The 57,671-nt window shown below is 40.3% G+C and carries 47 protein-coding genes and 1 tRNA gene; 18 read left to right on the forward strand and 30 right to left on the reverse strand.

Annotation, left to right across the window (positions count from 1 at the left end; all coding sequences use genetic code 11):
* Positions 1 to 255: 255 nt before the first annotated feature.
* The 5 genes from ACC612_RS12725 to ACC612_RS12745 all read right to left on the reverse strand — a co-directional run bounded on the left by ACC612_RS12725 (position 256) and on the right by ACC612_RS12745 (position 4,633).
* Complete coding sequence (locus tag ACC612_RS12725; RefSeq protein ID WP_371854945.1) at positions 256 to 471, reverse strand: hypothetical protein; 216 nt, start codon at positions 469 to 471, stop codon at positions 256 to 258.
* A 79-nt stretch (positions 472 to 550) separates the two neighbouring features.
* A tRNA-Ser gene (locus ACC612_RS12730) sits at positions 551 to 636 on the reverse strand.
* A 100-nt stretch (positions 637 to 736) separates the two neighbouring features.
* Entirely contained in the window at positions 737 to 1,477 is a 741-nt protein-coding gene (locus ACC612_RS12735) for a peptidylprolyl isomerase (protein ID WP_371854946.1), read from the reverse strand.
* 197 nt (positions 1,478 to 1,674) lie between these two features.
* Positions 1,675 to 3,768 (reverse strand): methyl-accepting chemotaxis protein, encoded by a 2,094-nt coding sequence (locus ACC612_RS12740; RefSeq protein ID WP_371854947.1) that lies wholly within the window; start codon positions 3,766 to 3,768, stop codon positions 1,675 to 1,677.
* Positions 3,769 to 3,913: 145 nt separating this feature from the next.
* Positions 3,914 to 4,633 (reverse strand): hypothetical protein, encoded by a 720-nt coding sequence (locus tag ACC612_RS12745; protein ID WP_371854948.1) that lies wholly within the window; start codon positions 4,631 to 4,633, stop codon positions 3,914 to 3,916.
* Between the two features lie 142 nt (positions 4,634 to 4,775).
* Here ACC612_RS12745 and ACC612_RS12750 point away from each other — a divergent pair, with 142 nt between their 5' ends.
* Both ACC612_RS12750 and ACC612_RS12755 read left to right on the forward strand, forming a co-directional pair.
* Positions 4,776 to 5,966, forward strand: coding sequence for a geranylgeranyl reductase family protein (locus ACC612_RS12750; RefSeq protein WP_371854949.1), 1,191 nt, complete (start codon positions 4,776 to 4,778; stop codon positions 5,964 to 5,966).
* A 1-nt stretch (position 5,967) separates the two neighbouring features.
* A complete protein-coding gene (locus tag ACC612_RS12755; RefSeq protein WP_371854950.1) occupies positions 5,968 to 6,972 on the forward strand; it encodes a TatD family nuclease-associated radical SAM protein in 1,005 nt (334 codons plus the stop codon).
* A 29-nt stretch (positions 6,973 to 7,001) separates the two neighbouring features.
* On the opposite strand, the gene engB is transcribed toward ACC612_RS12755, so the two are convergent.
* The 7 genes from engB to ACC612_RS12790 form a co-directional block, all read right to left on the reverse strand.
* On the reverse strand, positions 7,002 to 7,631 hold the full coding sequence (engB, locus tag ACC612_RS12760; RefSeq protein WP_371854952.1) for a GTP-binding protein EngB: 630 nt from the start codon (positions 7,629 to 7,631) through the stop codon (positions 7,002 to 7,004).
* A gap of 15 nt (positions 7,632 to 7,646) precedes the next feature.
* Positions 7,647 to 8,660 (reverse strand): DHHA1 domain-containing protein, encoded by a 1,014-nt coding sequence (locus ACC612_RS12765; protein ID WP_371854953.1) that lies wholly within the window; start codon positions 8,658 to 8,660, stop codon positions 7,647 to 7,649.
* 68 nt (positions 8,661 to 8,728) lie between these two features.
* Positions 8,729 to 10,006, reverse strand: a complete 1,278-nt coding sequence (locus tag ACC612_RS12770) for a hypothetical protein (RefSeq protein WP_371854954.1) — start codon at positions 10,004 to 10,006, stop codon at positions 8,729 to 8,731.
* A 7-nt stretch (positions 10,007 to 10,013) separates the two neighbouring features.
* Entirely contained in the window at positions 10,014 to 11,579 is a 1,566-nt protein-coding gene (locus tag ACC612_RS12775) for a BatD family protein (RefSeq protein WP_371854955.1), read from the reverse strand.
* A gap of 179 nt (positions 11,580 to 11,758) precedes the next feature.
* Positions 11,759 to 14,137: a PAS domain-containing sensor histidine kinase gene (locus tag ACC612_RS12780; RefSeq protein ID WP_371854956.1), complete on the reverse strand. Its 2,379-nt coding sequence runs from the start codon at positions 14,135 to 14,137 to the stop codon at positions 11,759 to 11,761.
* A 52-nt stretch (positions 14,138 to 14,189) separates the two neighbouring features.
* Complete coding sequence (locus tag ACC612_RS12785; protein WP_371854957.1) at positions 14,190 to 14,690, reverse strand: hypothetical protein; 501 nt, start codon at positions 14,688 to 14,690, stop codon at positions 14,190 to 14,192.
* A gap of 14 nt (positions 14,691 to 14,704) precedes the next feature.
* Complete coding sequence (locus ACC612_RS12790) at positions 14,705 to 15,448, reverse strand: RAD55 family ATPase (protein WP_371854958.1); 744 nt, start codon at positions 15,446 to 15,448, stop codon at positions 14,705 to 14,707.
* Positions 15,449 to 15,583: 135 nt separating this feature from the next.
* Here ACC612_RS12790 and ACC612_RS12795 point away from each other — a divergent pair, with 135 nt between their 5' ends.
* Positions 15,584 to 16,324, forward strand: coding sequence for a Nif3-like dinuclear metal center hexameric protein (locus tag ACC612_RS12795; RefSeq protein ID WP_371854960.1), 741 nt, complete (start codon positions 15,584 to 15,586; stop codon positions 16,322 to 16,324).
* Between the two features lie 11 nt (positions 16,325 to 16,335).
* Positions 16,336 to 16,482 (forward strand): hypothetical protein, encoded by a 147-nt coding sequence (locus tag ACC612_RS12800; protein ID WP_371854961.1) that lies wholly within the window; start codon positions 16,336 to 16,338, stop codon positions 16,480 to 16,482.
* Positions 16,483 to 16,494: 12 nt separating this feature from the next.
* On the opposite strand, the gene ACC612_RS12805 is transcribed toward ACC612_RS12800, so the two are convergent.
* Genes ACC612_RS12805 through ACC612_RS12815 form a run of 3 tightly spaced genes read right to left on the reverse strand, consistent with a single transcriptional unit; the run spans position 16,495 to position 20,526 of the window.
* Entirely contained in the window at positions 16,495 to 17,667 is a 1,173-nt protein-coding gene (locus ACC612_RS12805; protein WP_371854962.1) for a glycosyltransferase family 4 protein, read from the reverse strand.
* 22 nt (positions 17,668 to 17,689) lie between these two features.
* Complete coding sequence (locus ACC612_RS12810) at positions 17,690 to 18,670, reverse strand: DUF4931 domain-containing protein (RefSeq protein ID WP_371854963.1); 981 nt, start codon at positions 18,668 to 18,670, stop codon at positions 17,690 to 17,692.
* 38 nt (positions 18,671 to 18,708) lie between these two features.
* Positions 18,709 to 20,526 carry a glycosyltransferase gene (locus tag ACC612_RS12815; protein WP_371854964.1) on the reverse strand — a complete coding sequence of 606 codons (1,818 nt, stop codon included), beginning with the start codon at positions 20,524 to 20,526 and terminating at the stop codon, positions 18,709 to 18,711.
* Positions 20,527 to 20,690: 164 nt separating this feature from the next.
* On the opposite strand from ACC612_RS12815, the gene ACC612_RS12820 reads away from it, so the two are divergent.
* The 6 genes from ACC612_RS12820 to ACC612_RS12845 all read left to right on the forward strand — a co-directional run bounded on the left by ACC612_RS12820 (position 20,691) and on the right by ACC612_RS12845 (position 31,071).
* Complete coding sequence (locus ACC612_RS12820) at positions 20,691 to 21,800, forward strand: alpha-amylase (RefSeq protein ID WP_371854966.1); 1,110 nt, start codon at positions 20,691 to 20,693, stop codon at positions 21,798 to 21,800.
* Positions 21,797 to 23,008 carry a glycoside hydrolase family 57 protein gene (locus ACC612_RS12825; RefSeq protein ID WP_371854967.1) on the forward strand — a complete coding sequence of 404 codons (1,212 nt, stop codon included), beginning with the start codon at positions 21,797 to 21,799 and terminating at the stop codon, positions 23,006 to 23,008. Before ACC612_RS12820 ends, ACC612_RS12825 begins: the two co-directional genes overlap by 4 nt.
* Before the next feature lie 21 nt (positions 23,009 to 23,029).
* Entirely contained in the window at positions 23,030 to 23,839 is an 810-nt protein-coding gene (locus ACC612_RS12830) for a V4R domain-containing protein (protein ID WP_371854968.1), read from the forward strand.
* Positions 23,836 to 25,803, forward strand: coding sequence for a glycoside hydrolase family 15 protein (locus ACC612_RS12835; RefSeq protein ID WP_371854969.1), 1,968 nt, complete (start codon positions 23,836 to 23,838; stop codon positions 25,801 to 25,803). The genes ACC612_RS12830 and ACC612_RS12835 overlap by 4 nt, the downstream gene beginning before the upstream one ends.
* Positions 25,790 to 27,790 carry an amylo-alpha-1,6-glucosidase gene (locus ACC612_RS12840; protein WP_371854970.1) on the forward strand — a complete coding sequence of 667 codons (2,001 nt, stop codon included), beginning with the start codon at positions 25,790 to 25,792 and terminating at the stop codon, positions 27,788 to 27,790. The genes ACC612_RS12835 and ACC612_RS12840 overlap by 14 nt, the downstream gene beginning before the upstream one ends.
* Positions 27,791 to 28,104: 314 nt before the next feature.
* Entirely contained in the window at positions 28,105 to 31,071 is a 2,967-nt protein-coding gene (locus ACC612_RS12845; RefSeq protein WP_371854971.1) for a tetratricopeptide repeat protein, read from the forward strand.
* A gap of 344 nt (positions 31,072 to 31,415) precedes the next feature.
* Here ACC612_RS12845 and ACC612_RS12850 read toward each other — a convergent pair whose 3' ends face one another.
* The 12 genes from ACC612_RS12850 to ACC612_RS12905 form a co-directional block, all read right to left on the reverse strand.
* On the reverse strand, positions 31,416 to 33,257 hold the full coding sequence (locus ACC612_RS12850) for a PAS domain S-box protein (RefSeq protein ID WP_371854972.1): 1,842 nt from the start codon (positions 33,255 to 33,257) through the stop codon (positions 31,416 to 31,418).
* A gap of 323 nt (positions 33,258 to 33,580) precedes the next feature.
* A complete protein-coding gene (locus ACC612_RS12855; protein ID WP_371854973.1) occupies positions 33,581 to 35,092 on the reverse strand; it encodes an ATP-binding protein in 1,512 nt (503 codons plus the stop codon).
* A gap of 296 nt (positions 35,093 to 35,388) precedes the next feature.
* A complete protein-coding gene (locus tag ACC612_RS12860) occupies positions 35,389 to 35,694 on the reverse strand; it encodes an MscL family protein (protein WP_371854974.1) in 306 nt (101 codons plus the stop codon).
* A gap of 148 nt (positions 35,695 to 35,842) precedes the next feature.
* Complete coding sequence (gene comE / locus ACC612_RS12865; protein ID WP_371854975.1) at positions 35,843 to 36,409, reverse strand: sulfopyruvate decarboxylase subunit beta; 567 nt, start codon at positions 36,407 to 36,409, stop codon at positions 35,843 to 35,845.
* Positions 36,409 to 36,912: a sulfopyruvate decarboxylase subunit alpha gene (gene comD / locus ACC612_RS12870; protein WP_371854976.1), complete on the reverse strand. Its 504-nt coding sequence runs from the start codon at positions 36,910 to 36,912 to the stop codon at positions 36,409 to 36,411. The genes comE and comD overlap by 1 nt, the downstream gene beginning before the upstream one ends.
* 24 nt (positions 36,913 to 36,936) lie before the next feature.
* Complete coding sequence (locus ACC612_RS12875; RefSeq protein WP_371854977.1) at positions 36,937 to 37,599, reverse strand: (Fe-S)-binding protein; 663 nt, start codon at positions 37,597 to 37,599, stop codon at positions 36,937 to 36,939.
* Positions 37,592 to 38,290: a GTP-binding protein gene (locus tag ACC612_RS12880; RefSeq protein ID WP_371854978.1), complete on the reverse strand. Its 699-nt coding sequence runs from the start codon at positions 38,288 to 38,290 to the stop codon at positions 37,592 to 37,594. Before ACC612_RS12880 ends, ACC612_RS12875 begins: the two co-directional genes overlap by 8 nt.
* Complete coding sequence (locus ACC612_RS12885) at positions 38,287 to 39,051, reverse strand: ATP-binding cassette domain-containing protein (RefSeq protein ID WP_371854979.1); 765 nt, start codon at positions 39,049 to 39,051, stop codon at positions 38,287 to 38,289. Before ACC612_RS12885 ends, ACC612_RS12880 begins: the two co-directional genes overlap by 4 nt.
* Positions 39,052 to 39,055: 4 nt before the next feature.
* A complete protein-coding gene (locus ACC612_RS12890) occupies positions 39,056 to 40,318 on the reverse strand; it encodes a cysteate synthase (protein WP_371854980.1) in 1,263 nt (420 codons plus the stop codon).
* Positions 40,319 to 40,553: 235 nt separating this feature from the next.
* Positions 40,554 to 41,264, reverse strand: a complete 711-nt coding sequence (locus ACC612_RS12895) for a tetratricopeptide repeat protein (RefSeq protein ID WP_371854981.1) — start codon at positions 41,262 to 41,264, stop codon at positions 40,554 to 40,556.
* Between the two features lie 62 nt (positions 41,265 to 41,326).
* The gene (locus ACC612_RS12900; RefSeq protein WP_371854982.1) at positions 41,327 to 41,980 is read right to left on the reverse strand and encodes an HAD family hydrolase; all 654 of its coding nucleotides are present in this window, start codon (positions 41,978 to 41,980) and stop codon (positions 41,327 to 41,329) included.
* 130 nt (positions 41,981 to 42,110) lie between these two features.
* Positions 42,111 to 46,004 (reverse strand): disaggregatase related repeat-containing protein, encoded by a 3,894-nt coding sequence (locus tag ACC612_RS12905; RefSeq protein ID WP_371854983.1) that lies wholly within the window; start codon positions 46,002 to 46,004, stop codon positions 42,111 to 42,113.
* 718 nt (positions 46,005 to 46,722) lie between these two features.
* Here ACC612_RS12905 and ACC612_RS12910 point away from each other — a divergent pair.
* Positions 46,723 to 48,657, forward strand: a complete 1,935-nt coding sequence (locus ACC612_RS12910; protein WP_371854984.1) for a hypothetical protein — start codon at positions 46,723 to 46,725, stop codon at positions 48,655 to 48,657.
* Between the two features lie 56 nt (positions 48,658 to 48,713).
* Here the strand turns inward: ACC612_RS12910 and ACC612_RS12915 are convergent, their stop codons facing one another.
* From ACC612_RS12915 to ACC612_RS12925, 3 genes are read right to left on the reverse strand one after another with little or no spacing between them, the layout of a single operon-like run.
* Positions 48,714 to 49,925, reverse strand: coding sequence for a glycosyltransferase family 4 protein (locus ACC612_RS12915; RefSeq protein WP_371854985.1), 1,212 nt, complete (start codon positions 49,923 to 49,925; stop codon positions 48,714 to 48,716).
* Positions 49,903 to 50,739 (reverse strand): polysaccharide deacetylase family protein, encoded by an 837-nt coding sequence (locus ACC612_RS12920; protein ID WP_371854986.1) that lies wholly within the window; start codon positions 50,737 to 50,739, stop codon positions 49,903 to 49,905. Before ACC612_RS12920 ends, ACC612_RS12915 begins: the two co-directional genes overlap by 23 nt.
* Before the next feature lies 1 nt (position 50,740).
* The gene (locus ACC612_RS12925; protein WP_371854987.1) at positions 50,741 to 51,541 is read right to left on the reverse strand and encodes a lysostaphin resistance A-like protein; all 801 of its coding nucleotides are present in this window, start codon (positions 51,539 to 51,541) and stop codon (positions 50,741 to 50,743) included.
* A 378-nt stretch (positions 51,542 to 51,919) separates the two neighbouring features.
* On the opposite strand from ACC612_RS12925, the gene ACC612_RS12930 reads away from it, so the two are divergent.
* The 7 genes from ACC612_RS12930 to ACC612_RS12960 all read left to right on the forward strand — a co-directional run bounded on the left by ACC612_RS12930 (position 51,920) and on the right by ACC612_RS12960 (position 57,666).
* Positions 51,920 to 52,588: a hypothetical protein gene (locus ACC612_RS12930; protein ID WP_371854988.1), complete on the forward strand. Its 669-nt coding sequence runs from the start codon at positions 51,920 to 51,922 to the stop codon at positions 52,586 to 52,588.
* Positions 52,589 to 52,590: 2 nt separating this feature from the next.
* Positions 52,591 to 54,240: a DUF11 domain-containing protein gene (locus ACC612_RS12935; RefSeq protein ID WP_371854989.1), complete on the forward strand. Its 1,650-nt coding sequence runs from the start codon at positions 52,591 to 52,593 to the stop codon at positions 54,238 to 54,240.
* The gene (locus tag ACC612_RS12940; protein WP_371854990.1) at positions 54,227 to 54,670 is read left to right on the forward strand and encodes a hypothetical protein; all 444 of its coding nucleotides are present in this window, start codon (positions 54,227 to 54,229) and stop codon (positions 54,668 to 54,670) included. Before ACC612_RS12935 ends, ACC612_RS12940 begins: the two co-directional genes overlap by 14 nt.
* A 310-nt stretch (positions 54,671 to 54,980) precedes the next feature.
* Positions 54,981 to 55,619 (forward strand): hypothetical protein, encoded by a 639-nt coding sequence (locus ACC612_RS12945; protein ID WP_371854991.1) that lies wholly within the window; start codon positions 54,981 to 54,983, stop codon positions 55,617 to 55,619.
* A 2-nt stretch (positions 55,620 to 55,621) separates the two neighbouring features.
* Positions 55,622 to 56,359 carry a hypothetical protein gene (locus tag ACC612_RS12950; RefSeq protein WP_371854992.1) on the forward strand — a complete coding sequence of 246 codons (738 nt, stop codon included), beginning with the start codon at positions 55,622 to 55,624 and terminating at the stop codon, positions 56,357 to 56,359.
* Between the two features lies 1 nt (position 56,360).
* Positions 56,361 to 56,801, forward strand: coding sequence for a hypothetical protein (locus tag ACC612_RS12955; protein WP_371854993.1), 441 nt, complete (start codon positions 56,361 to 56,363; stop codon positions 56,799 to 56,801).
* Between the two features lie 13 nt (positions 56,802 to 56,814).
* Positions 56,815 to 57,666: an archaeosortase/exosortase family protein gene (locus ACC612_RS12960; RefSeq protein ID WP_371854995.1), complete on the forward strand. Its 852-nt coding sequence runs from the start codon at positions 56,815 to 56,817 to the stop codon at positions 57,664 to 57,666.
* Positions 57,667 to 57,671 lie beyond the last annotated feature (5 nt).

Genomic DNA, 57,671 nt, shown 5'->3' on the forward strand with positions numbered 1-57,671 from the left:
AAGGAGATCTGTTCAAAAATACTGCTCTCTGGCTGTACTTTTAGTGGGGATGACCATAAACCTCGGCATTAATGAAAAGAAGGCTTTACAAGCCTTTGCTGAGTGAGGATACTACAAGGACCCTATAGGGTTTGTGAGGAAATAAGGATATCAGTATAAGTTCAATGAATAAAATCACATGTTGCGAAGAATATTAGTTGAGACTGCCACTCCCCTGCAGTCAGTAATACCGATGATATGAATTTTATTACCTTTCTAGCTTTTATGATGAAAGAACCTCTTCTGGTTGTGGAAGATCGAAGCAAGCAAAGCTCTTATAATACAGCGAGCCTCTGGTAATAGTACTCCGCAGAAGATGATAACAACTAATACAAAAATTAGCTCCTTGTTTTTGTCTGGATAAGACGTTTCAAGGATATTCTTTTCAATAGAAGAAATTCTTTTAGGATAGTCATACAGCTGAATGTCCATGTACTTACACTCCTTTACAGTTTTCAAATCCCTTAGTTTGTTGGATGAAAGTAATGTAAGCGTTGGACTGCTGTTTGAACGCTGAGGGGGAGATTCGAACTCCCGCAGCGCGTTAGCACTACCGGTTTTCAAGACCGGCGCCGTAGTCCACTTGGCTACCTCAGCACGTTTCAATGCGTGTGGTATCCTTAATACCACTTTTGAATATAAGACTTTTGATTAGATGACACAGTGATGCTTGAAAATATAAGGGAAACGAAGAGTATTACTCTTCGCTTTCGTCTTCCTCAGAAGCTTCAGCCTCTTCGGCTTCAACTTCAGTATCCTTGGTAACGTATGGGTATTTCTCCACAAATTCCAGGTTTGATATGCCCAGGTTCTCTATGAGTTCATGAGCTATACGACCCTTGGAGATGAGCCATCTCTGGTTAAAGCTGAACTCAATGGGTATGATTACACGGATGAGGTCAGAAGTGAGCTCGATGTCCATATTTGAAGCACCAGTGTATAGTGCCATAAGTCCTTTTGCTTTTTCCATTGGCTCTTCAAGCTTATTCTCAATGGTATACTCATAGGTGACAGTCCTGCCGGACAGAGCATGGTTGAAATCCACACGCAGCCTACGGCCGATGATCTTTTGCACAACACCCTTCCTGCCATCAACTTCTATCTCCATGCCAGGGTATGGACGGGTGTCCTTAAGCTGGGCTGCAACTTTGGTGACAGATATTGACTCAACAAGCGCAGGGTTGTGTGCTCCAAAGGCTTTCTCTGGTGGGATATCTAATTTTCCGGTGTATCCTACTTCCTTGCCTATAAAGTCCTCATCCAGTCCTCTGATGGTATGGCCTGAACCAACTATGACCACATCTCCACCATACATGCCGCGTGGGTTAAAGATGCCATTCTCTTTTGCAAGTTCTTCGCTTGTAGTATCAAAGACCTGTCCATCCTCGAACCTTCCGGTATATGCTATCTTTATGAAATCTCCTTTCTCTATTGCCACATATATCAACTCTATTTTTTGATTAATGTAATTATGAATAAAAGTGTCTCTGCTATACTCCTATGTCTTTAAGAACTTTTTGCCAGCAAAGCGGAGTAAAGGAACACATTAAGAAAAAGGAGGTAGAAATCACCGAAAAAAGAAGTGAAATAAAAAATGCTCTATAAATAAAGAAAGTAACTAGGGCTTTTCAAGCCCTAATTCTCGACCTTCAATGAAAAACGAGCCACATAAGTCTGCATCTCGTCAGAGAGTTTTGCAAGTTCCTGGGCTGATTTAGCAAGTTCATGCATCGAAGATGTCTGCTCTTCCACAGCTGCAGAAGCCTGCTGTGTACCTGCAGCAGCTTGTTCGGAAATAGCTGAGATCTCTTCAACCGAAGAGGTTATTTCCTCAATGCTGGCAGACTGCTCCTGCGCAGCAGCAGCAATTTCCTGTGCCATGATTGCCACTTGTTCGCTTCCTTTTACGATCGCTTTGACAGACTGCACAGTATCGGAAAGAGCAACAGATCCGGTATTGACCTGTTCAGTACCCTTATCCATAGCTCCTACTGCATTATCAGTACCAACCTGGATTTCCTTGATCAACGCAGATATTTCCGTTGCAGCATCACGGGATTCCTCTGCCAGTTTTCTTACCTCATCGGCAACAACTGCAAATCCTCTTCCGTGTTCGCCAGCCCGTGCTGCCTCAATGGCTGCATTAAGTGCAAGCATGTTAGTCTGATCAGCAATGTTGGTGATCAGATTGACGATTTCACCGATCTTCTTTGACTTCATCTCAAGTTCACGGATCACATCAGCAGACTCACCTACAGCTGACTGAATATGTCCCATCTGCGCGATCAGGTTCTCAGATTGTACTCCTACATTTTTGATCGTCTCACTGGCAACATTAGCAGTCTCTGCAGCTTTCTGAGCATTTGTGGCTATTTCCTGCACACTCTTGGTCATATCATTCATAGCCCTTGAGACTTCCTCTGTCTTCTGGGATTGGCTGCTGGAACCTTTTGCTATCTCTGCAACATTGGTCGAAACTTCACCTGCAGAAGCGGTCATCTGTTCAGATGAGGCAGATATCTCCTGTGCAGAGGCAGCAATATTCGCTGCATTTACTCCTATCATTCTAACCATCTTGTTCATGTTGTCCATGATAAGGTTCAGTCCGGCCGGGATCTCTTTGAAGTCCACGGCCACATCAGTATCAGCTCTTAAGTCCAGTTTCCCATCCACTGCACCTGTAGAGATATCCTTGAAATCATTTACTATCCTGTTAATAGGATTGGTTATGGACCTGGCTATAAGATAAGCTACAATCGCCATAAAACCCACTGCAATAGCTGAGATCAGGATCAACTTGTTGCGCAGAGCTGTCACGTCTGCCATGATTTCTGCTTCCGGAACAACCATTACAAATGCAAAATCTGAAGAATCTATAGGTGCATAGAACATGTTGGTTTCCTTTCCTGTAGTGGGATCAATAGTATCTATACTCCCTGATTTCCCAGCACTAATATCAGCTGCCATCTGGTTGAATCCTTCTGAATTGATATCCGTTAACGATTTTGTTCCTATCCAGTCCTTGTTAGTTGGGTGGGAAAGGAACACGCCGGATTTGCTTGTCATGAAAGCATAACCAGTGTCATAGACAGCGATCTTACTGATTTCTTCATCAATAGAGTTAAGAGCTACGTCCACACCAGTGATGCCTACAAATTGCCCATCTCTGATAATAGGAGAAACATAGCTTACCATCAAGGTGCCTTCATACAAAGAAGGCTCAGTAACTATAGCTTCGTGGAGCTTTTTAGGTAACTGGTAATAATCACTTGTTTCATAGTCTAGCAGGGGGTCTATCACAAGTGAACCGCTTAAAGTGTTCCAGTATGGAATGAATCTCCCGGTTGAATCGTGACCTCCGGTATTGGTATACTCATTATCTTTTCCATCGAAAGCATTTGGTTCGAATGCTACGTAAGTCCCGATAACACCGGGATTAGAAACTAAAAGATCTTTGAGCATTGCATTAACTTCATCCCTGTTGCCAGATTCATAATTTTCCATGGCGATGGCAAGAGTTGAACCCAATGAGACATATGCATTCATTTCTCCATTGAAATCATTTGCATAAGTCAATGTATCACCCATTACTTCTTCATGGGCCAGATCTCCTGATTCTTTTGTAACATCAGTGATGATAAGGTAACTGGAGATTGCCATCACTATGGTCACACTAAGCATAACATAGATCATTATCTTTGTTTTCAGGTTGATATTATTCGATTTCAACTACTCACCTTCAAAAAGTACATATGCTACATAGCACAGGTTATTATATTAATACATATATATAATTTTTGGACTATTAAGTCTATTGTGAAAAATGTAATTTGACCAATGTAGAATGTTTAGAGAGAATTTTTACAGCAGCTCATTAAGAATCAAGCGCTGCTAAAAAAGAAGTCCTGAGTTCCCTTTCTAAGGGTACAATACCCTTAGAAATATCAATAATTTCTGTAAGGTACGGCAAATGTACTCTTTCTTTGATCCAGGTTACATCACGTACATGATGAAGGTTAAGGGCATTCTCCACATATTCATAACCTCCTCTGACTTTTCCCACAGCAAAGAAATCCTTGTCTGCAAGAGGCATGATTACCAGATCACCAATATGGATGTCATTGGCAAAACAAAAAATAGCTTCCGACCACTTATTAAGTCGCGTATCTTCGATGTAGCACAGGTGAGATCTTATGAGTTCTTTTATACGTTCATGTTTTTCAAATTTGTCGAACTCTCTCATAGTCTCCCGCAAAAGCCTTGCTTCTTCTTTCAGGGCGTTCAGTCGGGAAATCAAAAGCTCCATCTGCTGACGCTGTAGTTCTTCCGGAAATCCTTCAGGCAAGTGGATCTTTTCGAACTCCTCTGCAAGTTCTGTCCTGAACTTGCTGTCCATTTTTCTGTATTCTTCGCGCAGGTATTCAAAATTAGAGCTTTTTGTGTCAATGTATTTCAGGTTGAATATTTCATCACTGAATTCATCCATCAGATGGATCTCAATGTTGAATGTAATGACTCCTTGTTCCAAACAAGCATCTGCTCTCTTCCCACAATATCCGGTATTCACCAGCCAACAATTCACTACATTTTCCATATGTGACACCTTTTTCTCTTGTTATAGAGGACATATTAAGATGTCGAATGAAAAGGAAATATGAGTATCAATTGTAATATCCGGTGCTCAATTGTTAAATATCATGAACCACTCTTCTATTTCCAAAACACTATTGAGATATATGATCCCTGAAAAATCCTATGATATCATTGTAATCGGAGCTGGCCCTGCCGGTTCCACTGCCGCTACCTACGCAGCCCAGAGGGGTAAGTCTGTTCTATTGATAGATAAGAAAAAAGATCTTGGTGTTCCCCTGCAATGTGGAGGTTTCCTTCCACATATCGAGACACTTCAGGAGTTGATTCCTGATGCAGAACTTCCTTTCACTCTTGAAGAATATCCATCCAGTTGCGTACATGCTACTACTTCGCATCAGCGTTTCATAGCTCCTAACGGTCTATCTAAAGGTTTTGAAGTGCAGGGGGATGCTCTTGACAGGCGCAGGTTTGATAAACATCTTGCTGCTGTTGCTGCAAAAGCAGGCGCACACCTTCTCATCGCAACCACTGTACTGGAAGTTGCCGGAACCAGAGTAACAATGGACGGAGCATTCGGCAGATATGAAATCCAGGGAAAAGTAATCATTGGAGCTGACGGCCCGAATTCGATCGTCGCCGCTTCAAAGGGCATTCTAAGGGATCCTGATCCCATGGGAATAAGCACCGCATTTGAATATGAATTATCAGGCGTAGATGTGGATAAAGAATCTGTGGAAATGTACTTTGGAAAAGATTATGTTCCTGGTGGCTATGCCTGGATTATCTCACAGGGCGGTGACAGGGCTAATATTGGAGTGGGAATCCGCGAAGCTCTCTTTGCAGAACACATGTGTGCAAGAGATTATCTTAACAGGTTCATGTATGAACATCCTATTGCCAGTGAAAAATTAAAAGAAGGCACTGTAGTATCAGTTATCTCTGGGCTTGTACCTGTAGGAGGCGCACCTAAAATCACTGCCACAAAAGACACTCTTATTGCAGGAGATGCTGCAGGTCATCTCATTGCCACCAACGGCGGTGGCATATCCACAGCAATGGTTGGAGGCAAAATTGCCGGGGAATCTGCTGCTGATTTTCTGGAAGGGAAATGCAAACTTGAAGAATATGACAGCAGATGGCGAGCCCAAATGGGAATGGAAATAAGGACTGCGGTCTACGTACGAAAATTAATGGACAGACTTATGCTTTCGGACAGCATGATGAACATGGCTATTAAGACAATTTCTCCTGCACAAATGAAATCCATCCAGTGCGGCCAGTTGCCTGATCCTGTGAAAAAGACCCTTCAGAAACTAAACATGGGCATGGGCTAACATGTATATTTTTGTATATGGCACATTAATGCGCGAGTGTGTGAGCCATGATCTTATGGAAAATGCACTATTTATATGTAAAGCCCGTACATCCCAAAAATATCTGATGTTAGATCTTGGTCCCTTCCCTGGTGTGCTGCAGAATAAAAACGCATCATTTATTAATGGTGAAATATATAATATAGATGAGCAATTATTATCCAAGCTTGATGACTATGAAGGCAACTGGTACTTCAGGTCAGAAGTGGAACTGGACAACGGCATGACTGCCCAGATGTATTTCCTAAAAGATATACCATCCACGGTGAAGGAAACAAGCTTTGTAATCCCTTCTGGTATCTGGGAGGATAAAAGGGGTGAAAACATAAAAACAGTTATAGGAAATATTCTTCAAACTAACAGAACCCTTCCTCAAGGGCATAAGGATACTCTGGCCTATGAAGTTCATAATAATTTATACCTAAACATCACTAACAAATGCAGTGCAAGCTGTACTTTCTGCATAAGGGACTTATGTGACGGCGTATTTGGCTATGACCTATGGCTATCCAGGGACCCAACCCTTGAAGAGATGCTTAGTCACCTCCGTTCTGTGGATCTGCACAAATATAAGGAAGTTGTCTTTACAGGTTTTGGCGAACCAACTGCCAGTTTTTCAATTCTGCTTGCTATCACAAAATGGCTTCATGGGCAGGGAATAAAGGTAAGGCTTGATACCAATGGTCATGCGGCATTAATAAATCCCGGTATCGACGTTGTGGGAGAACTCAAGAAAGCCGGATTAGATGCGGTTTCTATCAGCCTGAATGCTCAGAACGAGGATCTGTACAACCAGCTTTGCATACCTAAATATCCGGGGTCATATCAGGCTATGCTCGCATTTACACGCCAATGCATTGATGCAGGCATTAGTACCCGCATGACAGTTGTCAAAGTTCCCGAAATTGACATTGAAGTCTGTGAGCAAATAGCAAAAAATATGGGAGCCACCTTTTTTGTAAGATGATCTGAAGGTAAATATCAATATTCAGAACCTCAGTGTATATACTTAAAAAGATCATCCCTTTTTGCAACATGCATACGCTGCCGTATGCATAGAGACAATTTCTTAAGATCATCCTGCTTCGCGCTTATCGGAATTACAACGTCCTGCCACATATTCCATGGTGATGGCAGTCCAAGTTTCTCCACAATGCCATCAAGCACATGGTCGACCATATCTTCTTCGATCTTATCTATTTTATTGATAGCCAAAATGGTCGATATGCCAACTTCATTTAGGAACTTGAACAGCTCTATATCCACGGGTATTTCATTCCTTTCTTCCCATCTGGCCACTATATCCAGAAAGGCAGAACCATCGACAACTAAAACTGCAATGTCTATTCTGTCAGCATTATTTTCTATATAATGCACTATCTTGTCCTTGACGATATCCTGTTTACGTTCCTTGACACCACTCATGAAACCAAAACCAGGCATATCTGTGACCAGCAGATCATCAAGCCTTACATGTGTAGGTTTCAGAGTAACTCCGGGCCTTTTGCCTACTTTTACCTTTCCACCTGTTAATTTGCGGATGATAGAGGATTTACCTACATTGGACCTGCCGACAAAAACTATCTCAAATCCAGCGCCATCAGTAAGGTCCGGTTTGTTTTTCATATTATCTCCGGTTGCTTAGTGGCACTTATTGGTAATATTTTCTTCCTTTAACTTGTGTTCTTCTTCCCCAATCCTGGTATCCAGATCATTCAGGAATTCTTTAAAGTTAGTTACTGGTATCCTTGCACCAGCGGCCTCCGGCAGTCCTCCTCCAGTTCCGCCATGTCTGGGAGCTACTTCCCGTAAAATGTGATTAAGATCAACTGGGCTGCGTGAACGGAAACTAATATCGTAGGAGTGTTTTGTTTGCCGGTATTCTGCAGAGCCTCCAACCTTTCTCTGGCCGTAAGCAGCAGCGTATATGGCAGATTTGGACTTGTAGCCTTGTGGATCAATTACATAGGCTAGGTTCTGAAGGCTTTTTACCTGTTTTCTTATACGCAATCTCAACTGTTCTTCAAGTTGAGAACACTTGCTCGCAAATTCAAGTACTTCCGGTATATCCGAAGGAAGCTTATCCTTAGCAAGGTGTTCTACCAGATACCTCTTGAAATCAAATTCACGGCCTGCGTATATTATTGCCTGTATTAGTGCACCGGCTTCAAAGAACAGAGTCCTTTTATCCCAGTCCTCGCACCAGAGTTTCACCGAATCGCTATCATCTGCATAATCGCCTATAGCGCCGTAGATGGCCACTCTGCGCACATCCCGGTTTAACCGATGGGCAAGCACCTTGTAGGTGAGTTCAGAAGAACAAGCACAGGGGTCATTATGCAGCCAACTTTCATTCCAGCTTTTATCAGGTACAGGGTGATGGTCTATATATGTAAGGCTGCTTTCCTTAGCCACTTCCTTAAGCCTCTGGAGCAGCTCTGTGCTGGTTCGCTCGTCAATAGCGATATCGCAAATGATCACTCGCTTGTATCCTTTTGCCAGATCAAGTTTTTTCACCAGGCTTACAGGACTTGTGAAGTATACCTGCGAGTTAGGATAAGCGGTTTTGGCAATGGCGCCGGAACATATACCATCCGAATCTCCATGAGTGAAGATTATAGTTTCAATGCTACGATCCTGTTGAAAAGGTCTCATATCATACCCAGTTCAGATCTTTTAGTAAAAGTTGGTTTGAATGTATTTAAAGTGTTTCATGTTCTAATTTAGAGTCTCCAACCAATTGCTTTTTCTATTAGATCCATCATTTTTTGCTTTAAACTGCTGACAGAGCTTATCTTTTCAGAATCTTTATTCTCCTGAACAAATGTTTCTTCTGTATCATTTTCTATCTCTTGAGGTATTTCCTCTTGCGATGAGTTCTCTTCCAGCAAAGTCTCTTCAACTACATTTTCCTCTATTTTTAAGATCTGACTTGCAGATTCAAATGAGTCCTCATATCCTCTGGAATCCACGAACCTTACTTTTGCACCAGGTATTACAATATTTTCACTGGAATTGACAGATAATGAATACCCAAGTATCCATATGTCAGAAGGTTGCATTACCTGGCTCTTGCTCAGATTACCGCTCATTAGGATGGAACCTTCAGGAAGCTGATCAGTAAGCTGCACATAAGCAGCTCTATCTCCTGAATTGTTTACCTGAAGAGTAACATTCAACAGGCCTTCTGTGCCAGTGTTCTGGTATAAAAATGATTTATTGACATCAATGTATGGGCCGTGTATCACAATTTCACTAGAATTAGTTTTTATGCTGTGGGTTATTCCATTGTATTCCATGGATAATTTCATACCAGGTATCAGGAATGTTCCCGGTTTCAGGGCACGTATAGAATAGCCGACAGATCTTTTATCCCTTGGTTGAAGATTAATGTTCCAGTCAGTACAATCTATATCAGGATCAGTTACAAACCCAGAAGGTATCGTTTCATTGATGCGGATGCTCTGAAGAGGAATGTCCTTCAGATTGATGACCTCAGTTAATATGTAGACTCGTTCATCAATATAAGCTTCTTTAGCAGGGAGCCGTTTTACTTTGATAACAGTATTGATCCACGGTATTAGCTTAATTATAGATGAACTGTTTGCAATGGCTATCTCTATAGTAGCATAAGGTGTAGGTATGTCATTGCCTGTTACTACCTCTTTAGCAGTTAATTTCACCAAACCGTCAAGTATCGTCTCATTTGAAATCACGCTATTGTTAAGAGCAAGTATGGCATTCCATGAACGTGATGTGTTAGTTTTAATGCTGAGCATTACGTAATCATCGGGCAAGTCCACAGGTTTTGATGGTGAAAAATCAAGGGCTTTGATCGTATATCCATCTATTTCAGCCTGCTCTCCCCAATAGATCGTAAATTCCGATGGAGTGAGCCATTCTGTATCATTCGCATCTGTAGTAGATGCACCTACAGCATGCTGCTGCAGTACAAGGCATATTATCAGTACTGCAGCAAATAATATAGATTTACGATCCATATATGCCTTAATCCTTTTTCACAAATTTCATCACGGCTATAAATGCAAGTACTAGCACCCACGCTTCAAAACCGGGCTGCTGGCCGATCTCTTCTTCACTTGTGGAACTTGCTGCAGCTGTACCGGAACTGGCAGATCCCTGAGTACCGGATTGAGTTTGAGAGGTTTCCTGGCTCTGTGAAGTCTTTAGTTTGATTTCCGGCATGTTTGAGGTCTTTTCACCTTTATAACCTTCCAGATCCATAAATTTAGCAGATGTGGCTGGCAGCTTCATGTCAGCTTCATTTTCAAGCTTGATCACGTATGAAAATTTTTGTGTGGATTTATCATTGACCACATCATCGAAAGTCATGATCCCGCTTACAAAACTGGTACCTTCTGGTACTGTTTCCGTTATTTCTACATTAGCATCTCTGTTGCCTTCATTTTTGACAGACACGGTCACAAGTACATTGTCTCCCGGATTGAAGGAAGAAACATTTACCTTTTTCTCAAGTACTATATACGGACCATTGATCTGAATGACAGGTGAATCTGATTCAAAGGTATATTTTTTGCCATCTACTGTGAAACTGGCAGTGGCCTTTGGCAATGTGAACTTTCCGGGTTTTATAGGCTTAAGAGCATATTCCAGAACTGTATCTGTTTCCTGGGAGTTCACAGATATTGTCTTTTCTGTCTGTACATTGCCTTGAAGTTCCATATCATCAGTCTGGGGGTCACTTATAAGGACAGAATTTAGAGCATATGCACCGGTATTTCTCAAAATCAGAGATACATACGCTGTATCATCCATGTATATTTCTTCTTTACAGGTTTTTGTAAGCACGATTTCCGATTTTGGCTCAATGGTAATGGTCTTTGTACCATTGAATGTGTGTTTTTCACCATTTATGTCATAAGCAGTAGCCTGTGCAACTATTTTGAAGTCCTCTTCATCCCACAACATGGGGATCTCCAGACTAAAAGTAAGTGGTTTGCCGGATTCTCCTTTTTCAAGAGAAGATATTGTTTGGGTAAGTTTCCCATCGGCAAGTTTAAGGCCAGCAGTATCTATGTTTAAAGCTATATTGCTGGCTTCTGCATCTCCTGCATTCTTAATAGTTACATTACCTTCTATGTAACGAGGAGTTGAAAGCCGGGTTGGATCATAACTATCCTTCTCTATATCTACTGTCACTTCAAGATCTGGCAATCCACGCCTGTATATTTGCAGTTTGGCAGTAGGATCTACAAGATTTCCTGTCCAGCTATCGACTTTTAAGCTGAGGGCACTGGCAAATACCTTTATGTCATCTCCACCGGCTGTGTCCCTGTAGATCAGCTCATCTGAGAGTTTCAAGGCTCCTGCTGTCATATATTTGTTATCTTTGTAGATTGTGATATATACATAACCATCTTTATTGAAGTCATCTGCCGTAATGACATAGTTATCAACGGTGTAAGAATCTCCCCAATGAAGAGTAACAGTTTTTACAGATTCCCATTCAATGTCATCTGAGCTGTAAGCTGACACATGTGGTGTCAGAAAGAGTAATACCAAGGATAAGAAAAACATGGACTTTATTGACATATTAGTGCCTCTTAAGTGGATACTGGATACTTAGAACATCAGTTACTTCTAACAAGCTGATATATTTATATTATTATATAACTATATTGCTAGTGATTATACATCAACTTATTCTCCTTATAAAACTCAAGGATATAAGGTATTGAAAATAAACCCGATGCTTTCCATTAGCATTCCAACTAGAGTTTCAATGAGATTGAAAAAGTGAAAATGCTACCTTTTCCAATTTCACTTTCCACCCATATACTTCCACCATGCAGCTCCACAAAATGCTTTGCAATAAAAAGCCCGATCCCATTCCCTTTATACTTACGGGTAGAAGAAGAATCCAGCTGTGCAAAAGGCTTGAACAATCTTTGTTTGTCCTCTGCACTTATACCTATTCCATTATCAATAACCTCTATATGCAACATATCAGGCATTTGCTTGACCCTTATCTTTACAAATCCTTGTTCTTTGCCGAACTTTATGGCATTGTTCACCAGATTAAGAAGTATCTGCTGCAATTTATTCCTGTCAGCTTTTATTAATCCCACCTGAGGGTCAACTTCTATTTGCATCTCAATGCTTTTCTTTGAGGCGAAAACATACATTTCAGTCTTAACATCCTGTATAAGATCTGGAAGAGAGATCTCCTCAAACTCAAGATTAGTTTTTCCGGCTTCGATATTTGAAACGTCAAGTATGTTGTTGATCACATCAAGCAGATCTTTACTGCTTCCTATTATGTTATTGAGGTATTTCCGTTCATTCTCTTTTAGCTTCTCTTCAACACTTTCTTGCAAAAGATCTGAAAATCCCATTATAGAGTTTAGAGGTGTTCTTAGCTCATGTGTTACATTGGAGAGGAATTCACTCTTTGTCCTGCTAGCTTCTTCTGCCACGTTCTTGGCATGGATCAGTGCTTCCCTTGCTTTTTTGCTTTCAGTTATATCCTCTACGATGCAAATACCGCCAGCAATAGCCTCATCCTCGGTAATAACAGGAACAAAACTAGCTCTTATAGGTGTATCTCTTGTACCCATAAATGAAAAAGAACTACCTGAGAAATTATCCGGCTTACCTGAGATTACCACTGTGACACATTTCTTGATCTCTTCATTTGCATCAGTGCCCAGCAGATCAAAACCGATGATATTGCCTATAATACTTGCCTCTTCCACACCCACTATGTCCACAAAGCTCTTATTGCACTGTGTGATGACTCCATGGCTGTCAAAATGGATTATTCCCAGAGGAGACTTTTCAAATATCATCTTATATTTGTCTTTAGCTTCTCGCATTTCCTTCTCATTGAGCACTCGCTGAGTGATATCTCTAATATTTACACTAAAGAAAGAGGCTCCGTCTTTCTTCCATGAAGAATGTGAGATCTCTATGGGAAATTCCGTTCCATCTCTTTTCAAACCGTAAAGCTCTATGGTATTTCCCATTACCCACGAACGGCCAGTTGAAACAACTATATCCCACCCCTGATGTATATGCCTGTATCTTTGAGGCATGATCATGGAAATATGCTTTCCGAGTGCTTCATCTACCGTATAGAAGAATAGGTTCTCAGCGCCTCTGTTCCAGAAAATGATATTGCCTTGTTCATCGGAAAATATTATGGCGTCTGAAGCTGAACGTGCCTGAGAGATGAACATATCGCTTGCCATCTCCAGAGTGTTGAGGTTAGCTTTTCTGTCAGCAATATCCCTTATGGTGCCGGTTATCCCTTTAACATGGCCATCACTGTCAAGTAAAGTTTGCGCATACAATTCTACCCAATATGTCTTTCCATTTGGATTTTTAAGACGGACTTGTACTCGGGTCTGTCCGGAGTTTGAGAGCGTTATAGATAAAGAACGAATTATCTTGTTTTGATCATCATAAAAGAACAAATTTGTTACTTCTTTGAAGATGAGTTCCTCAGGAGTGAAGCCATATGTGGTGATAGAAGGGCTAATATAAATGATTATTCCTGCAGTATCCGTTGCCAGGATCGTATCCACTGAGTTTTCCACCAGTGAACGGTATTTATCTTCAGTACTACCTATAGCATATTGATTTGATGCAAAATTAACTTGTTTTATTTGTTGTTCTATTTGTACTATTATTCTGGAGATATTTCCTTTTCGATCATAGAGACAGCCGGTCTTGAGAACAACCGGATGTTCTTGTCTATGCTTGTCCAATATGGTGATTTCAATATCAGAATGATCTTTGCTATTTTCAGCCCATTTGGCATACATCTCTTTTACTTCATACCACCTGTCAGAAACTATCAGCCGTTCATACCATATATGGCCGACAAGTTCTTTTTTTGTGAAGTCTAAAGTCTGACAAAGAAATTCATTTGCAAAAGAGATCATTTGATTACTATCAAGGACAAGTAACATCGAAGGAACAGCGTCTATATATGCCTGCAATATCTCAAAACAGGAATCATTAAAGTTCATAGAAGGGACAAAAGAAAGGTCTATCTCACTTTCCAATGAGGTACTGCTTACTGCTTCCGGACTTTTTTTCTTAAAGATCATAGGTATTCCTTTTATATTTAAAATCTCGCCGGTCATTGTATTTTCAGTATCTCATACGAGCTTTTCGAACAGGTGTGATAGTCTGATTTTATTCTTTTGGAACAAGTAGCCTGAAACCGTTGATCATTTGTGGCCTTTCCACCGTTCTTGACATTTCTGTAAGTGAAGGCAGTTTAGTTACACTGGGGTGCTGGAGCATAATATGTTGATACTCTTTATTTTCCTGGAATGCCGTAAACCCAGATCCCAAATGAATACGGTCTTTCTCTTGAGAGGCCATCCCATAAAGAGCTTCAGTTGCATGTCTCTCTTTTTCCTTAGCTTTTTTACTAAGGCCAAGTTTCATGTCTCTTTCTCTGTTTTTGGTTCCTGTTTCTTTTCCTTTTCTATAGTTTTCACTGACAAGTTCTAGAAGACCTGCTTCCTTTGCCACTGATTCCAGGGCAGCATATCGCTCACTTACCCAGCCAAGTTCCGAATGTTTATGATAACCTACTTCAAAGCCAAGGTCATAGGCCCTTTTCTCCAGTTCGGCCTTCTCCGAATCGCTGAGCTTTCTTTTCGCTTCTGCTTTCTTAAAAAGCCGCATCCTGCACCACTCCATTATTGTAGAATGCCTTCTACTTGCAGTCCCCGCTCAGTAAATTGAACTTTATGCATATTGCAGTCATGTTTTGTGCCACGCATTTTGATTATCTGGATGGCACGTGTCATCTGCTTTTCATAAAGGAAATTATGCAGGAAAATTACTCCGTGGGATGCGAACTGTTCGGTAGTATATGCAGTTGGATCGGTTAACTCACCTATGATTATAGTTGTACAACCCAGTTTTTTCAGGTTTCGAATAAAACGTGTCATCTCTTTTTCCTGAAGCGCCGGGTCTTGTGTTGCAAAACGTATTGCACTCATGGAATCAATGACAAGTCTTTTGACGTTGTATTCTGCAACATAAGCTGCAAGCTCTTTGAATACCATGGCAGGAGATGGAGCTTCATGTTCATTGGAATGTCCTTCTATATTCTCATGGGGTTGAATAATATCTTTTAATTCATCCATGTACCCATATTCCATACGTGGTCCAAGGTCTGCAAATAACAGTTTCTTCACTTTTATAAGTGGTATGACGTTGAGAGAATAGTTGGACATATCATTTATGATGTTCTGGGGACATTCCAGTAATGTAACATATAGTCCCACATCACCCTGTAGAGCACCTTTTGCAAGAAATTGTACTCCAAAGGTTGTCTTGCCTCCTCCAGGAGGTCCGCTTAGCAGATAGACACGTTCCGGGAGAAGTCCTCCCTGCATGATCTCGTCCAAACCTTCTATCCCACTTTCAATTCTCATAAATAAACCTCGTTGTTATAATATATTTAATATTATTTTAAAGCTTCGATATAATTATAGGGAATCTAGTCTCTGCAGTGGATTTCAAATTCTTGATTGCGATAGGTTCTTATGAATTGAAGACAAAGGCTTTTTATGCATCTATCTAAGATCATCCCGGTTCTGGAAAAAATAGCTCCTCCTGAGCTTGCTGCAGATTTCGATGTAGGTAAAATTGGTCTTAATCTGGACCTTGACAATGATATTAAAAAAATTGCAGTTGCTTTGGACCCTACGGACTATGTACTTAGCAGAGCTTCAGAGATCAATGCGGATCTGTTAATAACCCATCACACTCTTATTTTCAATCCTGTGAATTGTATTTCCAAAAGACTTGCCACTAGTCTGCAAATAGCTCTGGATAACAGAATTTCTCTATATTCCATGCATACGAATTTTGACAGGGCTAAAGGCGGAATAAACGATGTACTTGCAAAGAGGCTGGGACTTAACAAAGTGCAAGAACTGGAAATAGGTCGCATAGGTGAAGTACCTGTATGCTCTACGGAAACTCTGGCAAACCATGTCGCAAAAAGTCTCAACACTCATGTGCAATATGTAGGAGAAAGAGATGATATAAAACGTGTAATGGTTTTCGGAGGCAGTGGTTTTCGTAGCGAGTATCTGGAAGTGGCAAGAGAGCATGGTGCTGAAGCATTTGTATCTTCAGAACTGAAACATGATGTCATACGCTCCCGGGGAGAGCTTGTTCTTATCGATGCCACACATTATGCTACAGAGAATCCGGGTATGGAGGAGCTTTGCCCGCGTCTGGCAGACCTATTGGGGTTAGATGTTGAATTCATACATCACAATCCATTTATCAGGGTGATATGAGGTATCATTTGATGTCTGATACTACTGAATGGAAAGAAGTGGAAGAATTACTGGAACAGAATTTGAAGCGAAAGGTAAGGGCTAAACACAGAGGATACGGGGACTATGAAAAAAGAGTTTACAGAGGACCCTCTGTGAAAAGAGAATATGAGCGATAATACTCAGCTACTCTATTTTTTGTCCTTAAGTAAACGGCCATAAACTTTCAATGTGGAATCGGCTATCTCATCCCAGTTATATACTTCTTCAATGAGCTTACGCCCTTCGTTTCCAAAACCTGCTTTCCCCAAGCCATCCAGTACATAGTTGATTCCCCATGCTATGGAATCCGGGTTTTGGTAAACTGTAACCCCATTCTTGAAATTCTCAATAAGCTTCACAGCATCGGTAGCCACCACACTCTTGCCCGCATCCCATGCTTCAAGTACAACAATGCCAAAAGGTTCGTTGCGGCTTGGAACGCATACGATATCTGCAGCATTGTACCAGTCTCTGGAAACGTTATCAGAAGCATAACCAAGGAAATGAGCTGCATGCTTAACACCCGTTGAAACAGCCAGATATTCGCAATGGGCTCTCATTTCCCCCTCTCCTATAAATACAAACTGTACGTCCCACCGGTGAGACAATACTTTTCCTATGGCTTTTACAAGCATATCAGGCCCTTTCTGATAGCTCATGCGCCCTATAAACAAAACAACAGGAGCGAGTGAATGGATTCCATATTTCTTTTTTATCTCTCCTGGATCAATGTCCCTATGCATTTTGTTTAAAAATATCCCGTTCGGTACAAGCGATATCTTATTATCTGGTATTAGGTATAGAAATTGAACTTCCTTTTTAAGTACCTCTGAAGTAATTATAACTTCAGCAGCCTCATAACCACCCAGCCATTCTCGATGTGAGATCGTTTTAGCTTCCCACCAATCCCCATGTACATTTCCGTTACGTCCCCATTCTGTACTGTGGTATGTGAGAAGGAAAGGCAGTCCTTTTTCTGCTTTGAGTTTGCATAGTACATTCACCGGATGCCAGTCATGACCATGGAGGATATCGAAATGACCGAATTTGTCTACCATTTCTAAAAACATCCAGTACATGGAATCGCACATTCTGTCCATCTGGTTTACCACGCCACCTGATTGGTCGTGGTCCACTCGATGATAATGCACGCCATTTATGAACGAATGCGGATCTAACCCGCGGTTACGGGTGAATATATGCACTTCATGACCCTTTGAAGCTAATACTTCGGATAGTTCTGAAACATGGGGAGCTATACCTCCCACCTTTACTGAATACAAGCTTTCCCACGAGAACATACCTATTCTTAATTTTCTCATTTTATCCCACACTTATTAACATTCAATGTATTTCCTGTTCGGACATCTCATTGTTCAAATACTCAGCAGCCTTTTCAGGGGGCATGGTATTAATGAAAATATCAGTGTTTTTCTCAAATCCTGCCATCTTACTTGTCACGGGCTGGAGCCTGATATTCAAATGATATGTATCGTCTTTCATCAGTTGGAAAAACATATAATTGTAAGAAGGAGATCCCAATACTGTTTCTAATCTGGAAAGTACATAGCGCATAGCAACACCCAATGAAAACAGCATTTCAGTTGACAATGCTCCAAGATGACATACATGTTCTTTTGGAAGGAACCAGATCTCAAATGGAACCTTTGAGCAATAAGGAGCAAAGGCTATGAAATATTTATTTTCATAAATGGATCTTTCACTTGCAGATTCCCTGCATACTATCTCACAGTAAGGACATTCTCCTTTAGCCTGAATAACATCTGTCTCCCTTTTTATAGAAGGAGGTATCAGAGGCAATGCGATAAGCTGGGAATGGGTGTGTTCCAGGGATGCACCAGCCTGCTTTCCCCAATTCTTAAAAAGAGATACGTACCGTATCTGTGGCTGTTTCCAGTAATGAATGACCCGGTCCCTGTAAGCTTTCATGAGCAGATACATCTCTTCATCTGAGAAATTTGTCAGCTTTTTCTCGTGTTGAGGTGTTTCAATTATTACTTCGTGGAAACCATATCCCGATTGACAGGGGGTATCAGCACCTTCAGGACTGAGGGCAGGATATAGATTTGGTATACAACGGATCTGCCAGTCTCTAATAACTTCATCCTTACTGTCCTGAAGGATCTTTCCATTCTTATATACAGCCAGAGCAGGTGGAGTCTGGTCTTCTCTTCCAGCACAGAATACACAGCTTGTAGCATTCTGGACCTCCGGTGAAGAAGAAAAATCAGAAGGCCTTTTACCTCTTGCAGCGGCTACTATGCAATAATCATCAAGGAAATAGTGTTTGCGTATCTCAGACACTTGTATTTCTCCTGCTTAATCTGAAAAACTATCAAGAGTCAGTTTTCCTCTTCTTCCTGAACTATGCATACGCCCGTAAGAAGCTCATAATATTCTTTTGTAGGGCTCAGCCAGTTCATCTCCTTTGCAAGCAGGTTAGCTTCCTGGCAAAGAAGGCTATACTTTACTTTGTCATCAATGTAAGTATCCAGGAAATAGTCTATAGCAAGAGCGTAATCGCATACCATTTCATTGTATGGAAGGTCTATATTATCCACAACTATCACCCCGCCCATGCCCATAACGAGGCGTTTGATGCTTGCAAGGGCATCACTAAAACCACACACCTTGCTGACTATGCTTGGTGTAGCCTCTTTTCCTGCTTCAAGTCCTGTGAGCAGGAAAGGCTCATATCTTGAAGGGAATATCCCTGCAATACACCCTGCCATTAACTCATCAGAGTTCATATTAAGACCGCCATCATGGTCTGATATCCACTGAGGATAAAGTACAGCTGTAACATGTCTTCTTCCGGTGATAATTTGCGCAGGTTCTAGCTGCCTCTCCTTGATCATTCTCTGAAGTCTTATTTCCTCTCCCTGTAATATCTCATCCGGCAGCTTAAGTGGGAAACCTTCAGGTACATTTGACTTTGGACCGTGTGCTGCTATAATAAAGCAAACTACACGTATATCCTCATCCTGCTGTCCTGCGGCTATCTGCAGTTTTACCATTCTATCCAGCAACATGAGGGAGTCAAGGAGGTCAGGATAGCCTTTGTTCTCGATCTCGATACGTGATATGGAGAAAACAGGCAGTATCCTCTTTGAAGGAATGGGCACGCCTCCATACAGTTTATGTATATTTTCTGAAAGAAAGGTCTGTATCTTCTCGCGGCATTTCTTCTTCTTTTCCATGGAAATGCCCAATCCATTGTTATCTATACCATTGCGGACAACTATCGAATCTATCCCGTAGAACAATTTGACTTCCTTACGCGTGGAGTCACCTACTGCGGTTACTACATCGGCATTCACAGAAAGAGCTTCAAGTCTTGCGAGGTTCTCAGGCACTTTTGGATCCCAAGTACTATCATTCTGACGGATCTTCTGTAACGATTGATGTCCTGAAGCTCTCCCTGGCAATGTTGCATGATATGTAGCTACTGAATTAACGGATAAACCTAATTTATGCAGCCGTGCCAGCGTATAAAATACACCAAATTCATGGCAATGCAGATATACATGCATGCTGGGCATAAGGGAAGCAGCAAAATCAGATATTGCCTGATCTGCAAATTCTTTTGCCCTTTGTGCTTTTATAGTCACAAGTTCCCTTATGAATTCAGATATAGAATACGAGAGATTAAGATAATGAGTATATTCCTGGCCGTTTCCCATATTCTCATACTTAAGTGAATCAAGGCCTATGAGGGAAAAAGCTTCAGCTTTTACCTTATCGGAAAGGCACATAGTAGCACCTGAGTAATCAGACATTATCCTGCAAAAATCATTTGTTTTGAACATCAGATAAATGATAGGTATGCCTTTATAATGGCGTACACCACTAATGATCTCTATACCTCTTGATTTCATGGCAGTGATGGCTTCTGCAACCTCATCCTCGGTTTCATAAGGCTCAAAACCAGTCATATCAGTGATACGGTTGAGGCTTTTATGCCAATCAGTACCTGCATGTCCATAGTATGGACCTGCAACTATAATTCCAGGTAATATCTCATCCTTGATGGCTCCTGAACTCATCAGGGATGCAAGAGTAGTGGCTTCGGCGTCAATCACATTCCAGATACCACCCATTTTATTCGACTTCGGGCCAGCCTCTTCTCCTGCTATCACTAACCATTTTCGTTCAAACATGATTGATTCCCACTGATGATTCTATAAAAGTTTAATTGGCCTCTATCAATAAAACAATATCGTGTTAATATCTATCCATTAGAATATAAACTGTTGTTTTTAAGTGCAATAGACTAAAATAATGAGAGAGGATATATTTAATCATGGAATCGGTTTGTGTGTGTGTGGATTTACATCTACCATTTCATATGAAATGGTACTGGCCAGCTGATGGTTATCGCATACCTGAGATTTCGACCTATTTTGATCAGGAGAGAATCTTTACTGATTTTCAGCGTATGGCAGTAAACATTAGGAGAACGAACAAGGTATTGGAGAGATCTATTGCTAATGGAGCGGCCTATACTCTGAATCTTTCGGGAACATTTCTTGATCAGTGTCCATGGGACCCAGAAGTCCTGAATTCATTTAAAGAGTTGACAGATACCGGAAATGTTTCATTTGCTGCATCTACCTATTATCACTCTCTAAGTGCTCTTTATCCTGACCTCACAGATTTTAAGGAGCAGGTATGGATGCATATGAAAAAGGTATCGGAGCTCTTTGGTGTCACTCCTTTAGCTTTCGTGAATCCTGAATTGATGATATCTGGAAATACTGGAGGCGTGCTCAAAAAGCTGGGTTTGAAATGCATGATAGCAGAAGGAGCTAAAAACCTGCTTCATGCAGATGTGCCTTCAAGAGTATATTCTGATGATATGCCAACACTGCTTCGTCACATAGATCTAAGCGAGGACATCAGCAAGCGTTTCTGCGACAAATCATGGGAGGAATATCCATTGATAGCTGACAAGTTCGCTTCCTGGATAGAGCGCATTGAAGGCGATGTTATCACTCTTTACCTGGATTACGGTTCAATAGCCTGGAACGAGAGCAAAGCAGGGGGCATGTTCCAGTTTCTGGCAGATCTTCCGTTGAGCCTTGAAGAAAGAGGTATCAGCATGATCAAGCCTGAAGATGCAGTGAGCAGATTTGATAAAGTAAAGCTGGATACGCTGAAAACCGAGTCTGCAGCTCGGTATGGAATGGAGAGCCTGCTTGGAAATCATGCACAGCATTTCTATCTGAAGGAACTTGAGATAATAGGGCAAGAACTAAGGGAACATCCCGATGCTTCAGATAATCCTCATATGCGTCATATGTTCGGATATCTGCAGCAGAGTGATATTTTCCTGGATATGAACACTGTCAACATAACAGGGTATGAAAGAGCAGTAAATAACTTATCCATTTTGTCTGATTTCAGAAGGGCTATTTTGGAGGGGAGTGCATGAAGTCGGTCTGCTTTTACTTTGAAGTCCATCAACCATATCGGTTAAGATGGTTCTGGCCGGATGAACACAGGGGTTTTGACAGATATTTTGATAGCAAGGCTAACAGGGATATATTTGAGAAGGTATCGCGTAAATGTTATCTTCCTACCAACAAAGCCATGCTTGACCTTATTGATGAATACGGCGGAAAGTTCAAGATAAGTCTCTCAGTCACAGGTACGTTGCTTAGCCAGTGTGAGAAGTGGGGCAAAGATGTGCTGGAAACCTTTAAACAGCTGGCAGATACAGGATGTGTAGAATTCCTGGAAGAAACGAATTACCATTCTCTGGCAGGTTTGTTCGATGATCGGGAAGAGTTCAGGGAACAGACACTTGAACACCGGGAAAACATGAAGACGCTTCTTGGAGTAGAACCCCAAGTCTTCCGCAATACTGAATTGCTTTATAATAACAGCCTTGCTGCCACGGTTGAAGAACTGGGATACAAAGCGATACTCACTGAAGGTACCGAACATCTTCTTGGCCGCAGGTCACCGAACTATGTGTATCGTGCAAAGGGCTCAGACATCAAAGTACTTCTCCGTAATTACAAACTTAGCGATGACATCGGTTACAGATTCTCTTCAAGATGGTGGCCGGAATATCCTCTCACTGCAGAAAAATGGGCCAGCTGGGCTTCACTTACTCCTGGAAATACCTTGAACATTTTTATGGACTATGAGACCTTTGGTGAGCATCAGTGGGAGGAAACAGGCATCTTCAAATTCCTGAAAGCATTACCTGCAGAGGTCTTAGACAGGAAGTTGGCTTTCCGTACTCCTTCTGAAATTATCAGCAGATATGATCCCGTAGATGATATCGATGTCGGAGATTTTTCCACTATCTCCTGGGCGGACAGCGAACGCGATACCAGTGCATGGCTGGGTAACGATATGCAAAGAAGATGCTTTGAAGATGTCAAGATGCTAGGTCCTTATGTGTACAAAACTAAAGACCCGGAGATCATCAATATCTGGAAGCATCTGCTCACTTCAGATCATTTCTATTATATGTGTACCAAATGGCTTGGTGATGGTGATGTGCATTCGTATTTTAGCATTCATTCATCGCCATTTGATGCTGCTATCAATTACATGGCAGTTCTCATGGACTTTAAATCTATGGTATTCAGAAAATTGGACGCTCTAGATGCTGAAGCCCATGAATAATGGGAGAAAAGGGGGGTAACTATGGTACGGGATTTATACATGTTTTCCAGGGGCGATGAGAGTGCTCATGTGGTATGGTTCAGCATCAATTATCAGACAGATATGGGAGCTGAAGCTAACATCAACTCAGTGCTTAGTGAAATGGGAGTGAAATTAAAGTTTGCATACCTTGACAATACGGAACATGATGGACAAGGAAAGTATGTGCTTTTTACCGAGGTCAAGGAAAAGGTACAGATAGATACTATCAATGAAATGCTTCGCAAAATTAAAGGAATTACTGAGGTAGAATCCGGTATCTCTGGAAATCGTATGATACACTCAGTGGATTTTCCTCTGAATTTCTTGGGGGAAAGAGCCGTTATTGCAAGATCAAAGACTTTTCTGGATATCCTACGGATAATAAGGGAAAATGTGATCCAGCCCGATGGTCTGCTTCTTCTGAGTGGCCTTAAGGGTGGTATAGGTGCCGCAAAATATGTTAAGGGTATAATAAAGGCAGACGAAAGTAATTGTCTGGCCATACTAAGAGAACTATTCCTTGCATCCGGCTGGGGAAAACTGGAAATGGATTTTGACAGAGATAGTTACAATGGTAAGGTCATAGTAAGGGAATCTTTCATTGCAGATGCATACGGTCCCAGTGATCTTCCTGTATGTGGGTATATGAGCGGCTTCATTGCGGGTTATATGACAGAAATGATGGGCTACACTTTCCAGGTGCGTGAAGTTAGCTGTAAAAGCATGGGGTATGCAGTATGCGAACATATAGTTTCACCTGCTCCTGAAGGGGTAAAAATGGAACATATTATGAAAGAGGAGATCCAGTGATCAGGCAACCTAATGTAATACTGGGTAATGATAAAATTCTTGTTACTATGGGTAAGAAGGGCGAATTATTCGGTTTTTTTTATCCTCGCCGGGATTATGCCCAACATGTGGAGGAATCACTTGCCTGCCTGCAAGTAGACAACCGACTTCTATGGACCAATAACCATGAATGGTATTCCACACAACATTACCTTGAAGATACGAATATCGTCATCACTGAACTTGTACATAGCAGTGGTATTAAGATAAATATCCGGGACTTTGCACACCAAACTGCATCTGTGATGGTGCGCAGATATACCATCAGTACAGAAAGGGATATCAGTGGTACATTTTTTTATTATTCCAATCTCTGTGTAGGAGAAATGCATAAAAAGAATTCAGCTTTCTGTGATCCGGAAATTCACCTGCTTACCCAGTACTGGCAGGATAACTATATTGGTCTAATAGCAAATCCTGCTTTTGAGCAGTGGCAGGTTGGCAAGGCAATGGATACTATATGGTGGACCAATGCCCGCTACGACATGGAAGACGGGAAACTGCACAGCAACAAGGAAGATATCGGTTATCTTAACACGGTTGTCGGGTGGGACCTTAAGCTTAAAGCAGGAGAGACAAAGGAGATAACAGTATTCATAGGAGCTGCTGCGAAAAGAACGCAGCTATACAAGATGATGCTGGAGGTTGTTCAGGAGCCAGTTAATTATATGCTTGAGAAATCAAGGGATGACTGGATACGCTGGCTTTCAAAAAAGAAGCTTCTAAAGCTGTCAGTGCTCAATGATATGACGGAAACCAAACAACAGATCAGAGAGGCTTTTAATCGTTCTCTTCTCACCCTTGACTTACTTAATGACCCTAAACATGGTTCTTTTGTGGCAGCTCCTGAGTTCGACCATGATTTTGAGATGTGTGGCGGTTACGGATACTGCTGGAACAGAGATGTTTCAGAAGTAGCAGTGGCATTGCTCAATGCAGGATATCCGGAATATTGTGAGAGGTTCTTCCATTGGTGCAGGCGTACACAGCTTTCCGATGGTTCCTGGTTCCAGCGGTACTGGCTTGACGGAAATACTGCTCCTTCATGGGGAAACTTTGATCATTCCACCCAGATAGACGAAACCGGAGCTACACTGTATGCCATGTACACATTTTACGATGGTCTGAAGGGGCTTCCTAAAGCGGAGTTCCTTGAAAATATCTGGATCACTGTTCTCACAGGTGCAGAGTATCTAATGAAACGCACACAAGAAGGTCTGCATGATTCCTGTCTGGATATATGGGAAACATATGCCGGTGTATTCAGTTATACTTCAGCTGCTATATATGCCGGCTTAAGGGGTGCTGCCTACATAGCAACAGTTTACAGTGAAAGGGGACTTGCATCACGCTGGCTTGAAAGGGCTGAACTTGTAAAAAGCAAGACCATAGAAAAAATGTGGCTTGAAGAGGGATATTTTGCAAAATGCATTGCTGATGGTAAGCTAGATACCACTGTGGATGCCAGTATGATCGGCACTTTCACACCATTCAATATGCTTTCTCCTAAAGACCCGCAGGAGAGGAAAATGATCTATTCAATGCTGAGCACCATAGAAAGCAGGCTTAGTGTGAATGTTAACGGATCTAATGGCATAAAAAGATACGAGAATGACAAATATATTGAAGGCAATCCGTGGGTAGTCACTACTTTATGGTTATCCAAGGCAATGCTGACTCTTGCAAATTCACTTCGCAACGAACCAAACAGCGAAAATGAGGTTTCAAGACTTGTACAGGGTTCCGTGAACTATATCAAATGGGCTCTGAAAGGAACAACAAGTGCCGGTATGCTTCCTGAACAGGTAGACAAGCAAAAAGGCCATCCTGCCTGGGCTATACCCTTAGGCTGGAGCTGTGCTTTGATGATCGATAATATACTTCTTCTCGAAAAACTATCGGAGGCAAAGGATGGAAAGATATGAAGGAACTCTATTCTCTGTTGTCAAGGATAGTCGCGGTGAACTGTGCCAAAAGGAATGGCTGATAACCAACGGATTAGGAGGATATGCTTCTTCGACCATTTCTTTTATGAACACCAGAAAATATCATGGTTTGCTGGTGGCGTCTATGGAGCCTCCTGTTGACAGAATGGTTCTTTTATCTTCTCTTGACGAAGAAATACATATAGGTAGCATTATTCACGAACTTTCCTGCCATAAATATCCGGATGTTGTCCATCCTCAGGGTTTCAGTTATATCCGGGAATTTGTTGATGGTCCCATACCATCATGGAAATATGATGTTGATGGTATTCAAATAGTTAAAACATTATTCATGGAACATGGGCAAAATACTGTTTTTATAAAGTACAATATTAATGTGCCTCCAGATAAAGGAATTTGCAGAATGCGTGTACATCCTCTTGCAAGCATGCGGGATTTCCATGAATTAACACGGCAGCACAATGGAATATCACAGGAATCATCCAGTTATGGAACTACAGTGATGGTCAGTTCCAGGGAAAAAAGCACGTTAAAACTACATCTTGTCTCAAATGCTGCTTACGTTCCTGCAAGCGATTGGTACTATAACTTTGAATATGCTGCTGAAATGGAAAGAGGCTATGATTATCATGAAGACTGTTTCCATCCCGGCTACTTTGAAGTGGACCTTGTGCAGGGGATCAATGAGATCTTTATAGTTGCTTCTAATGAAAAGATAATTAATATCTCTTTATCTTCTGTACGCAAGGTGTACGAAGCTGAAAATAAACGCATTTCCATGATCTGCCAGGGTTTAAACTATACAGATATTCTTCCCTCAAAGCTTGTTATGGCTGCAGACAGTTTCATTGTCATGCGCAATTCAACCGGAAAGCATTCTATTATTGCAGGTTATCCTTGGTTTTCGGACTGGGGAAGAGACACTATGATCTCATTACCGGGCCTTACACTTGTAACCGGCAGATATGAACTTGCTGCAAGCATACTTTCCACGTTTGCAGAGAATTGCAGGGATGGGCTTATCCCTAACAGGTTCCCCGATCACAGTGGTGATGATTATGCATATAACACAGTGGATGCATCTCTGTGGTTCATCAATGCATTATGGAAGTATCTTGAATATACCGATGATGTGCCTACTGTCAGGAAAATGTGGTCTACAGTGGATGATATAATTCGCAGCTATTCCAGAGGAACGAAATTTGGTATTAAAGCCGACACAGATGGTCTGCTATGTCATGATGGTCAACTGACGTGGATGGATATCAAAGTAGGTGATGTTGAGATCACACCTCGCAAAGGCAAGGCATGTGAGATCAATGCTTTGTGGTACAATGCGTTGGCCATTGCCTCAAAGATTGCTTTAAAGATTGGAATAGAAGACCAAAGTTTTGCAGAAAAGGCTGAAAAGGTACGCGGAAATTTTGAGAAAACGTTTTGGAATGAACAACAGGGCTGTCTTTTCGATTGTATTGGTTATGATCCACAAGGTAAAGAATACAATGATGGATCATTAAGACCGAATCAGATATTAGCGGTGTCATTACCTCATGGTATGCTCGATCAGGAGAAGGAAAAAAGCATTGTCAGAAAAGTGCAGCAGTATTTGCTGACACCCAGAGGCTTAAGGACACTGGCACCCTATGAATCGAACTATATTGGTAAATACGAAGGTAGTGTCCTTCAAAGAGATATGGCTTATCACAATGGAACTGTGTGGCCCTGGTTGTTGGGACCTTTTGTATCTGCCTACTGCAAGACAAAAGGTCATTCCTTAAGAAGCAGAATGTATGCAAAAGAGCTGCTGGACGGATTTATTCCTCATCTTGCAGAAGCAGGTATTGGGAGCATTTCAGAAATATTTGATGGCAATGAACCCCATATATCCAGAGGATGTGTGTCACAGGCATGGAGTGTGGCTGAGATCCTGCGTGCGTATTCTGAGGATGTGTTGGTTAAAAGGTGAAATAAGAACAGAAGCGTTCGAAGAAATGACAGAGCACCTAATTTGAATACCTCAATTTCCGGCTGTAGAAATCTTCAATTTTCCAATGAGATCTACATTGAAATTTATATTTAAATGTATACTGGTATTGTTGAAATATCAATTTTTAAGGCAAATCATATTGATTTCAATAGACTTTCTACATGACCAAAAATCTAACTGTACTGTCATTTCCAATTTACAATTCCTGCTCGTATACTCTTTCCACATGGGAACTTAAATAGGAACCAATGAATAAATATAATAGATAATACTTAATATAAGTGGTGAATGGGATGGGTAGCTTTGCAGATTCCTTTAAATGCATTGAAGATAAATTCGAAAAGGGTTTTAATTTATGTAAAAAAGGAAAAAAGGAAGAAGCAAATTGCTATTTCAATCAAGTTATAATTGATTGTACAAATGCACGTACTGAAAGTGCTCTAGAGAACGACATTGCTATTACATGGCTTTATGAAGGTCTTTCATATGGCCAACTCGGTCAAGATGAGTCAGCAGGATATGCATATAATAAAGCAAATGAACTTTTTAGAGAAATAATAAAATGTTGTGAGAATGATGCAAATTTCTGGTACTATTATGGTCGTAGTTTTCAAGGACTTAATAAAAACAAAGAAGCAATAGAGCATTTTGACAGAGCTTTAAAAATACAACCAGACTACTACATGGCATTGTACGAAAAAGGCCACATCTTCCACATACTTGGAAAGCGCACTGAAGCTTTCGAATCATTTACAGAACTAACAAAACTCAAACCAGATTTTGATCAAGGTTGGTGTGATAAAGGTATCATTCTTTATGAAACCAATAAATATAATGAAGCATTGCCTTTATTTGAAAAGGCTTTACAAATTAATGCTGAATATTCCGGGGCATGGTACTATAAAGGTCTTACTGATTATAATTTAAAGAATTATAAAGATGCAGAATTTGCCTTCCGTAAGGTCTTAGAAATTAATAACTTTAAAGACGCTGGTGCATGGTATTATAGAGGACTTTGTTTTCTTAAACAAGGGAAATCCGAAGATGCTTTGAAAAGTTTTGAACAAGCTACCATGATTTCACCTGAATATGAAATTTCGTGGTATGAATTAGGTTTAATTCAGCATAAGTTTGGAGAATATCACAAAGCAATAGAATCCTTTAAAAAAATAAAACCAAAAGGTTTTGGACAAAACTTGCTTTATATAAGATCGTTAATACAAAAAGGACTTGTACTTAGTAAAACTTTAGATGGATGGCACAAGTCAGTGGAAGTTTTTAATTTATGTTTAAAAACTATTGAAGAAGAATTTAAAGTAATACCGAATGCTGAATTGTGGTATTACAAAGGTCTTTGTCTTCAATACACTGAAAGAGATTGCATAACTGCATATGATAAAGCACTTGAAATAAATCCTCAATACGCATATGCTTGGAATAGCAAAGGTTTTTCACTTTTACAAAGCGGAAAAGTTAACGAAGCAAAGGATGCTTTTAGGAATACTATAAGTGTTCTTAATAGTGAACATGAATTTAATGAAAACGACGGGGACTTATGGTATTGCAAGGGGTTAGCCTTCCTTTATCTTGATGATTATGTTTCTTCAAGAGAAGCATTTCTTAAATCTTTAAGTATTTATCCAAAAGATCCAGATGCATTGAACAATATAGGCCTTTCCTATTATTTTAGTAATATGTATAAAGAAGCTATTAATGAATTCGACAAAGCAAGAGAAATCAATGATAAATTTACATATTGTTTAAATAATAAAGGTCTTGCACATTATGCTCTTGAAGAGTATGACCAAGCAATTGAAACTTTTGAAAGTGTCATAAAAATAGAAAATGATAATCTATTTTCTCTATATTATTTAGGTATTGTTAACTATTCCATATCTAATTATGATTTATCTATAAAATATTTTGATCAAGTACTTGCTATTAAACCAGATTATATTGATGCTATCTACAATAAGTCAATTGCTAAATTTGAGCTTGGAAGATATGATGAAGCATATGAATCTATCTGTAGGGTTATCAGTCAAATGAAACCTCAAGACTTAAATCGGTCGCGTTTTGAGGAACTCAGACTATTCTGTAAAAATAAACTTTATAGTTCCCGTGACATTTATGAGATGGGATTAAAATATCTTGAACAGGGAAAATATAATGAATCCCTGAATATTTTTGAAAAACTAATTAAGAAATATCCAGTGGACAGCGATGTATGGAATTGTAAGGGAATAGCATATTATATGATTGGTAAATATGATAAAAGTGGTTCCTCGTTTGAGAAGGCATTATCTATAGATCCAAATAATTATTATGCTAATATAAATTTAGCACAGCTTTTATTAAATGTAGGTTCTGTTGATGGTGCAAATAAAGTAATCAACCAACTCCTTGTCAAAAATCCAAATATGAATGAAGATAGTCAGGTTATGGATTTAATTGGAGAGATCAAAATTAAAGAACATGATTACAAAAATGCCATCATATATTTTGAAAAAGCTATTTCATCGGCTCCCTTCAATCTTAGGTTCTTTTTTTTACACTCATATACAAGATTTTTAATTTCTGAATTTGTACATGATTCTAAACAGAATAAAAGGTACGAAGAATTATTCTTACTCATATGTGATATGGAAAAATTGAATTTTACTGCAAACATAAAATATAATGCATATGCATTATATTTGCTTGGATGTTGTTACTATAAGATAAATGATTTACAAACAGCTATCTCAAAATTTGAACAATGTTTAAGATTAAAATCTGGAATTCCTGTTGAAGAGGCTGCTCGAAGAATATCAAATAATCTCTGGAATTCTCAAATAAAACCCTCTTTCTGGACATGGTGGTGGAACTCACCAATTAATCGCTGGCCTAAAAGATTAGTGTTTTTAGGAATTTCTCTCTTAATCTCTATCTTATTATTATTTCACCCTTTATTGTCAAAAAACTATACTTTATTACTAGACCTGAACAAAGCGGGGTCTTCTAGTGTTGTATATAGCTACATAAACTGGAATATATATATTCTTTCAATATTTTTATTAGTTTTTATTTTGCTATTTCCCTCGATAAAACGTATAAAAGGAACTGATGTTGAAATTGAATTACAAGCCCCACCTCTACCAATTGAGTTTAATCCATTAATGCCCACTTTTAATGAACCACTGTATAAAGTTAGTTTAAAAGAGTTGCAACTCCAGAATATAATCCAAATGGAGAAAAGGTATAAAGAACTTGGATCATAACTATATGAGATTTCAATGTCTCTACAAGCTTTTAGGAATACCCACAATTGATACGCAAAAACGAGTTAATGCAATTTTAGCCTGTAGAATCCTATATTCTCAAGGGATATTTCTATTTGAGATTTTGTCTAAAGGTACAAAATAGTTATTTCAAGCTGATGATGTTGATTACAATAGACATTCAAAAAGTATTAAACTGAAAAATAGCCCATTCTATTTAGTTGAATGCTACTGATAATGAATTATTATATACACTTGTGACCGTGATATATTTAATAAATGCAATAATAATTCGATATCAAAGATTGTACAAAAAACTATTAGATATTAAATACATTTTAACATTAAATGTTAATGCTTTTCTTTACTGTAAACCAGAACTGAGTACCCTTAGCGTCGGGGTTGTCTTCCACACCGACCCTGCCTCCATGCAGGTCTACAGTTCTCTTCACTATTGCAAGTCCAAGGCCGTGTCCTTTGATATCGCCAACATTAAGGCGTTTGAACCTCTGGAAGATGGAAGGTTTGTCAGAATCTGCGATTCCATCTCCGAAGTCAGTGAGCACCACTTTCCATTCTTTATTGGAATCATCAACTCTTATTCTGATCTTTCCTCCTTTAGAACCGTATTTTAAAGCGTTTGAAAGGAGGTTTGTAATAACACCACTTATAAGGGGATTTGCTTTTGCATAGTATGGACCACTTTCCTGATATTCTATTTTCAGACCAACTTTATGTATTTCGTAGTTGTATGCATCAATAGCTTCAAGGATCATAGAATTCAGATCCAGATCTATGAATTCTATCTCATCAACGCTCTCAAGCCGTGCAAGGTTAGCAGCACTGGTAATAGTATCCAGTATTTTAGAAATGCTATCTTGAATGATGCCAAGGTTGTGAAGCTTGTCTTTATCTGTTTCTTCACTTTCGAGTATTTCCGCAAATCCTTTAGCTACGCCTGCAGGATTGAGGATATCATGGCTCATGATATCAATGAACAGGTCCTTTAGTTCATTGGAACGTTTGAGGTTGCGGGCATATTCCTGCAGCCTGTTCTCTGCTTCTTTGCGGGATGTTATATCCCGCACAATGCAGACAATTCCTCCATTGTCAAGCCTTGTGAGCGATACTTCCTGGAAAAAGAATGTGCCATCCCTTTTCTTACCCCGGTTTTCTCCGGTCCATTTACCTTTTTCCAATAACTCCGGCAAGTATTGTGTTTTGAATATGTCAAAATCAACAGGATCGTATGTCAGCTCCCAGGTTTTGCCTATAAGCTGGGAACAGCACTCGTAGCCATACATCCTGGCATGTGCTTCATTTGTATACACATGCTCTCCTTTTTCATTAAGGATAGCCAGACCATCAGAAGCCGAATCCATTGCGATCTTCTGAATATTGATCAAAGATTCTGCTTTCTTTGCATCGGTTATATCTTCCCCGGAACTAAGTGTGCCAGTGATATTGCCAGCAGCATCACGCAGTGCCACATTGTTCCATCGGATTATTTTCTCAGTACCTTGTTTTGTGAGACATACATTTTCCACAACAACATTTCTGGAAGCAGAGGACGTTGTCACATCTTTAAAAATCTTCTCAGCTTCTTCTTTCAGATAAGCAGGTACAAAATACTCTATCCAGTTCTTTCCAATAACTTCTTCTTCAATATAGCCGAGGATTTCACAGCCTTTGTTGTTGATGAGCTTTACGTTCCTTTCATTATCAAGCACAAGGAACATCACACCTGCAACATCCAGATAGTTCTGTGCCTGATCCCTTTCTCTTACGATCTCATCCTGAAGTGCTTTAAGCCTTAAAAGAGAGTTAACACGGGTTTTGAGGGATACTCTATCAACTGGTTTTGTAAGAAAATCATCGGTTCCAACTTCTATTGCCCGTGCTCGATCATCACGGTTTGAGAGTGCAGTAACCATTATGATTGGAATATGTTCTGTATCCTTAGAACCTTTAAGGAGCTTACAAACCTCAAATCCGTTTATATCCGGCATCATTATGTCTAGCAGGATAAGATCGGGATTATTCTTGCGTGCACTTTCAATCGCTTCGAATCCATTGAAAGCAGTGATCACGTCATGTTCCGAATGCAGATAAGCTTCAAGCAGCTCTACATTGACTGGCTCATCATCTACAACAAGTATAGTGAACCGAGGTTTGGCATTGCTCATTATTTCCATCCAATTAATTAAAGAATTATTACTTTGCTCCTCGCTGTGTGAATCTCTCAAAAATCTAATACGATCTCATGCATTTAGATTTAATTGGGATTTACCAGCAGAGCAGATTATTTACACATTTATTTAATATTAATTATAGTATATATATTTAAGTACAGTCTTCTTGTACAGAAAAGAGGCTCTCTGGTTTGCAGTTTTCATATACCACAAAGTCCAGATTCATCATTCTAAAACAGGACTTATGCTTGAGCAATGGCATTTCTGGAAGGTCATTCCTATTGAGTTTCTCCCTGCCACTTTTCAGTCACTTATGTCTATGATGACGGATGCACACCTTCATAAGGTATAATAAATGAGAATGTTGAGCCTTTGCCGAGTTCACTTTCCACCCAGACATAACCTCCATGCAATTCCACAAACTTTTTCACGAGGGATAAACCCAGACCTGTCCCTTCATACTTACGGGTATTTGAAGAATCTATCTGTGTAAATGGATTGAATATTTTAAGCTGGTCTTCCTTAGAAATGCCTATACCATCATCTTTCACTTTGAATTTTGCCAGTTTTTCAGAAAGATTTCCTTCTACGTATACGTGACCATTCTCGTTTGTAAATTTTATTGCGTTGCTTGCAAGGTTGTACATGATCTGTCTGAATTTCAGCTTATCAGCTCGAATATTGTGCAGGTTTGGGTCTATGCTGATTTCCAGAGTAATATTTTTCTTCAATGCAAGAGGAGCTATAACTGAATTAATTTCATTTAGCACTTCAGCGACATTGAATTGCTCATATGTCATCTGCATTTTCCCGGCTTCTACTTTTGAAAGATCAAGGATGCCATTGATCAGGTCCAAAAGATGTTTTCCACTGGATGATACATTGTTCAAGTACTTTCGTTGTTTATCATTAAGTTCTCCATAAGCTTCTTCAAGAAGAAGTTCTGAAAAACCTATTATGGATGTAAGAGGTGTGCGTAGTTCGTGGCTCATATTAGCCAGGAACTCGCTCTTTGTACTATTTGCAGCTTCAGCACTTAGCTTTGCATTCAGAAGACTTTCTTTTTCCTGCTTCTGTGTGGTTATGTCTGAAAAAATATAGACAATGCCCATTAAGATATTTCTTTCGTTCTTTATGGAAGTACCTGTAATTGAAATTGGGATTCTCAGATCTTTCCTTAGCAATCCTATGTCTTCGCCTTCCCCACCTTTAAATGCTCCATCTTCCAGCACTTTAAAGACAAGATCATCAATCATTTTTCCATTTGCATAGGATACCTGTAATATTTCATTTAGCGGTTTTCCAAGAGCTTCAGATTCGTTCCATCCGGTGAGTATCTCAGCCATGTGGTTCAGATGCTTAATTGATCCTGACGTGTCTGTGACTATCACAGCATCAGCTATACTTTTCAGAGTAGCTGAGACCCATTCTTCCTTTTCCCTGAGCTCTTGCTCTGCACGATGCTTATATAGTGCAATTTCTATGTTCGTATAGAGATCTTTTTCTTCGAAAGGCTTTAATATGTAGCTATAAGGCTCTGCAATCTTCGCTCTTTTAAGCGTTTTCTCATCAGCATAGGCAGTGAGATATATTATTGGTATACCAAAGCGGGCGTGTATCTGAAAAGCTGCTTGTGTTCCATCCAGGTCTCCATCTATCATTATGTCCATTAGTACAAGATCAGGCTTTGTTTCTTCTGCCTTCTCAATGGCATCTTGTCCGGAAGATACTGCCGCTGTTACTATATATCCCAAATCCTCCAATCTATATTTGATGTCAAGAGCCGTTATTCTTTCATCTTCAACTACGAGGATTCTGGAGCCTTTCATGGTACATCACCGCTAAAGAAAAACGTTGCATCAATTGCTGATGTTTGTTGCAGCAGACGATAAGATGTAGCTGTATATATCTTTTTTTGAGAACAAATATTCTGAGGAGCTACATTTGGTATCAATTAGTTTACCTCATTGAGCATTTTATCGTTTGGGCGATAAATTGCAGGTTCATGTTCCCGACTATTTATACTTATTCTAATATAAATGAGTGTGACTAAATTGAAATATATATTCCTTCAATAAGTCGAATAAAAAGAAAAAGTATGAAGAGGAAATAAAAGAAAAGAGAATTATTTCTTGGCGACCTTTTCCTCTTTCAGAACCTTCTTCGCAATAATAAATACCACAAATGCAATAATTATGAAATTAATTACCTCTCCCAAAAATGCGCCCCAACTCAAAACAATAGGTCCAATAGCTATTGTTGCAGTTTGCCATGCGCCTCCGGGAACAAATGGAGTAATTATTGGCATAACAATGTTATCTACAAATGATTTTACAAGTGCTGTACCTGCAATACCCATAATAAAGGCGATAGCCAGTGGTATTACCTTATATTCATATAGAAATTCCTTAAATTCGCTTATAAGACCCATGCAAACCCTCCTTTTTAAAGATTAATATAAGTTGGGGGATTATAATATTTTAATATTACGCAACTCTGTGTGGATATTTAAGCAGAGCTGCTGAAAACAAAGAGTAACTTGTTTCTATGCATGCTGAAAATAGGAAATATGGGTACACTTAGAGTTTTGTGGTGTGCGAAACTTCAGCCATGAACCTCTCTAATATAGATTCAGGACACATATCTATAACAGGCACCTGTGCATTTCCGGGCTGTACTTTTATAACTATGACCCCACTCTTTATGTCTTCAAGTAACTGTTTAAGTCCTTCTGATGTGTTGGTGGTGTGTACTTCTTTTATCCCTGCTCCCTTTGCCATAGCTGCAAGGTCAGTATACAAGGATGTGGCTGTAGGTTCATCACCTGTGGAACCGTATGTGCCATTATCAATTATTATCAATAGATAATTTGGTGGGTGCTGGCTTGCTATGGTGGCAAGACTGCCTAAATTCATAAGTGTAGAGCCATCGCCTTCGATGGTTATTACACGTTTTTGGGGTTTAGCAAGGGATAAACCCAACCCAATGGATGACGCAAGTCCCATAGAACCTAACATATAGAAGTTACCCGGCATGTCACAGACATAATACAACTCCTTACAAGGGACGCCTATATTGCTAATCAGCAATGAGCCATCTTCTTTGGCTTTTTCTGCAATTACTTTGATAGCATCGATACGTATCATCATAACCTCCAGAAACCAATTTTGAGCAATACAGCTACAGGAGATCTCTTTTCCTGAGAGGTAAACACAGCTTCAACTATCATATCTTCTGCTTCCTGTTTTGAAGCTGGCACAAAAACTGGGATATCCATTGTTTTCAGCAAATCTGGGGTAAGTTCCCCCATGGGTACCTGTGCACAAACAGGCTCTCCTTCCACTCCTCTATGACTCATTATCATGAGCAAGGGTATTCCGTACAGTTTGTTAAGCGAAGCGAGGGCGTTAATGGAATTTCCAAGACCTGAATTTTGCATTAACATTGCAGTTCTCTTTCCACCCATATATGCTCCTGCACATACGCCTACTCCTTCTTCTTCTCTTGTGACCGGCACATGTATGATTTCCGGGTCGTTTTCGACCATTAATATAAGGTCTTTCAGGTTCACACAGGGTACACTGACCACTAAATCCACACCTGCTTCTTTCATGCCTCTGAGAACTGCTGCTGAAGGGCTGTTATCCATATCTGATCCTCAATTGTTTTTTGTTTACCATACTTTGAGGTCAATAGCTTCTATACGGAGTCTGCGGCCCTCTACAGAGACCACGATACCGGAATGCACTTTCTGCATCATACAGTGTTCAGGAAGGAATTTCACTGTCTGGCACATTGATGGAATTTTTCCTTTCACAACTATGCCTTCGAAAGCAAGGATCATGCATAACCCTGCATCCTTAAAAGAAAAATCATCTTTTCCAAGCCTGTGCAAGGGTCCTACTATGTGCACAGTGAATATGCCTGGGGATTTATCTATCACTTTAGCAAAGTGCGTGACCGGACAGCCTAATGGCCTGTAGCGTAATATATCTCCGATTTCTACCTCAAGAGAACCATCCAGGGGATGAATGTCCTCTCTGCAGGAACATTCTTCATAGAGGGGGCCAAGTGAAAAATCGGCTTTAAGACCATCGATAATGCCAATTACTTCTTTTTCCTTTTCTACTTCTTTTTCGGTGTTTTTTTCTTTACCTACGATCTCTTTTAACTGCTCCAGATTCTTTTTGAATATTTCTCTTTCAAGGAAAGGGCATCGCATCAGGCTTGCTTCATCTGTGATCTGTGCTGCAAAATCCTTGCATTGCCTAAAACCACAGCTACCACAATTGTATCCAGGCAAGAGGGACAGGATCTTATCCACTGTTTCACTCACCCCTGTACTCCATAGATCCATCAAGGCTGCGCAGGACTCCCATGTGGTGCTTGCGTGCCACTCTCATTTCGCCAGTACACAGGGAGCAAATGGCAAGAGGGGGATTATACCTTAATTTCATATCAATTCCAGTATCATGAGAAGCACGTATCAGTTCAGCAAGTTCAAAAGAGCCTTTCCCTGTAAGTCCATTTGCTTCCACAATACAGCATCTGGGATTCACATCCAGTACTCTTTCCCTGAATACTTCCCTTTCTGCCTGAGAAACCACGTCTCCCTTTGTCATTACTACCACATCTGCAGTTGTGAGTAGTGGACCTACCTTAAGGGGAGTGTTAGGACCGGTGGTCACATCTATAACACACACAGCAAGACAATTATCAGGATAAGGAGCACATCGCAGGCAAAGACCTGCAGTTTCATTAAGCAGCATGTCAGAACCCTGGGTTTCTGCCCATCTCAGCATGTCTTCTGTGTTGTAAATAGTATAATGATCCGGACACATATCTTTAGCAAGACCTACTTGCACAGGTATACCAAGCCTCTGGAATCTCTGATCATCATCGGTCCAAAGACAGTCTATTTTGACCACTGCAGGGGAATTTCCCAGGGATACAAGAGCTTTTATTGTGTGAAGCAGCACAGAGGTTTTACCTGAGCCTGGCGTGCCTGCAAGTACGATAAGTTTCATACTGTACCCTCAACAAGGTCTCCCCTGCGAATGGTTTCCCTGAGGGAGAGCAGCCAGTTATCCACTTCAGCTATCTTGCAGCAAACCTGCTGTTCCTGTGAGCTTGTAGTAATAATGTCCACCATGCCCCCGTTTTTCATTACTATCCTGCGGGTGGCCATGAGTGCCAGTACAGGATCGTGGGTTACTACTACTACTATCTTGCCCTCACAAGCAAGTAGTTCCAGAGCTTCCTGCTTTCTAATACCTGCATTTTCGATCTCATCAATCAGTACTACAGGAGAATCACTGATAACCGCAATATCGGCTGTCATGAGAGAACGCGACTGCCCGCCGCTCAGTGCGGTAAGATGGTGATGTAGAGCTATGGGTTCCCCGGTAAGGGTATTGGCAAGCTCCAAAACCCGGTGTATAAGTTCCGGTCCCTTCCCCCTGCTTCGTGCATGCATTACCAAAAAATCCTCTACGGTCATATCTGCCAGAAAGTGCATTTTCTGCGAGAGCTGAGCCACCAGTTTAAGCCGGGGGTCTACTCTTATCGAAGAGTCTGGCACTTCGCCATTAATAAGTATGTGTCTGCCAGAAGAAGTATCTCCTCTTGCAAGTTGCTCGATGTCATCGATGAGAGTACTCTTTCCCGATCCCGTTGGGCCAACGATGCCTATTATCTCGCCTTTGTTAACGTCTATTCTGTCAATGCACTCTGGAATTCCTTCTTTGTTGACACCACCCAGAATGGTCAGTGTTGTAACATCTCTCATTTTCCTACCTCTTAAACTTCTCTGAAACTTTTTCTACGATCTTCAACTCTGCTTCCGGGTCATGGGCAGAGACCTTCATATCAGGTGTAATAGAATTCAGGTTGTGATCCCTGCGCAACTTTTCCACTCCCCCGCCTGTAATATTAAGAACGATACTATCATTATGGCCGATATTTTCATTATCCACAGCTTCTATAAGAGCAGCAACAGCAACAGCAGAAGCCGGATTTATATCAATGCCTTCCAATTTTTCAAACAACTGCTGTGCATGTGCTGCAGCAGCATTATCAATACCATACATCCTGCCACCTGTTGCTTGTAGTGCATCTCGCACACCTCCCTTTGGAGAAAATGGAGGTTTCCTGTTGAAAAGCACATCATCGTACATATCCTTTGGACAATTTCCATTCAATATGTCTTTAGTTGAAGTATTGCCTGACCACATACTGATAAGAGGGGCGCATGGCAGGTTCTGTGCAAGGTGCAGTTGTGGCAGTACACTGCCAAAACGGCCATCCTGAATAAGCCTCATGGAAGCTTCCCATGCGGAGATTCCGCCTGTACCGCTTCCTACTGCCTGGAAATAGTGCATTGGCAGGTTTTTCATAGCAAGTACGGCATCCAGCATCACCGTACCCATACCATCTCTACGAGCCACGTTCTTTGCTCCCCCTTCACTTACAAATCCCTCTCTTGCGGCCACTTTGTTAGCAACTTCAATGGCATTATAATAATCTCCTTCCACAGTTACCAGGCATATCGGAGATGTATTCTCATGAAGGGTCCAGAGCCTATGAGCGCTATTTTCCGGAACTACAAGCAATAATGGCTGTCCCGTTATGCAACACACATGTGCAAAAGCACGGGCCGTGTTCCCTGCTGAAGCAACAACCATTATCCTTTTGTCCTGTCTTTCCAGCAGTCTTTGCATGGTTGGGAAAGCTTCCAGGTCCTTGAAAGTGCATGTCATCATGGAAGCATTCTTTTCCGGCCAGTATCCGTTAAAAGCTACATACAGGTTTGAAAGACCCAATTCCTTGGCGAAGGCTTCACTTTTATATGTTATTGTTTTGCCGGTGCCATTAGGGATAATGTCATCCACAGGAAGCCAATCATAGAATTTCCATATCCCTGGCAGATCTCTGGGAATCAACTGTGAAGTCTTATAAGAGGTGCATAATAGTGAATCATGTCCTTTGCTGCATGCCAAAGACATTGGATCTTGCACCTCGCCACAGGTGGGGCATCTGACAGAATACTTATGCATGAAGCCAACTTGATAATCCAGAATAAATATGTTTCCTTGGATCGGGTTATATTATCCATATTCGGATAAAAAGTATGTAGGTGATTTCCTATTAAGGATACAAAAGTGATCTTACACTAAAACCAATTATATTAATTTATGTCTTCTGCTTTTGAATATCGAATGCTTTCCAGCAATGTCCCAAAAAGCCAGAAAATAAGTGTTTTTTAAAAAATGAAACGAGAAAATAATCTTATCATTTTCTAATCTTCTTATTCTCCAGGACTTTATTATACGCTTCCCTGCCAGAAATCTCGCCCATTGTGTAGAACATCTGCACCTCGGCTCCAAAGTTCCTGATTATATCTTCCATACGCTTGAAGCTTTCTTTAATTTTCTCCGGGGCCATTCCATGATCACCGGATGCATTTGCTTCAAAATATCCAGCTACTATGCCATCTATCATACCTTTTGGATGCCAGTCATGTGGTGTTTTTGGAAGCGTGGCTGTAGATTCCTGATACAGAGCAAGAGCATCAGTTGGCCGTCCTTCACCAAACAGACATAGGATCATACCTGATATTGCCTGTATATCGGATGTGTTTGCTTCTCTTAGTTTACGGTAGATGACCGTGGCATCTTCAAACCTTCCGTTTATAGTTAGTATCATGCCTTTGGCATGCAATGCCTGAGGATCGGCCGGCGATATCTTAAGGGCTTTGTCCAGGTATATGAGTGCATCATCATTTCTGCCCACGAGTTCCATTATCATGCCCATCTGCATTGATCTGTCCTTTTCATCATCTATCTGCATCAGTAAGGCTTCAGCAAAACCAATGCCTCTTTCAGTGAGGCCTTGCTCATGATACGCAGCGACTATCTGTACCATCCTTTCCAGAGATGGTTCTTTTTTAAATTCTTCCTTAAGGCTTTCAATGCTATCAGAGATGCTCTGATTTTGATTCATAATGTATCCCCAACTTATAATTTGATCAATTATACATGTGAATAGCCAAAATTAAAACTTTTCTAATTCCCTGAAGGCGTAAGTTTTTCCAGATATTCATACAAAGAAGGATGGTCACTCAATACAATATCAGCAGCATTCAATTTAAAGGGAGGTACATATGTTGGCACACCCACACAGAAAAGACCTGCCCTCTTTGCAGACTCCACTCCCATTGGTGCGTTTTCCACTACCATACATTCGCTTTTTTCGATGCTGAGCAATTCCACTGCCTTAAGATAGGGGTCTGGGTAGGGCTTTCCATAGTGAACATCTTCGCCACATACTATAGTATCGAAAACATCAGGGAAGAAATCATCCATAATCCCGTTAACTGTATATCTGTCGGAGCCTGTGACTACAGCAAGGGAAAAATGTTGCTTGAGTTCTCTGAGGCACTCGAACATTCCATCAAAAGGAGCGATAGATGCATTAGCACTGAAATATTCTACTTTTTTGCGTTTGATTTCCTCATATAAATGAGGCTCTACCTGCTTACCGGCCTTTTCAAAGAGCCATTCTATACCCAGTATGTGGTTTGCACCTTCTACTTCATAGACATCATCCCTGGATACCTCGGCACCTACTTCTTTTGAGACCGCTATCCAGGCATCGGCATGGGAAGGCATGGAATCCACCAGTACCCCATCCATATCAAAAATAATGGACCTGAGCATGATGGCAGAACCTGCTTCAATACGGATAAAACTTGTGTTTGGATAGCATTGTAGTAAAAATTAGAAATAACTTCTAATTAGAAAAAAGTTGAGCGAAAATTAATTTCGCCCACTACTATTTACCTATGATTTACAGTGTTATAGTCAGTTTTGGCCTCATGGCAGCGTTCGAATATTCTGAACTATAGAACGCAATATAATTTCCGCTCTCAGTTCTTGCCTTGAGGAAGAAACCAGTGTTCTTATACTTACCACTTATGTATTCCCTCACAAGCTGCGTAACATCAAAATCATAGTACTTGTTACCAGGCACTGTGCTGCCGGAGAATGTTACAGAGGCATAAGGTGTAGAACCTTGTGATGTACCATTCTTATCATACCAGTTTCCTCCGGCTGTTGTCCAGGAATTCCAGGTTACAGACTTTGGATCCCAAGCAACTGGTCTGTAAACTTCAACTATAGTGCTGGAAGTTCGTGTTGCACCCGCCGGATAGTACCAGTACAGAGAAAGTGTAGCCTTTGATATTGTGTCTGTAGTCTTATAACCACTCAGATCAAAAAGCATTACATCCCTGCAAATAGATGTGCTCTTTCCTACATCAAGATACGTTGTTGTGGAAAGTACACTTGTAGGAGATAATTCACGCAGTCTGTTGTCATAAACAGGTGAATATGTCACTGCAGTTGAACTGCCACTTACAATTACTTTTAATGTATCTGTGGATTTTTGTCCGGCAGTGTCCGTGACGGTCAGAGTCACAGTGTAAGTTCCTGGGGATGCATATGTGTGAGTAGCTGTTACTCCGCTGGCTTCAGAGGTTATGCCATTTGATACATCAAAGTCCCATGAATATGATGCTATGCCCTTGTCATCAGTAGATGAACTGCCGCTGAAGGTGACTGCTGAACCAGTAGTTGCAGTCTTATCAGGTCCGGCATTTGCAACAGGGTAGGTATCAACTGAACTGCTGACAACTACTTTTAATGTATCTGTAGCTTTCTTTCCAGCAGTATCTGTCACTGTAAGGGTGGCTGTATAAGTTCCCGGGGATGTGTATGTATGAGTAGCTGTTACTCCGGTAGCTTCAGACGTAATGCCATTTGATACATCAAAGTCCCATGAATATGATGCTATGCCTTTATCATCAGTAGATGCACTGCCACTGAAAGTGACAACTGCACCAGTGGTCGCTGTCTTATCTGCCCCGGCATTGGCAACCGGTGCATTATCAGTGGAAGTTGAACCACCTGAGGTAGAGGTTATGGTTAATTTAGGTCTCATGGCAGCGTTCGAATATTCAGAGCTGTAGAATGCAATGTAATTACCGCTCTCTGTACTTGCCTTGAGGAAGAAACCAGTATTCTTGTACTTACCACTTACATATTCCTTTACAAGGTCCGTGACATCAAAATCATAGTATTTGTTGTCGGGAACCTTGCTTCCTGCAAAGGCCAATGAAGCATAAGGTGCAGAGCCTTGTGAAGCACCGTTCTTATCATACCAGTTTCCTCCTGCGTTACTCCATGACACACCAGATGTTCTGGAATTCCAGGTAACGTACTTAGGATCCCATTCAGCTGGCCTGTATACTTCAACTACAGTTTCAGAAGTACGTGTTTTACTGGCAGGATAGTACCAGTAGAGCGAAAGGGTCGCCTTGGATATTGTATCTGTTGTCTTATATCCGCTCAGATCGAAAAGGATCAGATCTCTGCAGGTACTTGTGCTCTTTCCAACATCAACATAAGTCGTGGTGGAAAGTACACTTGTTGGAGACAGCTCACGCAATCTGTTGTCATAAGTTGGTGTATAAGAAACTGTGTTTCCTGTGCTGCTACTGCTGGTAACAGCTACATTCAATGTGTCAGTTGCTTTCTGGCCACTGGTATCGGTTACAGTAAGTGTGACAATATAATTTCCTGCAACTGTATATGTTTTTGTTGCTGTTTTGCCTGTAGCTTCAGAGGTTATGCCATTTGATGCGTCAAAATCCCATGAATATGTTGCTATGCCTTTATCATCGGTAGATGAGCTTGCATCGAAATTGACAGCAGAACCTATGGTAGTGCTCTGGTCAGAACCAGCATTAGCAACTGGTGGATTGTCTGTAGAAGATGCATTTTCCACATGAAGGATCACCAGACCATTGTCAAAATCTGCTACATATACGTAATTGCCTGAAACTGCAACACTGTATCCATGACCAGCGGTGTTATATCCTCCGGCAAGTGTCGGGGTTGCGACATTGCTCACATCAAGAATAACAAGACCGCTTGTATCATCAGCAATATATGCATAATTGCCGGATTTTACAATATTTTGTGCAAACGTTGTGTCATAGTTGCTTACAAGTGTTGGTTTAGCAGGATTGCTTATGTTTATTATCACAATACCGTTGGTTCCATCAGCTACGTATGCATAGTTTCCGGATACCATAACACCATATGCATGACCGACAGTATTGTAACTGCCTCTAAGTGTTGGTGCAGCAGGATTTGTGATATCAATAACAACAAGACCATTGTCACCATCTGCTACATATGCATAATTGCCGACTATAGCAACATTTTCTGCATTACCGGCTGTGTCATAACTGCCCTTAAGGGTCGGAACCGCAGGGTTTGTGATATCAACGATCACGAGGCCGCCAGCGCCATCAGCCACATATGCATAATTTCCTGAAATAGCAACACCCCATGAACGACCAGCGGTATTGTAACTGCCTTTAAGGGTTGGTGATGCTTTATTTGTGACATCCACAATTACAAGGCCGTAAGTGTCATCGGCTATATATGCATAATTTCCTGATACAGCAAGATCCCTTGCATATCCCTGAGTAATATAACTACCTGCACGCTTAGGAGAAGCAGGATTTGAAATATCCACTACAGTAAGGCCCATATAACCATAGGCTAAGTATGCATAGTTTCCTGATATGGCAACACCAGAGGCGTAGCCAGCTACATCATAAACTCCTGCGCGGGTAGGTGCAGAAGGAGTACTTATATTCACTATTGCAAGACCACTTCTGCCATAGGCTGTATATGCATAGTTTCCTGCTATAAAAACGTCATATGCAACTCCTTCAGTAGCAGTATAAGTGGCTGCTCTAACTGGTGAGGCTGGATTTGCGATATTCACTATTGCAAGACCGTTGGCATCGTCAGCTACATAGGCGTAACTTCCAGATACAACAACGCTTAATGCCTTTCCTGGAGTATCAAATCTCCCTGTGTAAGTTGGTGCAGTTGGGGTTTTGATGTTTATGATCACAAGACCATTAGTTTCATCGGCTATGTATGCATAGCTGCCTGATACTGCGACACCGGTTGCTTTTACCGTATCATAGGAACCTGCAAGTTTTGGTGAAGAAGGAGTGGTTACATCCATGACAATAAGGCCGCTTGTATCATCTGCTATGTATGCATAATTTCCAGACAAAACAACACTCTGTGCATTGGTAGTATCTAATCTACCTTTAAACGTTAAAGCTGTGGGTTTTGTAATATCCACTACTATAAGGCCACTGATTCCATAAGCTACATAGGCATTACCACCTGAAACAGCAACATCATAAGCAGCGCCGGAACCATATGCATATGTACCTCTTATCGCAGGTGCTGCACGGTTTGAGATATCAACTACTACAAGACCGCTGTTCCCATCAGCCAGGTAAGCATAATTTCCTGATACAGCAATGTCGTTAATTACTGCTGTGGTGGTTACCCTTCCAACTTGCGATGGATTGGCAACATTGCTAATATCAACTATTACAAGGTCTTGTCCCTGTCCAAGATAGGCGTAGCTTCCGGAAACTGCAACGCAGAACACGCTTCCACCATAATGGCTAGTGAAATCCTCTCCCACCAGGGCATTTGTAATGACTGTATCATTGTTTGTGTTTTCATTAAACTGACTGACAAAATCTACTTGAAGCTCTGCGGCTGAACCAATACCGGAGGCTGTTATCGTAAAAAATAATAATATGCATAGATAAACTAATGTGTTTAATTTGATTTTCATTGACACCACCTGCTCTATTTTAAGAGAGGATTTTTTTGCTCTATTCTAAAGTCCTGCTACCTTGCAATAACTTACTATATAAATCTAGCCAAAATAAAAATAAATAATAATATATTTTTTATATTATTAATTAATGTTTAACATAATTTGTATCTACAATTAGTTTACAATATTATACTGATTATATCTCACCGGAAATGTTTTAAAATGGTTTTAGATTCTTATCTATCTTCAAAATTTAAACGTGAGCAACTATATTTTTTAATCTTTCTTTTGAATAATGAAGTTTATGAGCTAATAAAGCTTTAAACATTTCTTTTTCTGCAAAAAATACCCTAATTGAATTGTAATTTACAATTCATACTCAATAGTTATTGATTGAAACTATTTAGCGCATAAATCCAAGTTGAATACATGAAAAATTCATTTCATTCTCTTATTTTTAAAAAGGATCCAATAATACTACAATAAATGCAAATAGCAAGTATCTTTCGAAAATCGAATATGTAGTAACCACAAGCAGGATAATAAAGGATTTTTCCAAGAAAAAAACTCCAATGAACTCTTATTATCTATTTTTGAGTCATTATTATGCTTTAATCCTTAAGTATCCTTATATTATTAACTGAGAATCAGGTGATCGTATCAGCAGCTTAACTGTCTGGATACCAAAAGATCAGGAGGAAATTAATACTCAAAATAATCAAGGGTGATACATATGAAACTTTTCAGAAAACACGTTGTTTCAGGACTGTCAGCAATTGTTGGATTGCTTTGCATAATGATGGCCATCTCCATGGTTTATGCTGCAGGGGAAACTAATGCTGGCAATAATATGCAAGAGATGGGTGGAGAACCTGATCTAGCATCCATCAAGAATATGACTATAGAGATGATCGATAAAACTACAGAAAGCCTTGAAACCATGAAGGCTGATGCTAATGATACTACTGTCGTAACTATTAATGAATACATTAGTGAACTTGAGACTATAAGTTCAAATGTTGAGAATGCCGAGTCAATAGAGGAGCTCAAAACAGAAAGAACTAGTCTGGATGAGTTGTTCACAGCAATGAATGAAGAACTGGGGTTAGAAGTTCCTATGAATGGTGAAAGACCTGAAATGTCAGGAATGGAAGGTCAGGCAGGATCAGGATCTTCACAGATGCCTCAAATGGGAAATCAAACCGGGCCTGGACCTGCTATGGGTAATCAGAGTAATTCCAACCCCTCTCAAATGCCTTCGATGGGTAACCAGAGCAATGGCCAGCCCCCAATGGAAGGCGATGGGCCTTCTATAAAGAATAACTCCGGAGAGAACTCTGAGCAGATGCAGAACACTGCTGAGGAATCTGGCATATTTGCCAAGATTGTGGATTTCTTCAAATCCCTGTTCGGTTCTGATTCTGAAACCTCAGTTGGTACTGAAAGTACTGAAACATCAACAACAACAACAACATCTGAAAGTTCAGCCTATACACAAAGCGGCGAAACTGTAACGGAATCGGATATGGAGATTGCTGCAACCAATACTGACGAGTCAGCAATCAAGGTCAATGATAGTGGTAGTTTTACCCTTTCAGATTCCACTATAAAAAAGACTGGTGATACATCCTCAAATGAGAACAGTGACTTCTATGGCCTTAATGCAGGAGTTCTGGCAGAGTCAGGCAGTAACATAGAACTCAGCAACTGTACTGTGACTACTGATGCAAATGGTGCAAATGCAGTGTTTGCAACAGGTTCTGGCTCTTCAATTACTCTCTCAAATGTCAAAATAGAGACCAGCCAGGATGGGTCACGCGGTGTGGATGCGACTGTAGGAGGTACAATTACCTGTACGGATGTGGATATCATTACTCAGGGAGCTCATTGTGCCACAATCGCAACTGACCGTGGAAGTGGAACTATAAATATCACAGGCGGAACTATGAGTACAGCTGGTGAAGGATCTCCTGCAGTTTATTCTACAGGTAATATTACAGTAAGCGATGCAACTCTTACAGCTACTGGCTCAGAGGCTGCAGTAATAGAAGGAAAGAACTCCATAACCCTTAACGATTGCATTCTGACAGGAATGATGAAATGCGGTGTAATGCTCTACCAGAGTTTCTCTGGCGATGCTGAAGTTGGTATCAGTGTATTTACCATGAATGGAGGCTCTCTTACAGCAGCTGTTGATCCTCTATTCTACTCCACGAACACCAATGCAGTGTTCAATCTCAGTGGTGTGGAACTTACCGGTACTTCAGGTACGCTCCTGACAGCCAGTGCTGACAGATGGGGTACTGAGGGATCCAATGGAGCTACTGTAGCCTTTAATGCAAATGGGCAGGAGCTCAATGGTAACATCACCTGTGATAATGTCAGTTCGATTTCAGTGACTTTGCAGAATGACACAACTCTGACAGGAGCAATCGATGCTGAGAATACGGCTGGTATGATGGCCCTTGATCTGGATTCAAGCAGTACCTGGAATGTTACAGGTACATCGTACCTGACAAGCCTTACAGATGAGGACTCTGCATTGTCCAATATCAATGACAATGGATACACCATCTACTACGATTCAAGCAACAGTGCAAACTCATGGCTTGACGGTAAGACCTATGACTTGAACGGCGGAGGAAAACTTACTCCCATTTCAGGTTAAAAACAATCTCTGAAGCGAATTTAGAAATTAAGGAGGGATCTTCCCTCCCTTGATTTTCAGGTGTTTTCTTTTTTCCTTTCTAATAATTTCATGTATTCTGCTTCCATTTGTTTGGCAACAGCTTTCCATGAGTAATTTGCTTGTATGTGTTTTCTTGCCCGTCTGCCCAGTTGCAATCGTTTGTCTTCATTTTGCAGCAGTTCCAATATTGCATCTGCAAGTCCTATTTCGTCCATAGACTCTACAAGTATGCCTACAGATGGAGTAAGCACTTCCGGAAGTCCGCCGGCTTTTGTTGCTATAACGGGTTTTTCCATTGCCATTGCTTCGAGCATGAATATACTGGAAGCTTCCATAAGGCTTGGGATAACGGCAATATCGGCAAGTGCAAGGTATGGGGGAAGCTTTTCATGAGGTATCAATCCCAGAAAATGAACATGATCCTGAAGATCCAGCTCATGTGTTAATTGTTTTAAGGCTGCACGCTCTTCCCCTTCACCAATTATGATCAGCTGGCATTGTTTTTTTCTTAATACCAGTTGCATAGCTTTGATCAGATATTCGATTCCATTTTTTTTGACAAGGCGGCGTGCTGTGAGTATTACAGGTATTGAATAATCTATACCGATATGCTGCGCAGTAGCCTGGCTTGAGTTCACAATTTGAGTATGCGACGGGTTAAATCTGATAATATCAGCACCATTGTGGATGGTTTTTACTTTCTGCTGAGAAGCACCCCATGCAAGCACCTGTTGTGCAAAATAATCCCCGGTGTGAAGCTGGATGTCTGACATATTTGCAAGTGCTGGTGCCAATATGCGCTCTCCTGTTCTGTAAAATTTAGCAGCAAAAGGATTTGCAAGTTTGCTCCATATTGGATAATATGAACCGTGAATGGTATTTACGGCAACACTTCCTGATCTTCTTGCAAGGTAATTTGCTATCAGCCCGGATGAGTATATATGGCCATGGTAAATGTCATAGGTACCAGGGTGGTTAAATAGTACCGCCAGTGGAAAAAGCGCTTGTCGTACAAGGGATAAATTTGTTCCGTCCCAGGTTTTTTTCATGAGCCTGTAAAAGTCAACGCTGACGATCCGCACACCGTCTACTATCTGCTCTTGTGGAATGCTTTTTGCACCTGTTAGTATTGTTACTTCATGACCAAGTGCAACAAGTTCTCTGGATGTTTCCATAATTGCAACTTCAATGCCTCCGGTTCCAGCATTGTCGTGAGGCGGGAGTTCATATATTTGCAGGATTTTCATCCAGAACCTTCCTTTTTATGTGCTTTGCGAGTTGGTGCATTGTTGTTGTCTCAAATTTATCGGATGTGGTGATATATTCCAGCACCCTGACTAAAAGATCCCTTTTGAGTATCGGTTCATAGGATGGATGCATGTAGAATACAAAAAAATTATGTGCATTATCCAATCCATTCTTCATGATATTGTAGATTGCGTCATTTGAAATACCTTCAAATTCTAATTCTCCGAAAGACTTTTCTGCTACAGGTAGTTGAAGCGTTGATAATTTACGCTCGTTGATGCATGGGTAAAATGCTTCTTTTCCCCTGAAGTCGCTGGAATAATCAAAATTGAAATCTTCCAATGCTTCCAAAAACTGAGGGCTTGTTGCAAAGCCCGGAGATGCAAAAGACAATGGCTTGAAACCATATGCATCTTCGAACAGTTCTGAACCTTTGTTTATCCACTCAGTTATCTCTTCCTGACTCTTTTGCTGAAGCGTATTCATCCAGTTGTAATGATGATATCCATGCAGTCCCAGTTCATGGTTATTTTCCAGGATCAGCTGCACGTTTGAAGATTTCTGGACCTGCTGCTTGTATAAAATTCCTCTGAGCATTTGCTTAACTCCGTGTTGCTGAATGGCTTTTTTTTGCAGCAGTTTTAAGGGGTTGATGTAATTTTTGTAATTCTTAAAGGTCATGTCTTCCCCGGTTGTAACAAAAAATGTTGCAGAGGCATCGAAGCTGTCAAGTATTTCCAGTACAACCGGAAGGACTTGCGTGTCTCTTACTGTATCGATATCGATCCTTATGCAAACTTTATTTCTTGTCATGTTAATTTAGCAAGCCGTTGAAATAGTAAGGAAGAACCGCTACAAGTATTACGTTGTTAATTCCATGGAATACTATAGGTCCGGTCAATGTTCCGGTTTTACGATATAAGATACCGAACAATAACCCTGCAAAGAACGTAAATAATAATTCCAGGGGAGATCTCCATGTCATGTGCATTATTCCGAACAAGAATGCCTGTCCGAAAATTCCAATTTTAGTCCCGAAGGCACTTATGAGGTCATTTTGTATCAAGCCTCTAAACAATAGTTCTTCCCCTAAACCCACAAAGAATGTCATGTATATAAGATCGCGAAACAGGTATTTCAGTTCAAATGTAGGAAAAGATGCAGCAGGCTTGAGAACCCAGTATTCTATAGGTCCTGTGCACAGTCCTATCAATACACCAATAGCAGCGTATTTTAACAGATTGTCTCCCTTAAGCCCGACGTTTTCCGGCAGGATATTTTTTTCATGCATATGCCAGAAGCAAAGAGCCAGAATTATTGAATATACTGCTGGCATGAGAAATTGTTGATTTATAAAAAACCAGGGAAGAGAAGATGTAAAAAGCACATATAAAGGAATAAGAGCCAAAGATTCTGCAGAATGAATGAAACCCTGCTTCATATCGATCCTGGAGATTATAACATATATCAGGATCGTGAGCCCCAAACATAAAAGTATACCTTCCCCTGCATTAAGATAAGTGAAGATATATTCTGCAATAACAATTGCCACAAAAATATCTATAATAAACCAGGTGGCTTGAAAATCATTTAGTTCAATCTTTTTGAGTTTCACAAATTTTACTAAAAGAGATCTATATAAAATCGTATCGCTCAATGCATAAACTCATTTTTGATGAAATTCTGTAATTTTGAACCATCTTTAAGTGGTAAGTTTTTTTAAATTCAATACTATTTTCAAATAAATCACTATTAGAAAGCGTGTTTCTAGTGTTTGTTCAACATGTATTCGTAAAGTAGAGATATTTAATGTAATCTATTAACGTTCTTTGCAATAATACTTTTAATCACTCGCAATAATAAAAATAGTAAAATAATTAGATATGTTAATATACATTGCAATGGAACATATCATAAATTATCATATATTATACTTCTTATAAAATATTCAGTGGGTGGTTATATATCTACAGATAAGCAATATTTTTCAAAAATGATGGTAATATGGTTTGCCGTACTGGTGATTGCAAGTCTGATCATTGGCTTACACGATGCTGCTGCACCAGTTTCAATGTCTGTTTTTCCTGAAGTTCCCGTGGAAGGGGAGCCTGTATTAGTTACTTTCAATCTAAATAATCCGTCAATTCACACTAATCTAGCTGATTATGAGTTCTATGCCAATGGGGAGCTGATAATGGACGGCACGGCAGAACTTTCTCCGTTGTCATATAAAAAATATCAGTATACATACGTGAATCCTCTGGAAATGGGAGAACAGGTAACTTTTATAGTAAAGTCTAATGTTGGTGAAAAGAACTATGATGAGTATGTCTCACTGCCTGCATACCCACCTCAGGTATGGAGCAGTTTTGTGAGTTTTGCAACGTTCTCCACTACAGTTATGACTTATATGACCACGATGTCGTACTACGATCAGGAGTTTGGTGACGGTGCTACTTTTAACGTAAGCGTGGTCTTTTCAATCGTCCTTATAGGATTGCTGATATACCTAGAACTCACGGAAGCATCCCTTTCAGAGAAGACCTTCAAGTTCATAGGTAACCTGCGGATAAGGTTTAGCAGATTATCAGCGATTCTTTTTGTGATATTTATCGGAATGGTGTTCACGCAGGTGGCTTTGATCATTGGGAAGGTGGGATAAAAATGCACTCTCCATTTGCAAACCGATCCAAAAATATGCTGCTCCGCGGCGTGAGGTATAGGTCAATTATCTTAATTATGTTGGGCATCGGCATTTTGCTCAGTGCAATACCCTTTGAAGCGCAGGCTGCATCGGGATCATACGATATAAAGTGGTATGCTGCTGATCCTGCTGTAAATCGAGCTCCTTATTTGCCTACATATATAAAGTATACTCCAGCTTATATTTCCTGCCCGGGAAGTGCGGGAAGATACAGCGGTTCCGCAGTGCTTCCAAATGCTGTTTTGTATGGTCCTACTTATTCATCTTCCAACATTGATGCTGTGACTTCACTGGCTCCACGTACTCTGGCTCTTGGACAAATTGTTCCATTTGAAGTAGAAATCTCCGTTAATGGTGCTACTACTCCTGAAAATGGAATTATCACATTTTCTACCAGTTTCAACACTAATACGACTTCCGGTTCTAACTTTGGTTTCGATCCGGCATATAAGGTATACTGTGCCTTTGTTGATACTTCTGATCCCGGTACAATAGATCCGGGAAATAATGCTAAAGTTGATTCTTATACTTCTGGTCTAAACGGTAGTGGAACTAATCAATATATCAATGGTACATTCCGGGTATCGGGTCTTGACAATGGTGACAATATTGTTGTCGAAGTATGGGTTTTTCTAAAGTCTAAGATTCCATCTGGATCCACCGGGAATGTACAGACTAATTTAATTCGTGCTCAAACTGCCAATGGTACAAAAATAAACTTTGGTACCCAGACTGTTCCTCTTCTGAGAATTGATGATGTAAATGAGTTTTTCACTGAAATTAACGATTTGGCAGTTACAAAAACTGATATTCCCGATCCTGTAGTGCAGGGACAGCAGCTCAGATACAATATTACATTGAAAAACATTGGCGATAGCAATGTTTCAAATATGGTTATTGCGACAGATACGCTTAGTCCGTGGCTGTCTTTTGTTTCAGCGTCTGTATCTTCATATACAATTGACGGAAGAAATATTACTTTCAACGCTGGTGCATTGTCTCCCGGTGAAACGAAAAACATCACAATAGTCACAAATGTAAACTCTGCAGCTCCTACAAATAATGATACAACCATGAACTCAGAGACTGGAGGATATTCTATTCCTACATTTTTTGATATCTATAATAGAGTCTTAATTTGTGCTATGTGTAAGGATGCCGACCCAAGCAACAATATTTACTACCAGCCAACGAATGTTTTGCAAGCTCCGGTGTATAACTACATATTCAACCAGACTGCCACATGTGGCAATCCACTTAAATTGACGGTATCTTCAACACCTTCATATGGTCTGTCTTTACAAATAATATGGAAAGACCAAAATGGTACTTTCCACCATAGTGAAACTGTAGAGAAGATCGATGGAAAATATACAAGCGCATCATTCATTGTTCCTCCAAATTCAGGAGGAACATGGACCGTTGAGGTTACTGAATACTCCGGAAGCGCGGGAACTGGAAATATCGTAGGAACAGGTACAACTACTTTCCCGGTAACATGTGAAGTTCCAGAGTTTCCGGTTGGATCTTCTATATTCCTGCTTGTAACAGGTGTAGGGTACTTGGGGATGCGTAAAAAAATGACAGGTTTTTCAAATGGCAAGAGATAAAGTGCGGACATACTACATTTTATCTCTTTTAGTCCTTGCAAGCCTGCTTATAATATTTGCCCAAAATGTGTTTACCGGGTTGTCTATAACCTCCGCAGAGCCACTGGCTGAAATAAACAGGGTGGATCTGTTCGATGAGTTTCTTGGAAATTACTCCAAAGTATCTGTGATGCTTGTCAATAATGATACAGTGAGTCACAACTTTTCAATAAACACATTTTTTGATGATAAGCTACAGAGTAGCTTTAACGTTACTGTAGATAGTGGTAAGACATTTCAATATCAAAGAGATGTATTACCTGAAAGGATTCCCATATCACAAAATGAAACTATTAACTCAACTTTGAAGGTTGCAAAGTTTGTGGTATATATGGATAATCAGCCTGAACCTTTTGAAAAAGCAAGGTTTGTGTTTAAGAACGATCAATAGTGAATTTAGTAACTATGTTTATTCAGAATCTTTTTCTCCGTTAATCTTATTGGAGTGGATTGTTGCAAATATCTTGTTCTTCTTGGAATTACTACACACAATTAATATCAAATTTATTTTAATTAGTTACAATTATTTATGTCCAAAAATAATTGCGTGTGTTTATATAGATTACCAACGAATTCATTAATAAATTCTCATATAATGTAGTGTATCCAGGTTCAGTAAAGGTTTAGTTGGTGGTTGTATAAACTCTTCAGATAAGCAATATTTGTCGAAAACTCTTGTAATATGGTTTGCTGTATTGGTAATGGCAAGTCTCGTTATTGGTTTACATGACGCATCTGCTCCTGTATCTGTCTCTGTTTTTCCGGAAGTGCCTGTTGAGGGTCAGCCTATATTAGTTACATTTAATCTCAATAATCCTTCAGTTCAATCAAATTTAGCTGACTATGAACTCTATGCTAACGGAAAACTGATAATGAAAGGTGCAGCTGAACTTTCTCCGATGTCAAGTAAAAAGTATGAGTATACTTATGTGAATCCTCTTGAGATGGGAGAACAGGTCACCTTTGTAGTAAAATCTACTATGGATGGAAAGAACAACGATGAATCCATCTCCCTTCCTGCATACCCACCGCAGGTCTGGAGCAGTTTTGTAAGTTTTGCATCGTTCTCAACATCAGTGATGAGTTACATGTCCACAATGGCATACTATGACCAGGCTTTCGGTAACGATGCAACTCTAAATGTAAGTGTGGTCTTCTCAATCGTCCTGATAGGATTGCTCATTTATCTTGAACTGACAGAACCATCCCTTTCAGAAAAGACATTCTGGTTTATAGGTAACCTACGTATCAGGTTCAGTAGGTTGTCAGCGATTCTTTTTGTGATATTTATCGGAATGGTTTTCACGCAGGTCGCCTTGATTATAGGAAAGGTGGGATGAAAATGAAGTTTTTTAAGTATGCTTTACTTTTAGTTGTTTTAATTGGGTTTGTGTCGGTTGCAGCAGCTGATATACCGACTATATCTATTACTGGTAACAATCCAGTTAATGGCATTGCAGATACTTATTATTCCGGCAGTACGATGACTCTTACAGCAAGCTCAAGTGATGCAGAGAAGTTTGTTGTGAGATGGGATCCGCCTGGCCCTGGAGTAGATCCACAGCAAACATTAACGGCTACAAATCATGTTATTATTGTTACAAGGACAGTAACTGATGTAGGTTACTGGGCAGTTACAGTTCATGATGCTGATAGCACTTCAGCTACTAAGACAGTATATTTCTGGGTTCAAGGGACTTATACTATTGCTCTATCTGGAACAGGTACAGGTAATGCATTCACTATTAATAATCCCGTTACTTGTACAGTTACTCCATCTTCAAGTGGGCGGTATACGAGATTCAAGTGGTATCGTGATGGATCAACCTCTGAAATAACAAATGATGGATCTTTATATAGTAATACACTTTTATCTACTCAGTTTAATACAGCCGATAGTTGGCATGTTGAGTTTTATGAATACTCAGATTCTAGTTATTCTGAGAGTGCAAGAATGGGATTTTGTAAAGCGGATTTTACTGGCACAGCAGGTCCGGAATTCCCTATCGGATCTTTTATACCTCTGCTTTTAGCAGGTGCTGTTTACATTAAGGTACGTAAAAATATGGAAGGTTCTTGAAATGCCAAAAGATAAAGCAAGAATTCTCTATATTTTATCTCTTTTAGTTCTTGCAAGTCTTTTTGTACTATTTGCTCAGGGAGTATTTTCAGGTTTGCTTGGGGAGTCACCGAAGACAGTGGCAGAAATAAACAGAATAGATTTATATAATGATAATTTTGGCAATTATTCTAAAATATCTGTACTACTTATAAACAATGATACAATAAGCCATAATTTTTCAATTGACATATTTTATGATGAAGAGTTGACAACTAACTATAATGTTACAATTGATGCTCTTGATACATTTTCATATGGAAGAGATGTGTTGCCAGATAAGATTCTGACATCAGATAATAAAACCATAAACTCCACCTTGCGTGCTGCAAAGATCATGGTATATATAGACAACAAGCCTGAGCCTTTTGAAGAAGCGATTTTTGTATTTAAGAACGAGTAACAAGAATGAGAACATGAAAAACAAACTCTTGGCATGGATTGCTATATCTATAGCACTTGTAGTTATCAAAATACATTTCTCACAGCATAACATTGTAGTCGAGGAGCCATTTACTGCACATCCTTTTGTGATCCTTATGCTATGTGTTGCCTTTGGGTGGCTTAAGAAAGATGTAATCTTAAGTCAAACGAATAATGAAGGGATGCTTGCTGAGCCTTCATACATGATAGCTGGTGTGTTTATTACAGCTATGTCTTTGATGATGCCACTCTCTTCCAATCTGGCATTTGCGATTTTTACCATCCTTTTGATGTGTATAGGCTTGTTCATGGTATTCTTCGCAGCTGCTGCTTATGTGCCATCGCTATTGCTTTTCGTATATGGATTTTCAATTTCTTTTCCCAAAATTCTGGATGAATACTTAGGTACTCAATACGCACTTATTACCACAAATATTGTAGCACATGTTGCAGCTTTGTTTTATCCTGTAGCTTTTGAAGAACAGGTGCTTAGTGTTACCAATCCCGAAGGTGTTAAAGACCTTTTATATATTGATGTTGGGTGTTCGGGAAGTGCCTCAATAGCAATTTTCCTTACTGTTTTTGCTCTTATGTTACTGGATATAAAACCCCGGAAAGGTCGTATATTGCCTTTGTTCCTTTTGGGGATATTGGGTACATCCGTACAGAATATTTTGCGCCTTGTTCTGTTAATAGCTGCTGATTATCATTTTGGATCTGCTGTCATGTGGCAGGTACATGATTATGCAGGTTATGTCCTGTTTCCTGCATGGTTTGCGATCTTTATTTACGTGTACCTGAAGGTAGGGGAAGGAAAACCGCGGGTTGCAAATGTTGAAGATTAGAGAAC

Source organism: Methanomethylovorans sp., assembly GCF_041447285.1.
Classification (GTDB): Archaea; Halobacteriota; Methanosarcinia; order Methanosarcinales; family Methanosarcinaceae; genus Methanomethylovorans.

Coding starts and splice junctions, on each gene's coding strand:
- ACC612_RS12725 (WP_371854945.1), bottom strand. CDS start 471: ATGGACATTCAGCTGTATGACTATCCTAAAAGAATTTCTTCTATTGAA.
- ACC612_RS12745 (WP_371854948.1), bottom strand. CDS start 4,633: ATGGAAAATGTAGTGAATTGTTGGCTGGTGAATACCGGATATTGTGGG.
- ACC612_RS12750 (WP_371854949.1), top strand. CDS start 4,776: ATGATCCCTGAAAAATCCTATGATATCATTGTAATCGGAGCTGGCCCT.
- ACC612_RS12755 (WP_371854950.1), top strand. CDS start 5,968: ATGTATATTTTTGTATATGGCACATTAATGCGCGAGTGTGTGAGCCAT.
- engB (WP_371854952.1), bottom strand. CDS start 7,631: ATGAAAAACAAACCGGACCTTACTGATGGCGCTGGATTTGAGATAGTT.
- ACC612_RS12765 (WP_371854953.1), bottom strand. CDS start 8,660: ATGAGACCTTTTCAACAGGATCGTAGCATTGAAACTATAATCTTCACT.
- ACC612_RS12770 (WP_371854954.1), bottom strand. CDS start 10,006: ATGGATCGTAAATCTATATTATTTGCTGCAGTACTGATAATATGCCTT.
- ACC612_RS12775 (WP_371854955.1), bottom strand. CDS start 11,579: ATGTCAATAAAGTCCATGTTTTTCTTATCCTTGGTATTACTCTTTCTG.
- ACC612_RS12780 (WP_371854956.1), bottom strand. CDS start 14,137: ATGACCGGCGAGATTTTAAATATAAAAGGAATACCTATGATCTTTAAG.
- ACC612_RS12785 (WP_371854957.1), bottom strand. CDS start 14,690: ATGCGGCTTTTTAAGAAAGCAGAAGCGAAAAGAAAGCTCAGCGATTCG.
- ACC612_RS12790 (WP_371854958.1), bottom strand. CDS start 15,448: ATGAGAATTGAAAGTGGGATAGAAGGTTTGGACGAGATCATGCAGGGA.
- ACC612_RS12795 (WP_371854960.1), top strand. CDS start 15,584: ATGCATCTATCTAAGATCATCCCGGTTCTGGAAAAAATAGCTCCTCCT.
- ACC612_RS12800 (WP_371854961.1), top strand. CDS start 16,336: ATGTCTGATACTACTGAATGGAAAGAAGTGGAAGAATTACTGGAACAG.
- ACC612_RS12805 (WP_371854962.1), bottom strand. CDS start 17,667: ATGAGAAAATTAAGAATAGGTATGTTCTCGTGGGAAAGCTTGTATTCA.
- ACC612_RS12815 (WP_371854964.1), bottom strand. CDS start 20,526: ATGTTTGAACGAAAATGGTTAGTGATAGCAGGAGAAGAGGCTGGCCCG.
- ACC612_RS12825 (WP_371854967.1), top strand. CDS start 21,797: ATGAAGTCGGTCTGCTTTTACTTTGAAGTCCATCAACCATATCGGTTA.
- ACC612_RS12830 (WP_371854968.1), top strand. CDS start 23,030: ATGGTACGGGATTTATACATGTTTTCCAGGGGCGATGAGAGTGCTCAT.
- ACC612_RS12840 (WP_371854970.1), top strand. CDS start 25,790: ATGGAAAGATATGAAGGAACTCTATTCTCTGTTGTCAAGGATAGTCGC.
- ACC612_RS12845 (WP_371854971.1), top strand. CDS start 28,105: ATGGGTAGCTTTGCAGATTCCTTTAAATGCATTGAAGATAAATTCGAA.
- ACC612_RS12850 (WP_371854972.1), bottom strand. CDS start 33,257: ATGAGCAATGCCAAACCTCGGTTCACTATACTTGTTGTAGATGATGAG.
- ACC612_RS12855 (WP_371854973.1), bottom strand. CDS start 35,092: ATGAAAGGCTCCAGAATCCTCGTAGTTGAAGATGAAAGAATAACGGCT.
- ACC612_RS12860 (WP_371854974.1), bottom strand. CDS start 35,694: ATGGGTCTTATAAGCGAATTTAAGGAATTTCTATATGAATATAAGGTA.
- comE (WP_371854975.1), bottom strand. CDS start 36,409: ATGATACGTATCGATGCTATCAAAGTAATTGCAGAAAAAGCCAAAGAA.
- comD (WP_371854976.1), bottom strand. CDS start 36,912: ATGGATAACAGCCCTTCAGCAGCAGTTCTCAGAGGCATGAAAGAAGCA.
- ACC612_RS12880 (WP_371854978.1), bottom strand. CDS start 38,290: ATGAAACTTATCGTACTTGCAGGCACGCCAGGCTCAGGTAAAACCTCT.
- ACC612_RS12885 (WP_371854979.1), bottom strand. CDS start 39,051: ATGAGAGATGTTACAACACTGACCATTCTGGGTGGTGTCAACAAAGAA.
- ACC612_RS12890 (WP_371854980.1), bottom strand. CDS start 40,318: ATGCATAAGTATTCTGTCAGATGCCCCACCTGTGGCGAGGTGCAAGAT.
- ACC612_RS12895 (WP_371854981.1), bottom strand. CDS start 41,264: ATGAATCAAAATCAGAGCATCTCTGATAGCATTGAAAGCCTTAAGGAA.
- ACC612_RS12900 (WP_371854982.1), bottom strand. CDS start 41,980: ATGCTCAGGTCCATTATTTTTGATATGGATGGGGTACTGGTGGATTCC.
- ACC612_RS12905 (WP_371854983.1), bottom strand. CDS start 46,004: ATGAAAATCAAATTAAACACATTAGTTTATCTATGCATATTATTATTT.
- ACC612_RS12910 (WP_371854984.1), top strand. CDS start 46,723: ATGAAACTTTTCAGAAAACACGTTGTTTCAGGACTGTCAGCAATTGTT.
- ACC612_RS12915 (WP_371854985.1), bottom strand. CDS start 49,925: ATGAAAATCCTGCAAATATATGAACTCCCGCCTCACGACAATGCTGGA.
- ACC612_RS12920 (WP_371854986.1), bottom strand. CDS start 50,739: ATGACAAGAAATAAAGTTTGCATAAGGATCGATATCGATACAGTAAGA.
- ACC612_RS12930 (WP_371854988.1), top strand. CDS start 51,920: ATGATGGTAATATGGTTTGCCGTACTGGTGATTGCAAGTCTGATCATT.
- ACC612_RS12935 (WP_371854989.1), top strand. CDS start 52,591: ATGCACTCTCCATTTGCAAACCGATCCAAAAATATGCTGCTCCGCGGC.
- ACC612_RS12940 (WP_371854990.1), top strand. CDS start 54,227: ATGGCAAGAGATAAAGTGCGGACATACTACATTTTATCTCTTTTAGTC.
- ACC612_RS12945 (WP_371854991.1), top strand. CDS start 54,981: ATGGCAAGTCTCGTTATTGGTTTACATGACGCATCTGCTCCTGTATCT.
- ACC612_RS12950 (WP_371854992.1), top strand. CDS start 55,622: ATGAAGTTTTTTAAGTATGCTTTACTTTTAGTTGTTTTAATTGGGTTT.
- ACC612_RS12955 (WP_371854993.1), top strand. CDS start 56,361: ATGCCAAAAGATAAAGCAAGAATTCTCTATATTTTATCTCTTTTAGTT.
- ACC612_RS12960 (WP_371854995.1), top strand. CDS start 56,815: ATGAAAAACAAACTCTTGGCATGGATTGCTATATCTATAGCACTTGTA.